The organism is Methylopila turkensis, assembly GCF_027922325.1.
Lineage (GTDB): Bacteria > Pseudomonadota > Alphaproteobacteria > Rhizobiales > Methylopilaceae > Methylopila > Methylopila turkensis.
The window spans coordinates 839,751-896,113 of record NZ_BSFL01000003.1; the positions used below are offsets into that span (position 1 = coordinate 839,751).

Annotated in this window: 52 protein-coding genes (2 of these 52 cut by a window edge); 19 read left to right on the forward strand and 33 right to left on the reverse strand. The window is 71.6% G+C overall.

The features are described 5' to 3' along the window. Window positions 1-2,535 carry the 3' portion of a FecR domain-containing protein gene (locus PKE78_RS15185; RefSeq protein WP_271201743.1) on the forward strand. 1,236 nt of this gene lie to the left of the window's left edge, so the window shows 2,535 of its 3,771 coding nt (coding positions 1,237-3,771); its start codon lies off the left edge, out of view; the stop codon is at window positions 2,533-2,535. Beyond that, window positions 2,535-4,514: a CHASE2 domain-containing protein gene (locus tag PKE78_RS15190; protein WP_271201744.1), complete on the forward strand. Its 1,980-nt coding sequence runs from the start codon at window positions 2,535-2,537 to the stop codon at window positions 4,512-4,514. Before PKE78_RS15185 ends, PKE78_RS15190 begins: the two co-directional genes overlap by 1 nt. Before the next feature lie 7 nt (window positions 4,515-4,521). Here the strand turns inward: PKE78_RS15190 and PKE78_RS15195 are convergent, their stop codons facing one another. Beyond that, complete coding sequence (locus PKE78_RS15195; RefSeq protein WP_271201745.1) at window positions 4,522-6,987, reverse strand: cation:proton antiporter; 2,466 nt, start codon at window positions 6,985-6,987, stop codon at window positions 4,522-4,524. Between the two features lie 160 nt (window positions 6,988-7,147). Here PKE78_RS15195 and PKE78_RS15200 point away from each other — a divergent pair, with 160 nt between their 5' ends. The 4 genes from PKE78_RS15200 to PKE78_RS15215 all read left to right on the forward strand — a co-directional run bounded on the left by PKE78_RS15200 (window position 7,148) and on the right by PKE78_RS15215 (window position 9,614). Continuing rightward, window positions 7,148-7,363 (forward strand): hypothetical protein, encoded by a 216-nt coding sequence (locus PKE78_RS15200; RefSeq protein ID WP_271201746.1) that lies wholly within the window; start codon window positions 7,148-7,150, stop codon window positions 7,361-7,363. Window positions 7,364-7,439: 76 nt separating this feature from the next. Continuing rightward, a complete protein-coding gene (locus PKE78_RS15205; protein ID WP_271201747.1) occupies window positions 7,440-7,826 on the forward strand; it encodes a DUF423 domain-containing protein in 387 nt (128 codons plus the stop codon). Next, window positions 7,823-8,749, forward strand: coding sequence for a ribokinase (rbsK, locus tag PKE78_RS15210; protein ID WP_271201748.1), 927 nt, complete (start codon window positions 7,823-7,825; stop codon window positions 8,747-8,749). Before PKE78_RS15205 ends, rbsK begins: the two co-directional genes overlap by 4 nt. Window positions 8,750-8,816: 67 nt before the next feature. Next, complete coding sequence (locus PKE78_RS15215) at window positions 8,817-9,614, forward strand: enoyl-CoA hydratase-related protein (RefSeq protein WP_271201749.1); 798 nt, start codon at window positions 8,817-8,819, stop codon at window positions 9,612-9,614. Here PKE78_RS15215 and PKE78_RS15220 read toward each other — a convergent pair. Further along, complete coding sequence (locus PKE78_RS15220) at window positions 9,608-9,898, reverse strand: hypothetical protein (protein WP_271201750.1); 291 nt, start codon at window positions 9,896-9,898, stop codon at window positions 9,608-9,610. The genes PKE78_RS15215 and PKE78_RS15220 overlap by 7 nt on opposite strands. A gap of 197 nt (window positions 9,899-10,095) precedes the next feature. On the opposite strand from PKE78_RS15220, the gene PKE78_RS15225 reads away from it, so the two are divergent. Continuing rightward, entirely contained in the window at window positions 10,096-10,338 is a 243-nt protein-coding gene (locus tag PKE78_RS15225; RefSeq protein ID WP_271201751.1) for a hypothetical protein, read from the forward strand. Between the two features lie 21 nt (window positions 10,339-10,359). On the opposite strand, the gene PKE78_RS15230 is transcribed toward PKE78_RS15225, so the two are convergent. Further along, a complete protein-coding gene (locus PKE78_RS15230; RefSeq protein ID WP_271201752.1) occupies window positions 10,360-10,722 on the reverse strand; it encodes a gamma-butyrobetaine hydroxylase family protein in 363 nt (120 codons plus the stop codon). A 111-nt stretch (window positions 10,723-10,833) separates the two neighbouring features. Between PKE78_RS15230 and moaA the strand changes: the two genes are divergently transcribed. Beyond that, complete coding sequence (gene moaA / locus PKE78_RS15235) at window positions 10,834-11,859, forward strand: GTP 3',8-cyclase MoaA (protein ID WP_271201753.1); 1,026 nt, start codon at window positions 10,834-10,836, stop codon at window positions 11,857-11,859. Between the two features lie 7 nt (window positions 11,860-11,866). Here moaA and PKE78_RS15240 read toward each other — a convergent pair whose 3' ends face one another. The 7 genes from PKE78_RS15240 to PKE78_RS15270 form a co-directional block, all read right to left on the reverse strand. After that, the gene (locus tag PKE78_RS15240) at window positions 11,867-13,603 is read right to left on the reverse strand and encodes an acetyl/propionyl/methylcrotonyl-CoA carboxylase subunit alpha (RefSeq protein WP_271201754.1); all 1,737 of its coding nucleotides are present in this window, start codon (window positions 13,601-13,603) and stop codon (window positions 11,867-11,869) included. Further along, window positions 13,600-15,216: a 5-oxoprolinase subunit B/C family protein gene (locus tag PKE78_RS15245; protein ID WP_271201755.1), complete on the reverse strand. Its 1,617-nt coding sequence runs from the start codon at window positions 15,214-15,216 to the stop codon at window positions 13,600-13,602. The genes PKE78_RS15240 and PKE78_RS15245 overlap by 4 nt, the downstream gene beginning before the upstream one ends. 20 nt (window positions 15,217-15,236) lie before the next feature. Next, window positions 15,237-16,004 carry a LamB/YcsF family protein gene (locus PKE78_RS15250; protein WP_271201756.1) on the reverse strand — a complete coding sequence of 256 codons (768 nt, stop codon included), beginning with the start codon at window positions 16,002-16,004 and terminating at the stop codon, window positions 15,237-15,239. Between the two features lie 80 nt (window positions 16,005-16,084). Beyond that, window positions 16,085-17,503 carry an alpha,alpha-trehalose-phosphate synthase (UDP-forming) gene (gene otsA, locus PKE78_RS15255; RefSeq protein WP_271201757.1) on the reverse strand — a complete coding sequence of 473 codons (1,419 nt, stop codon included), beginning with the start codon at window positions 17,501-17,503 and terminating at the stop codon, window positions 16,085-16,087. A gap of 136 nt (window positions 17,504-17,639) precedes the next feature. Then, window positions 17,640-19,442: a glycoside hydrolase family 15 protein gene (locus PKE78_RS15260; protein WP_271201758.1), complete on the reverse strand. Its 1,803-nt coding sequence runs from the start codon at window positions 19,440-19,442 to the stop codon at window positions 17,640-17,642. After that, complete coding sequence (otsB, locus tag PKE78_RS15265) at window positions 19,439-20,251, reverse strand: trehalose-phosphatase (RefSeq protein WP_271201759.1); 813 nt, start codon at window positions 20,249-20,251, stop codon at window positions 19,439-19,441. Before otsB ends, PKE78_RS15260 begins: the two co-directional genes overlap by 4 nt. Window positions 20,252-20,339: 88 nt before the next feature. Then, window positions 20,340-20,951: a TetR/AcrR family transcriptional regulator gene (locus PKE78_RS15270; protein ID WP_271201760.1), complete on the reverse strand. Its 612-nt coding sequence runs from the start codon at window positions 20,949-20,951 to the stop codon at window positions 20,340-20,342. An 80-nt stretch (window positions 20,952-21,031) separates the two neighbouring features. Between PKE78_RS15270 and PKE78_RS15275 the strand changes: the two genes are divergently transcribed. Beyond that, window positions 21,032-21,643, forward strand: a complete 612-nt coding sequence (locus PKE78_RS15275) for an NAD(P)H-dependent oxidoreductase (RefSeq protein WP_271201761.1) — start codon at window positions 21,032-21,034, stop codon at window positions 21,641-21,643. A 10-nt stretch (window positions 21,644-21,653) separates the two neighbouring features. Here the strand turns inward: PKE78_RS15275 and PKE78_RS15280 are convergent, their stop codons facing one another. Further along, window positions 21,654-22,826: an Mrp/NBP35 family ATP-binding protein gene (locus PKE78_RS15280; protein ID WP_271201762.1), complete on the reverse strand. Its 1,173-nt coding sequence runs from the start codon at window positions 22,824-22,826 to the stop codon at window positions 21,654-21,656. 92 nt (window positions 22,827-22,918) lie between these two features. Between PKE78_RS15280 and PKE78_RS15285 the strand changes: the two genes are divergently transcribed. From PKE78_RS15285 to PKE78_RS15300, 4 genes are all read left to right on the forward strand, one after another. Beyond that, window positions 22,919-23,521, forward strand: coding sequence for an NTP transferase domain-containing protein (locus PKE78_RS15285; RefSeq protein ID WP_271201763.1), 603 nt, complete (start codon window positions 22,919-22,921; stop codon window positions 23,519-23,521). A 102-nt stretch (window positions 23,522-23,623) separates the two neighbouring features. After that, the gene (locus PKE78_RS15290) at window positions 23,624-24,424 is read left to right on the forward strand and encodes a lysine/arginine/ornithine ABC transporter substrate-binding protein (protein ID WP_271201764.1); all 801 of its coding nucleotides are present in this window, start codon (window positions 23,624-23,626) and stop codon (window positions 24,422-24,424) included. A 16-nt stretch (window positions 24,425-24,440) separates the two neighbouring features. After that, window positions 24,441-25,160 (forward strand): ABC transporter permease, encoded by a 720-nt coding sequence (locus PKE78_RS15295; protein WP_271201765.1) that lies wholly within the window; start codon window positions 24,441-24,443, stop codon window positions 25,158-25,160. A gap of 2 nt (window positions 25,161-25,162) precedes the next feature. After that, on the forward strand, window positions 25,163-25,900 hold the full coding sequence (locus PKE78_RS15300; RefSeq protein ID WP_271201766.1) for an ABC transporter permease: 738 nt from the start codon (window positions 25,163-25,165) through the stop codon (window positions 25,898-25,900). On the opposite strand, the gene cobT is transcribed toward PKE78_RS15300, so the two are convergent. Further along, window positions 25,897-26,946, reverse strand: coding sequence for a nicotinate-nucleotide--dimethylbenzimidazole phosphoribosyltransferase (gene cobT / locus PKE78_RS15305; protein ID WP_271201767.1), 1,050 nt, complete (start codon window positions 26,944-26,946; stop codon window positions 25,897-25,899). The genes PKE78_RS15300 and cobT overlap by 4 nt on opposite strands. A 142-nt stretch (window positions 26,947-27,088) precedes the next feature. Between cobT and PKE78_RS15310 the strand changes: the two genes are divergently transcribed. The 3 genes from PKE78_RS15310 (at window position 27,089) to PKE78_RS15320 (ending at window position 28,407) form a co-directional block, all read left to right on the forward strand. Continuing rightward, a complete protein-coding gene (locus PKE78_RS15310) occupies window positions 27,089-27,859 on the forward strand; it encodes an adenosylcobinamide-GDP ribazoletransferase (RefSeq protein ID WP_271201768.1) in 771 nt (256 codons plus the stop codon). Between the two features lie 75 nt (window positions 27,860-27,934). After that, window positions 27,935-28,114 carry a DUF1289 domain-containing protein gene (locus PKE78_RS15315; protein ID WP_309299111.1) on the forward strand — a complete coding sequence of 60 codons (180 nt, stop codon included), beginning with the start codon at window positions 27,935-27,937 and terminating at the stop codon, window positions 28,112-28,114. Beyond that, a complete protein-coding gene (locus tag PKE78_RS15320; RefSeq protein ID WP_271201770.1) occupies window positions 28,111-28,407 on the forward strand; it encodes a hypothetical protein in 297 nt (98 codons plus the stop codon). Before PKE78_RS15315 ends, PKE78_RS15320 begins: the two co-directional genes overlap by 4 nt. A 12-nt stretch (window positions 28,408-28,419) precedes the next feature. On the opposite strand, the gene PKE78_RS15325 is transcribed toward PKE78_RS15320, so the two are convergent. From PKE78_RS15325 to PKE78_RS15335, 3 genes are read right to left on the reverse strand one after another with little or no spacing between them, the layout of a single operon-like run. After that, window positions 28,420-29,259 (reverse strand): sulfite exporter TauE/SafE family protein, encoded by an 840-nt coding sequence (locus tag PKE78_RS15325; protein WP_271201771.1) that lies wholly within the window; start codon window positions 29,257-29,259, stop codon window positions 28,420-28,422. A 37-nt stretch (window positions 29,260-29,296) separates the two neighbouring features. Next, window positions 29,297-30,331, reverse strand: a complete 1,035-nt coding sequence (gene dusA / locus PKE78_RS15330; RefSeq protein WP_271201772.1) for a tRNA dihydrouridine(20/20a) synthase DusA — start codon at window positions 30,329-30,331, stop codon at window positions 29,297-29,299. Between the two features lie 40 nt (window positions 30,332-30,371). Further along, window positions 30,372-31,181 (reverse strand): transglutaminase-like domain-containing protein, encoded by an 810-nt coding sequence (locus PKE78_RS15335; RefSeq protein ID WP_271201773.1) that lies wholly within the window; start codon window positions 31,179-31,181, stop codon window positions 30,372-30,374. Window positions 31,182-31,462: 281 nt separating this feature from the next. Between PKE78_RS15335 and PKE78_RS15340 the strand changes: the two genes are divergently transcribed. After that, a complete protein-coding gene (locus PKE78_RS15340) occupies window positions 31,463-32,839 on the forward strand; it encodes a DUF6716 putative glycosyltransferase (protein ID WP_271201774.1) in 1,377 nt (458 codons plus the stop codon). 11 nt (window positions 32,840-32,850) lie between these two features. On the opposite strand, the gene PKE78_RS15345 is transcribed toward PKE78_RS15340, so the two are convergent. The 11 genes from PKE78_RS15345 to PKE78_RS15395 all read right to left on the reverse strand — a co-directional run bounded on the left by PKE78_RS15345 (window position 32,851) and on the right by PKE78_RS15395 (window position 44,489). After that, window positions 32,851-34,017, reverse strand: a complete 1,167-nt coding sequence (locus tag PKE78_RS15345) for an acylneuraminate cytidylyltransferase (protein ID WP_271201775.1) — start codon at window positions 34,015-34,017, stop codon at window positions 32,851-32,853. 135 nt (window positions 34,018-34,152) lie between these two features. Continuing rightward, complete coding sequence (locus PKE78_RS15350) at window positions 34,153-35,028, reverse strand: N-acetylneuraminate synthase family protein (protein ID WP_271201776.1); 876 nt, start codon at window positions 35,026-35,028, stop codon at window positions 34,153-34,155. 99 nt (window positions 35,029-35,127) lie between these two features. After that, the gene (locus PKE78_RS15355) at window positions 35,128-35,517 is read right to left on the reverse strand and encodes a phosphomannose isomerase type II C-terminal cupin domain (protein WP_271201777.1); all 390 of its coding nucleotides are present in this window, start codon (window positions 35,515-35,517) and stop codon (window positions 35,128-35,130) included. 69 nt (window positions 35,518-35,586) lie between these two features. Next, complete coding sequence (locus tag PKE78_RS15360; protein ID WP_271201778.1) at window positions 35,587-36,897, reverse strand: DUF6716 putative glycosyltransferase; 1,311 nt, start codon at window positions 36,895-36,897, stop codon at window positions 35,587-35,589. Then, window positions 36,894-38,003 carry a hypothetical protein gene (locus tag PKE78_RS15365; RefSeq protein WP_271201779.1) on the reverse strand — a complete coding sequence of 370 codons (1,110 nt, stop codon included), beginning with the start codon at window positions 38,001-38,003 and terminating at the stop codon, window positions 36,894-36,896. The genes PKE78_RS15360 and PKE78_RS15365 overlap by 4 nt, the downstream gene beginning before the upstream one ends. A 59-nt stretch (window positions 38,004-38,062) precedes the next feature. Next, entirely contained in the window at window positions 38,063-39,466 is a 1,404-nt protein-coding gene (locus tag PKE78_RS15370) for a glycosyltransferase (protein ID WP_271201780.1), read from the reverse strand. Between the two features lie 54 nt (window positions 39,467-39,520). Then, on the reverse strand, window positions 39,521-41,239 hold the full coding sequence (ade, locus tag PKE78_RS15375; protein ID WP_271201781.1) for an adenine deaminase: 1,719 nt from the start codon (window positions 41,237-41,239) through the stop codon (window positions 39,521-39,523). A 77-nt stretch (window positions 41,240-41,316) separates the two neighbouring features. Continuing rightward, window positions 41,317-42,096, reverse strand: a complete 780-nt coding sequence (locus PKE78_RS15380; protein ID WP_271201782.1) for a cobalamin-binding protein — start codon at window positions 42,094-42,096, stop codon at window positions 41,317-41,319. Between the two features lie 22 nt (window positions 42,097-42,118). Beyond that, on the reverse strand, window positions 42,119-43,387 hold the full coding sequence (locus PKE78_RS15385; RefSeq protein ID WP_271201783.1) for a hypothetical protein: 1,269 nt from the start codon (window positions 43,385-43,387) through the stop codon (window positions 42,119-42,121). Between the two features lie 251 nt (window positions 43,388-43,638). Beyond that, entirely contained in the window at window positions 43,639-43,929 is a 291-nt protein-coding gene (locus PKE78_RS15390; protein ID WP_271201784.1) for an acylphosphatase, read from the reverse strand. Then, window positions 43,926-44,489 (reverse strand): gamma-glutamylcyclotransferase family protein, encoded by a 564-nt coding sequence (locus PKE78_RS15395; RefSeq protein WP_271201785.1) that lies wholly within the window; start codon window positions 44,487-44,489, stop codon window positions 43,926-43,928. Before PKE78_RS15395 ends, PKE78_RS15390 begins: the two co-directional genes overlap by 4 nt. Here PKE78_RS15395 and PKE78_RS15400 point away from each other — a divergent pair. Continuing rightward, on the forward strand, window positions 44,488-45,114 hold the full coding sequence (locus PKE78_RS15400; RefSeq protein WP_271201786.1) for a glutathione S-transferase family protein: 627 nt from the start codon (window positions 44,488-44,490) through the stop codon (window positions 45,112-45,114). The two genes, PKE78_RS15395 and PKE78_RS15400, sit on opposite strands and share 2 nt — an antisense overlap. A 329-nt stretch (window positions 45,115-45,443) precedes the next feature. On the opposite strand, the gene PKE78_RS15405 is transcribed toward PKE78_RS15400, so the two are convergent. From PKE78_RS15405 to PKE78_RS15425, 5 genes are all read right to left on the reverse strand, one after another. Further along, window positions 45,444-46,985: a cryptochrome/photolyase family protein gene (locus PKE78_RS15405; RefSeq protein ID WP_271201787.1), complete on the reverse strand. Its 1,542-nt coding sequence runs from the start codon at window positions 46,983-46,985 to the stop codon at window positions 45,444-45,446. Between the two features lie 96 nt (window positions 46,986-47,081). Continuing rightward, window positions 47,082-49,100: an acetyl-CoA carboxylase biotin carboxylase subunit gene (locus PKE78_RS15410; protein ID WP_271201788.1), complete on the reverse strand. Its 2,019-nt coding sequence runs from the start codon at window positions 49,098-49,100 to the stop codon at window positions 47,082-47,084. Between the two features lie 103 nt (window positions 49,101-49,203). Further along, entirely contained in the window at window positions 49,204-50,526 is a 1,323-nt protein-coding gene (locus PKE78_RS15415; RefSeq protein ID WP_271201789.1) for a glycosyltransferase, read from the reverse strand. Window positions 50,527-50,536: 10 nt separating this feature from the next. Next, window positions 50,537-51,931 (reverse strand): hypothetical protein, encoded by a 1,395-nt coding sequence (locus tag PKE78_RS15420; RefSeq protein ID WP_271201790.1) that lies wholly within the window; start codon window positions 51,929-51,931, stop codon window positions 50,537-50,539. An 84-nt stretch (window positions 51,932-52,015) separates the two neighbouring features. Next, complete coding sequence (locus PKE78_RS15425) at window positions 52,016-53,542, reverse strand: acyl-CoA carboxylase subunit beta (RefSeq protein ID WP_271201791.1); 1,527 nt, start codon at window positions 53,540-53,542, stop codon at window positions 52,016-52,018. Window positions 53,543-53,786: 244 nt separating this feature from the next. Here PKE78_RS15425 and PKE78_RS15430 point away from each other — a divergent pair, with 244 nt between their 5' ends. Next, window positions 53,787-55,094 carry a hypothetical protein gene (locus tag PKE78_RS15430; protein ID WP_271201792.1) on the forward strand — a complete coding sequence of 436 codons (1,308 nt, stop codon included), beginning with the start codon at window positions 53,787-53,789 and terminating at the stop codon, window positions 55,092-55,094. A 13-nt stretch (window positions 55,095-55,107) separates the two neighbouring features. On the opposite strand, the gene PKE78_RS15435 is transcribed toward PKE78_RS15430, so the two are convergent. Together PKE78_RS15435 and PKE78_RS15440 are read right to left on the reverse strand one after the other, a co-directional pair. After that, entirely contained in the window at window positions 55,108-55,827 is a 720-nt protein-coding gene (locus tag PKE78_RS15435) for an ATP12 family chaperone protein (protein ID WP_271201793.1), read from the reverse strand. After that, window positions 55,824-56,363 carry the 3' portion of an HAD-IA family hydrolase gene (locus tag PKE78_RS15440; RefSeq protein WP_271202001.1) on the reverse strand. The gene runs 132 nt beyond the window's last position, so only the last 540 of its 672 coding nucleotides appear in the window; the start codon falls outside the window, past its right edge; its stop codon occupies window positions 55,824-55,826. The genes PKE78_RS15435 and PKE78_RS15440 overlap by 4 nt, the downstream gene beginning before the upstream one ends.

Sequence of the window (56,363 nt, forward strand, 5' to 3'; positions counted from 1 at the left end):
GACGACCCGTTCGCGCTCGCGGTGCGCGCGCGCTACCGCTGGACGGCGAAGAGCGACTTCGACGGCGCCAAGCAGGACATCGAGCGCGCCATAGCGACGGTTCCCGGCGACGCCCGATTCTGGGCCGAACTCGCGTTGATCGAGGACGAGCGCGAAGCGGTGCGCGAAGCCGAACGGGCGCATCTGCGCTCGATCGAGCTCGATCCCGGCACCCCGCTCTATCTCGCGAACTACGCCAACTTCCTGATCAACCGGAATCAGATCAGCGCCGCGGAAGAGCCGCTCAGGCGGGCGGAGGCGATCGATCCTTCCGGTGCGGTGCAGCTCGTCACGCGCGGCCGGTTGCTGACGCGTCAGGGCCAGACCGAGGAAGGCCTCCAGAAGCTGCTCGCGGCCTCGGCGGTGAACCCGACCTATGTGGACGGCCTGCTGGAGCTGGCGATCACGAACTACCAGCTCGGCGCCTATGACGAGGCGGCGCAGGCGCTCGACAACGCCGACCGCTTCGACGACGACAACCCCAACACGCCGCTCGCGCGCTCCGTCATCGCGGTCGACCAGTACCGCGCCGACGAGGCCATCGTCGCGGCGCGGGAATCGCTCCGGCGCCGGCTCGCGCGCGGCGGCTATTTCGCCACCATCGAATCCGACCGCCAGAACGGATCGCCGATCAACAGCGCGCTGCGCTTCCTCGACCTCGACGACTGGGGCCGCTACTTCGGCGACCGCACCTTCGACCCGTTCTCCGCCTTCGGGTACTTCGACCAGGCGACCTCGAGCCGCAGCGATCCATTCACCGCGGAGCAGCCCTCCGCGCTCGGCGATTCGCTCGGGTCCACGGCGTTTTCGTCCCAACTTCAGGGCCTGATGCTGGAGCCGCTGGCGGTCGCAGGCCCCGAACGGCGGCAGATGCTCAGCCACGCCCCGTTCGCGGAGGTCGCCGTCGAAGGCGGCCTGAGATCCGAGCGCGGCGACATCGGCTGGCGCAACGCCTTCGTCGCACAGGGCAAGCTGATGCAGCCGACGCCGGTCGCGGTCTATGTCGTCGGCGCGCTCGATCGGCCGGACAGCTCGTTCGACGACGACCGGAGCGATCTCAGCAGTCTGACCGCCCTCATCGGCGCGCAGCCGACGCTGTTCGACAATGTGGTGCTCTATGGCGCGATGCAGCGGCCGAAACAGGACCTGAGGACGGTCGACCTGTTCTCTCAGCGCGCCGAGCGCGTGGAGTCGGACGCCCGCACCGCCGGCGTCGGGTGGACCCACACCTTCGCCGAGCGCAACCTGTTTCAGATGCTCGTCTCGGGCTCGCGCCTCGACCGGACGCAGGAGGGCGACGCCGTCACGGACATCTTCGACGTCAACTTCAACGTCCGACCCGACGGTCTCCCCGACATATTCCATCGGCGCCGCGCCAAGGGCCACGAGGACAACGGCGTCGCGGCGGTCGCCCACATGGTCGGCTTCGGCGACGTCACTCTCAAATACGGCGCCGAAGGTTCGATCGCCCGCGCGAAGTCGGTGGAGGATCGCTTCTATCCCGCAGGCGCGTTCCCGCCGCCGCTGAACTATCCCGACACCGCGTTCGACGTCACCACGCGGGTCGAAGGAGAGGTTGGCCTCGCCTACGCCGACGCCGTCTGGGAGGCCTCGCCGTCAATCCGGTTCGAGGCCGGCGTGTTCGCGACCTCGGTCGATTACAAGACGACGGGCTTCGACTGCACCTTCGCCCCCTTCCTGCCCTGCCTCGCGGCGCAGTTCCGCCAGCGCGACCGCGACCTGAACCCCCGGATCGGCGCGGCCTGGGAGCCGGTTCGCGGCCACTGGCTGCGCACCGCGTACCGCGAAGACGTTGCCGTGCTCAACAACGCCTCGCTCGCGCCGGTCGCGACCGTCGGCATCCTCCCGAACGAGACGCCGGCCCCGATCGGCGCCGAGGTGAAGACCTTCGCGGCGCGCTGGGACGCGGAGTGGAGCCCGCACCTCTTTACCTCGCTCGAGTACCAGGACCAGCGCGCGGACCAGCTCGGCTTCGGCATCCCCGAAAGCGTGTTCGACGCCACGCGCGCCGACGTGCGCCTCCGCCGGCTCGAGGCGAGCGCCAACCTGTGGCTGACGCACGGCGTCGGCCTGTTCGCGCGCTACGCCCGCACCTGGGCCGACGCGGCCGGCGACGCCGGCGCGCCTTTCGTCGCGGACCATGCGGGCCGTATCGGCGTCACCTTCGTGCACCCATCGAAGGTGCGGCTGTCGCTGATCCAGACCTTCGTCGGCGCGCGCGACGACGCCGGCGCGGACATCCCGCTCTCGCTCAGCGAGACGCGGCGGCTGAAGGCGTTCACGACCACCGACGTCGGCCTGACCTGGGAGCCGTTCGACAAGCGCCTGCTCATCGGGCTGCAGGCGGTGAACCTGTTCGACCGGCGCTACGTCGTGCAGGCCAACGCGTTCTCGACGCAGTTCCGGGGCCTCGCCGGCGAGACCATCGAGGGCCAGCGCCGCACCTTCCTCGCGACCGCGCGCGTGCGGTTCTGATGCGGCAGGCCCTGCGACGGCTCGGCGCGCTCGCGCCGGCGCTGGCGATCGGGGCCGTTCTCGCGCTGCTGCTCGCGAGTCCCTGGCGCGGCGTTCTGGACGCGCCCGCCTACGACGCGCTCGCGGCGATCGCGCCGCCGCCCCCCGCCTCCGACATCGTCGTGGTCGCGATCGACGAACCGTCCTTCGCCGAGATCGGACAGCGCTGGCCGTGGCCGCGCAGCCTGCATGCCGATCTCGTCCGGGCCGCGAGGGCGGCCGGGGCGCGGACGATCGGCCTCGACATCGTCTTCGCCGAGCCGTCGAGCCCGGAAGCCGACCGCGCACTCGCCGAGGCTCTGGGCCCGGAAGTAACGCTGGCCGCCGACTTCACCGTCATCGACACGCCGCACGCGCGACAGTCGCTGCGGATCGATCCACTCCCGGAGTTTCTGGACCGGGAAGCAGAAGCCGGGATCGCGGCGGTCTCGCTCGACCGCGACGGCGCGCTGCGGCGGGCGCCGGCCTATGACGACGCCTTCGCCCGCATGGTCGCGCGCGCGGCGGGCGCGACGCCCGGCCCCGTCCCGGACGGCGCGCTGATCCGGTTTCGCGGCGGCCCGCGGACCTACCGCACCGTGTCCTACTATCAGGCGCTCGAACCGGACAAATTCCTGCCGCCCGGCGCTCTCAAGGACGCCGTCGTGCTCGTCGGCCTGAGCACCCAGACCGCGGCCGGCGCCGGCGCGGCCGACGCCTTCGCGACCCCGTTCACCGCCCGCACGGGCCGGTGGACCGCCGGCGTCGAGGCGCAGGCGACGATGGTCGACGGCTGGCGATCCGGCGACGTCATCCGCCAGGCGCCGCTCTGGACGGAGTTCGCGGCGCTCGGCCTCGCGATCGCGGCGGGCGCGGGCCTCGCCCGCGGCGGGCGGGTGACGCTGCGCGCCGCACTCTCCGCCTTGGGGCTCGCCGTCGTCGCGGTCGTCGCAAGCTGGATCGCGCTGCGCTACGGCGGTTGGTGGCTTTCGCCCGTGGCGATGGTTCTCGCGCTCGCCGCCGTCGTCGGGCTCGACGCCGCCATCGACTATGCGCGGGAGCGGCGCGCCCGAAAGGAGATCGCCCGCGCCTTCGGGCAGTATCTCGCGCCGGAGCTGGTCGAACGGCTCGCGCGCGATCCCGCGGCGCTGAAGCTCGGCGGCGAGGTGCGCGTGATCACCGTCCTGTTCTGCGACGTGCGCGGCTTCACCACCATCGCCGAGCGGCTCAAGGACGATCCGGAGCGCCTGACGAGCCTCGTCAACCGGCTGCTGCAGCCGCTGTCCGACGCGGTGTTCGCCGAGGGCGGCACGATCGACAAGTACATCGGCGACTGCGTGATGGCGTTCTGGAACGCCCCGCTCGACACGCCCGACCACGCGGAGCGCGCCGTCGCCGCGGGCCTTCGCATGCTCGCGGCCATCGAGGCGCTCAATGCGGAGCTTGCGGCGGAACCCGCCGCCGGCGCGCCTCCGCTCGTGTTCGGGGTCGGCGTCGGGATCAACACCGGCGCCTGCGTGGTCGGCAATCTCGGCTGCGACCGCCGCTTCGACTACAGCGCGATCGGGGACGCCGTGAACCTCGCCTCGCGGCTCGAGAGCGCCTCCCGGTTCTACGGCGTGTCCATGCTGATCGGCGAAGACACCGCCGCCGCGGCGCAGGGCCGCTTCGCGCTGCTGGAGCTCGACCGGCTGGCGGTGAAGGGCCGCGCGAGCGGAACCGCGGTCTACGCCGTGCTCCCCGCCGCGCATTCGGAGGCGGCGGCCCGCGTCCAGGCCGCGTTCCTCGCCGCCTATCGCGCTGGCGACTGGGACGCGGCGGACGCGGCGCTCGGGAGGCTGTCGTCGGAAGCGCCCGAACTCGGCGTCTACGCCGTCCGCATGGCCGAGCGTGTCGCGCGCCTGCGCGCCGAGCCGCCGCCAGCCGACTGGAACGGCGTGTTCGCCGCCGCCGAGAAGTAGCCCCGTCTCATGCGTTCCCACCGGCGTTCGCTCGCAGCCGCTGGGCCGCGGTCGCCTCGATCCGCGCGCGAAGCTCGGGATGGTCGTCGAGGAAGCTCATGAAGGCGCGGCGCGGCAGCCTGAGCAGCGAGCCATAGGCGATCGAGTCGACGTCGGCCGTCCGCTCCTGGTCCGTCAGCAGCGCGATCTCCCCGAAGACGTCGCCGCGCCCGAGCCGGACCACCCCGCTCCGCCCCATCACCTCGACCGCGCCGGAGGCGATGAAATAAGCCGCGTCGCCCTGGTCGCCGCGCCGGATCAGGCGCTCGCCGGGATGGACGAGGATCGGCTCGACGCGGTCCGCGAGGCGCTTGAGCGCGGCCGCGTCGAGGCCGGCCAGCATCGGCAGGCGCGCGATCAGCGTGCGCGCGTCGAGGCCGAGGTCGAGCGCCGGACGGATCTCGGCGCTGCGGCGGCGGTGGTCGAGATCCAGGCCGAGGTCGCGGTGCAGTTCCGGGCTGATGAGGCCCTCCTCGTGCATGCGGTCGTATTCGCGCTCCTCGAAGGCGAGCGCCGCGTTCCGCAGCAGGCGGCGCTCGAGCGCCTGGGCGTAGTCGGGATACTGCAGGCGCAGCGCGTCGAGCTGGCGGGCGACCGCGGCGGAGCGCTCGGCGTGGACCTCGGCGACGGCGTCGGCCGCGGCGTCCCCGAGTACCGGACGGATCGTCTCGTCGGCGACGCCCTCGATCCGCCGCAGCGCCATCGAGGTGAGCTGGAGCAGCTCGAAACGGTCGGCGAGCGCGCGGGCGAGCCATCCGCGCCAGCCGAGCTTTCGGGCGAGCAGCTGCGCCAGCCGCTCGGAGCGGGAAAAGGCGAGCGCGACGCCATAGGCCTGCCGATAGCCCGCAGGCCCCGCCGCGCGGCTGCGGTCGCTCAGGCGCCGCACGTCGCTCAACAGCCGGTTCACCAGCCCAAGCGAGACGGCGCGCTCGCGCACCCGCTCCATCACCAGCTCGCGCTCGGCGCGGGCAAGCGTCACCAGCGCGATCGCGACGCGCTCGCCGACCGGGGCGGGAGCCTCCACGACGGGCGGCGCGGCGCTCGCTAGTGGGATCTCGGGCGGCGGCGCGATGCGGTAGGTCGCGGCGGTCTCCGCCACCGCGACGGCGACCCGCGCATGGGCGGCGGCGAACACGTCGCGCCGCAGCGCGGCGTCGACCGGCGACAGGCGGTCGACGCCGGTCGCGCGGACCAGCCGGCGCAGCGTCGCGCCCTGCACCAGCAGCGTGAACAGCACATAGCCGGTGGCGAGCACCGCCACGAAGGAGCGCACCTCGCGCGGAATGGCCTCGTTTTCGGTGACCGCGAGCGCGAGCACGAGCGTCGTCGCGCCCCGGAGCCCGCCCCAGAACACGACCCAGCGGAACGGGCGGCTGATCGACGGCGCCATGCGGGCGCGCGCCAGCGCCGGCATCAGCCCGAACACGATCGCCGCTCGCGCGATCAGGGAAGCGACGATCAGCGCCACGAGCAGCAGGAGGTCCCGCAGGGTCGCGTCCGCCAGCAGGCGCGGGGCGAGGATCGAGGCGAGCACGAAGATCAGCGACGCCGCCCACCAGTCGATCTGCTCCCACACCGCGCGCAGGTGGCGCCACACGTCCGGCGGCGCCTTCGCAGGCCCCGCGGCGGCGAAGGTCATGCCCGCCGCGACGACGGCGAGCACGCCCGAGACGTGCAGCAGGCTCTCCGCGACGACGAAGACAAGGTAAGGCAGCGCGAGGCTGACGGAGGTCGGCGCGAGCGCGTTGTCGCGCAGCGCGCCGACGAGATTGGACGCCGCCCAGCCTCCGACGAAGCCGACCACGGCGCCGCCAAGCGGAAGCACGACCGCGTCGAGCGCCGCGGCGCCCGGATCGAACGGCCGTCCCGTCACCAGCAGATCGAGAAACAGCGCGAACAGCGTGATCGCCGCGGCGTCGTTCAACAGGCTTTCGCCCTCGACGAGGCGGACGAGACGCGCCGGCGCGCCGGCCTCGCGAAAGATGCCGATCACCGCGATCGGATCGGTCGTCGCGACGATCGCGCCGAGCAGCAGGCAGGCCACCAGCGGCGCCGCCGTGAAGGGCCAGAGCGCGAAGCCGATCACCAGCGTCGAGACGACGACGGCGACGATCGCGAGGATGAAGATCGGGCTCGCGTCCTCGAGCACATGGCGGACGTCGGTGTTCATCGCCGACTGGAACAGCAGCAGCGGCAGGAACACGAACAGGAAGGCCTCGGCGTTGAGCGGCAGGTCCGTGATCGCAGCCGCGAGGCTGCGGCCGGCGGGCCCGAGCGCGCCCGCATGCAGCACGAGCCCGACCGAGCCGAGCACCACGCCGAACAGCGCCAGCAGCACGCTCGCCGGAAGCCGGACCCGGGCCGCCGCGGGCTCCGCGAGGCTGACGACCAGCAACAGGGCCGCCAGGACGGCGACGACGACGGCGATGGACATAGACGGAACGTATCCCCGGACGCGGACCGCGAGGGGACGCAACCGCGGACGTGGAGTCAACGGAAAGGCGGCCTGTCAGGAGCGCGACTTACGTCAAAGTACGTAGGACCACGTAGGAATACGTGCACAATTGAGCCAAACAAGCCTAAGGGAGGCCCGCATGCCCTACAACGTCTTATGCACGCTCGACGACAAAGCCTCGATCTCCTTCGCGCCGACGGCGACCGACGCCCTGAAGCTCGTTCAGAGCCGTCAGGACGCAGGCGCGATCGACATCGGCGTCGTCTCGACGGACGGCGCCCGGCTTCCGATCGAGCGTCTCGAAGGTCTCGCGAAGAACGAGGCGCCGACCGTTCAGGCGTCCGTCCGCGGCTGACGCCAGCCGCCGGCGATCCCCAGCTCTCCGTCTCCCCGGCGTTGCTTTCGCCGGCGGAGACGGCGCATCTTGACTTATGTCCTCTCGTTTCCCTTTGGTCCTCATCGCGATCGCGGGCGTCTACGGCGCGGTGGGCGTGGCGGCGGCCGCCGCCGCCTCCCACGCCTTCGACGATCCGCGCCTCGGCCTCGCCTCGACCTTCCTGCTGCTCCACGCGGCGGCGCTGGCGGGGCTCGCCTCCGCGGTCCGCGCCTTCGCCGCCCGATGGACGCTCGGCGCCTCGGCCGCGCTGATCGCGCTCGGGGCGTTGCTGTTCTGCGGCGACCTGATGCTGCGCGTCGTCGCCGGCGCGTCGCCCCTGCCCTTCGCCGCGCCGCTGGGCGGCTCGCTCCTGATCGTCGGATGGCTCGGCGTCGCCGCCGGCGCCGTGGTCTTGGCGCTGAGGACGCCGCCCAAGGGGTGACCCGCGCCCGCGTCGCCGTTCTCGGGATTTTCGCCGCCGACCTGACCTTCCGCGCCGCGCGGCTGCCGAAGCTTGGAGAGACGCTGCTTGCCGACGGTTTCTCGCTCGGGTCCGGCGGCAAGGGCTCGAACCAGGCGATCGCCGCGGCGAAGGCCGGCGCGTACGCCACGCTCATCACCCGGATCGGGGACGACGCCTTCGGCCAGATGGCGCGCGACGAATGGGCGGGGGCTGGCGTCGACGCGACCCATGTGATCGTCAGCCCGGACGAGCCGACCGGCGCCGCCTTCATCTTCGTGGACGCCCGCGACGGCCAGAACGCCATCGTCGTGAACGGCGGCGCGGCGGCGGCGCTGTCGGCGGCGGACGTCACGGCCGCCCGGGGCGCGATCGAGCGCGCCGCGGTGGTGGTCGCCCAACTGGAGCAGCCGCTGGCCGCAGCGACGGCGGCCTTCGAGCTCGCCCGCGCCGCCGGCGTCGCGACCCTGCTCAACCCCGCCCCCGCCGCGCCGCTCGACGACGCCGTGTTCCGCCTCTGCGACGTCGTTACGCCGAACGAAAGCGAAGCCGAACTGCTGACCGGGATCACGGTCGACGGCGAGGACGCGGCCCGCCGCGCCGCGGATCGATTGCTCGCCAGAGGCGCCGGCGCGGTGCTGCTGACGCTCGGGGAGAAAGGCGCGCTGCTGCATCGCCCCGGCCAGTCGCTGCTCGTGCCGGCGTTCGACGCCGGCCCGGTGGTCGAGACGACGGGCGCGGGCGACGCCTTCACCGGCGCCTTCGCCGTGGCTCTCGCCGAGGGGCGCGACCTCGCCGAGGCCGCGCGCTTCGGCTGCGCCGCCGCCGGCGTCTCGGTGACGCGGCCCGGCGCCGGCCGCTCGATGCCGCTCCGCGCCGAGATCGACGCGCTGCTCTCCGCCTGACGTGGGTCTTGCCGGCGGGGCTCCCGACGTCTTCAGTGCGCCGACCGACGCCCGCGCCGAGGCCCGCATGAGCGAACCCTGCCTTCTTGTCGAACGCCGCGGCGCCGTCGCGGCGCTGACCCTCAACCGGCCCGACCGCATCAACGCGTTCACGCCGGAGCTGCTGACCGCGATCGCCGACGCGCTCGACGCGGCCGAGGCCGACCCGACCGTACGCGCCGTCCTCGTCACCGGCGCCGGGCGCGGCTTCTGCTCCGGGCAGGACATCGGGCAGATCGCGACCCTGCCGCCGGAGGAGCGCGACGTTTCCCGCATCCTCGAGCGCTTCTACGAGCCGGTGGTCCGGCGGATGCGCGCCTCCGCGCTGCCGATCGTCGCCGCAGTCAACGGCGTCGCCGCCGGCGCCGGCGCGAACTTCGCGCTGCTCGCCGACATCGTCGTGGCGGCGCGCTCCGCGCAGTTCGTCGAGGCCTTCGTGCGGATCGGGCTGGTCCCGGACGTCGCCGGGACATGGACCCTGCCGCGCCTCGTGGGCGAGGCGCGGGCGCGCGCCATGTGCCTGCTCGGGGAGCCGGTCGGCGCGGAGCAGGCGGAGGCCTGGGGGCTGATCTGGAAGGCGGTCGACGACGACCGGCTCGCCGAGGAGGCCTTCGGCGTCGCGGAACGGCTCGCTGCCCAGCCGGCCCATGCGCTCGCGCTGGTGAAGCAGGCGTTCGCGGCCTCGGCCGGGAACGATCTCGACGCCCAGCTTCATGTCGAGCGGCGGCTTCAGACGGAAGCCGCCGCGTCGGAAGATCACGCCGAGGGCGTGCGTGCGTTCATCGGGAAGCGTCCGCCCGTCTGGGCGCCGCGGCGCCCTCAGTAACGGCGGTCGTCGCGGCGATCGTCGCGTCGGTCCTTACGGTCGTCGCGGCGGTCGCGCGCGTCCTGACGGCGGTCGTCGCGCCAGTCCCTGCGGTCGTCGCGCCGATCATGGCGCGCCTGGCGGCGGTCCCATTCCCGGCGGTCGCGACGATTGTCGTCGACGATGACGGTCCGGCGCTCGTAGCCGTAGCCCGGCCCGTAGCCGCGGCGCCCGGTCTCCGTGCAGCCCGCGACGGTTGCGGCGCATGCGCCGACGATCAGCAGCGTCAGGATCTTCATCGTCATCACTCCGATTTTTGCCCATGCGCGTTATCGGCCTCGCGCGCCAAATTGGAAGCGGCGCGGGCTGCATATGGATGGGCTGCGGCGTCCGGGTCACAGGTCGATGCTGCGGTGCAGTAAACACCGCGATGGCGCTCCGCGATTATTCGGCGTATACTTTTCCAGCGATAACGAAAACAGAACCGAGCGGAGGATGCGCGATGCAATGGCTTCAGCTTACGACGTCGGGCGACCATGAGGTCTTCGTCAACATGTCGCTCGCCGTCCACATGCGGCGGTTCGGCGACAAGACGGTCATCGATATGCTGACGAGCTCGATGGACCGCACCCACAGCATCGGCGTGGTGGAGACGCCGGAGACGATCCTGCAGAAGATGTGCGACTGCGGCTGGGTGTCGAAGCAGGACGGCGAGCGCGCGCGTCCACCCGTGCCGGCGCACTGAACGCCGCTTGATCTCGCGCGGTCAGCCCCGGCTGAGGCCCCGCTCGGCGAGCGCCGCCTCATAGGCCGCGAAAAGTGCGGCGCCTTCGTCGCCGAAGGCGCGCAGCGCCGGCCATGTGTAGATGCCAGTGCTGTGCCCGTCGTCGAACACCAGGCGGACCGCGTAGGAGCCGACCTCCTGCACGTCGCGGATGGCGACCTGGCGCTTGCCGGGAACGATCGTCTTCTGCTCCGCAGAGTGGCCCTGCACTTCCGCGCTCGGGCTCTCGACCCGCAGCAGTTCCGCGGCGAGCTCATGCCGCGCGCCGTCGGCCCAGGCGACCGTCAGGATGCGCCCGCCGCGCGAAAGCTTGATCTCGATCGGCCAATCCGCTTCGTCCGCCATCGCTCGCCACCCTTTACGCCAGCCGTTCCACCTCTTAGCTGTTAGGAGGCGTTCCAGCCAGCCGCCGCATGGCGGCCGGCGGACAGCGATGATGATCAGGACGAGCGTTTGTTGACCCAATCCCCTGCGCTGCTTGCGCCGACGCCCCTGGTCGACCCGTTCCAGCGGGCGATCAGCTATCTGCGGGTGTCGGTGACGGACCGCTGCGACTTCCGCTGCGTCTACTGCATGTCCGAGCACATGACCTTCCTGCCTAAGCGGGACCTGCTGAGCCTCGAGGAGCTCGACCGGCTGTGCGCGGCCTTCATCCGGCTCGGCGTGCGCAAGCTCCGGCTCACCGGCGGCGAGCCGCTGGTGCGGCGCGACCTGATGACCTTGATCCGCTCGCTCGGCCAGCGGGTGTCGTCCGGCGAACTGGAAGAGCTGACGCTCACCACCAACGGCAGCCAACTCGCCCGCTTCGCGCCCGAGCTCGCGGACGCCGGCGTGCGCCGCATCAACGTCTCGCTGGATACGCTCGACCCCGCCGCCTTCAAGACGATCACCCGCTGGGGCGACCTCGCCCAGGTGCTCAACGGCATCGACGCGGCGATCGCGGCCGGCATCCACGTCAAGATCAACACCGTCGCGCTGCGCGGCGTGAACGAGGACGAGATCGCCTCGATCGCGGAATGGGCGCATGGCAAGGGCATGGACCTCTCGCTGATCGAGACCATGCCGCTCGGCGAGATCGACGGCGACCGGACCGACCAGTACCTGCCGCTCAGCCTGGTGCGGGCGCGGCTGGCGCAGCGCTGGACGCTGACGGACATCCCGTACCGCACCGGCGGCCCGGCCCGTTACGTGTCGGTCGGCGAAACGGGCGGACGGATCGGCTTCATCACGCCGATGACCCACAATTTCTGCGAAAGCTGCAACCGCGTGCGCGTGACTTGCACCGGCACGCTGTACATGTGTCTCGGCCAGGAGGACGCCGCCGACCTCAGGGCCCCGCTGCGTGCGAGCATGGACGACGCGCGGCTGGAGACGGCGATCCGCGACGCGATCGCGCGCAAGCCGAAGGGCCATGACTTCGTGATCGACCGGCGCAACGCCCGGCCCGCCGTCGGCCGGCACATGTCGACCACGGGCGGCTGACGCTGGCTCAGCCGGCGTCGATCTCGGCGAGGACCTGACCGGCCTTCACGCTTCGTCCGGCCTCGGTCCGGATGCGCAGCGTGCCTGCGCGCGGCGCGAGGACCCGGGTCTCCATCTTCATCGCCTCCAGCACGGCGACCGCGTCGCCCTCCGCGACCGTCGCGCCGTCCTCCACGGTCCAGGACTGCAGGACGCCGGCCACGGACGCCCTCACCGCGCCCGCTGCGGCGCTGGTATCGGCCGTGTCCTCCGCCGCCTTCGCTGGGCCTGCGGCGGACCCGAACAACGCCCACACGGATCGCGGCAGCGCGAGCTCGCGGCGGCGGCCGTCGATCTCGACGGGGAAGCGCGTCAGCGCAGGTCCATCCGCCGGCTGCGGCCGCACGGCCGCCTCGAGCCGGTCGGCGAAATCGGTTTCGATCCAGCGGGTATGGACACGGAAGCCGTCCGCGCCTGCGAAATCGGGCGAGCGGATCGCCGCCCGGTGGAACGGCAGCGTGGAGGCGACGCCCTCGATCCGGAACTCGGCGAGCGCGCGTTCGGCGCGGCGCAAGGCCTGCTCGCGGGTCGAGCCCGTCACGATCAGCTTCGCGATCAGCGAATCGAACGCGCCCGAGACGATAGACCCCGCGACGACGCCGCTGTCGAGGCGGACGCCCGGCCCAGAGGGCGGCTCGAAGGCGGAGACGGCGCCCGGCATGGGCAGGAAGCCCCGCGCCGGGTCCTCGGCGTTGACGCGGAACTCGATCGCATGGCCGCGCGGCTCGGGCGCGTCGTCGAGGCTGAGCGGAAGCCCGTCCGCGACGCGAAGCTGCTCGACCACGAGATCGACGCCGAAAACCTCTTCGGTCACGGGATGCTCGACCTGCAGGCGGGTGTTGACCTCGAGGAACGACAGCGTCCCGTCCTCGCCAAGCAGGAACTCGACCGTGCCGGCGCCGACATAGCCGACCGCCGTGCAGATGGCTCGCGCGGCGCGGTGGATCTCCTCCCGCAGGGCGGGCTTCAGGAAGGGCGCCGGGGCCTCCTCCACGAGCTTCTGGTTGCGCCGCTGCAGCGAGCAGTCCCGCGTCCCCAGCACCACGACCTTTCCGTGCCGGTCGGCGATCACCTGCGCCTCCACATGGCGGGGGCGGTCGAGGAAGCGCTCGACGAAACATTCGCCCCGCCCGAAGGCCGAAGTCGCCTCCCGGACGGCCGATTCATACGCCTCCGCGACCTCGTCCATGCGCCGGGCCACCCTCAGTCCGCGCCCCCCGCCGCCGAAAGCAGCCTTGATCGCGACCGGCAGGCCGAACCGCTCGGCGAAAGCGACGGCTTCGTCGGCGCCGGCGACCGGCCCGTCGCTCCCGGGCGCGAGCGGCGCTCCGGCCGCCGCGGCGATCCGACGGGCCTCGATCTTGTCGCCGAGCGCGTCGATGACCTCAGGATCGGGCCCGATCCAGATCAGACCCGCCGCGATCACGGCGCGCGCAAAGTCGGCGCGTTCGGACAGGAAGCCGTAGCCCGGATGCACCGCGTCGGCGCCCGCGCGCGCGGCGACCGCGATCAGCTTTTCGGCGGCGAGATAGGTCTCGGACGGTCGATCGCCGCCGAGGCCGTAGGCTTCGTCCGCCAGCGCCACGAACGGCGCGTCGGCGTCGCTGTCGGCATAGACCGCGACCGCGCCGACGCCGTAGTCCCGGCAGGCCCGGATGACGCGGACGGCGATCTCGCCCCGATTGGCGATGAGGACCTTTTTCATGCGTCGATCCTGTCGGACGTCGGGACGATCTCGGCGAAGGGGCCGAGCGCGCGGAAGCGGATGCGGGCGCCGGGCGGGATCTGGCCGGCGCGGTCGAGATGGCGCTCCGCCACAGTCGCGATCACGGGATAGCCGCCGGTAAGCGGATGGTCGGCGAGAAACAGCACGGGCTGGCCGTCGTGGGGAACCTGGATCGCGCCGGTTACGGCGCCCTCGCTTGGCAGCTCGATGGCCGGGTCGGCGCGGTCGAGCGCGCGCTCGCCGGCGAGCCGCAGCCCGACGCGGTCCGAACGCGGCGTGACCTCCCAGTCCTGATCGCACAGCAAGGCGAGCGACGCCGCGGTGAACCAGTCCGCCCGCGGCCCAAGAACGACGTCGAGCGTCACCACATCGCCGGGCGCCGGCGGCTCCTCGGCGGGCGTCTCGTGAAGCGCAACCGGACCGGCGCGATCGCTTCCGATCGCAAGCCGGGCGCCGGCCTGCAGCGGCGCCGGGCCGAGGCGGGCCAGCGTGTCGGTCGACGCAGAGCCGAGCTCGGGTTCGACGGCGAAGCCGCCGCGCGCCGCGAGATAGCTTCGCACGCCCCGTTCGGGCGCGCGCAGCGCGACGCGATCGCCGGCCGCGAGCGGCAGCGGGGCGTAGGCAGCAGTTGGATAGGGAACGCCGTCGGCGGTTCGTATCTCGATCGCGCAAGGGGCGCCGGCGACGGCGATCACCGCGGGCCCCGACGAGGTGAAGACGATGCCGCCGGCGATCTCGATGCATGGCCGCCCCGGTTCGTTGCCGACGATCCGGTTTGCGGCCCTCAGAGCCGCGCGGTCGAGCGCGCCGGACGCCGAGACGCCCTGCCCCGCGCGCCCGGGACGCCCGAGATCCTGGAACAGCGCCGGAAGCGGCGCTTCGACGACGGTCAGAACCGTTGCGCCCGGCTCAGGCGATTTGGGCGCGCGCCGGCCCGGCTCCACGACAGACGCGCGCGTGGCCTCGAAATCGTCCCGGTCACGAAGCGCCCGGAAGCGCACACGCTCGCCCGGCTGCAGCAGGGCCGCCGGCTCGCGCGCCGGGTCCCACATCTCGAGCGGGGTCCGGCCGATCAGCTGCCAGCCGCCGGGACTGTCTTTCGGGTAGACGCCGCTGAAGACGCCGGCGAGCGCCACCGAGCCGGCCGGGATCCGGGTGCGCGGCGAGCGGCGGCGGGGGACGTTCAGGCCGGGATCGCCGCCCGCAAGATAGGCGAAGCCGGGCGCGAAGCCGATGAAGACGACGTGGTAATCGGAGCCCGTGTGCCGTCGCACGACCTCTTCGGGCGTCACGCCGAGATGGTCGGCGACCGCGCGAAGGTCCTCGCCGTCATAGAGCGCCGGAATCTCGACGAGCGGCCCGGCCGCGCGGGCGCCGGCCGTCAGGTCGCGCGCACGGAGTTCAGCCGCGACGCGGCCGGGATCGCGCCAGGCGGCCGGACGCAGCCGCAGCAGCAGGGTGCGCGCGCCGGCCACCACCTCCTCGATGTCCGCAATCGGGGCGGCGGCCAGCGAGGCCTGAAGGGCGAGCGTCTCGTCGAGATCGGCGAGCTCCACGAGCATGGAGCCGGAACCCGCGGGAAGGAAACGCATGCCGGACCCCTTGCGCCGGGTCAGCCGGCGGTGACGAAGGAGCGGATCGAGACCCCCTCGCCCTGCAGCCGGGCGCGCACCGCGCGGGCGATCGCGACCGCGCCGGGACTGTCGCCGTGCACGCAGATGGACACGGCCTCGACGCGGATGACGGAGCCGTCGACGGCCTCGATCTCGCCGTGGCGCGCGAGGCGCAGCATGCGGTCGGCGATGCGGTCGGCGTCGTGCAGCACCGCCCCGGCCTCGCGCCGAGAGACGAGCGTTCCCTCAGGAGTGTAGGCGCGGTCGGCGAAGGCCTCGGCGACCACCCCAAGTCCCATGTCGCGGGCGAGCGGCAGCAGCGGCGACCCCGCGAGCCCCATAAGCGCGAGGTCCGGATCGGCCATCCTGATCGCCTGAACCACGTCGCGCCCCTGCCGGGCGTCCGTCGCGATGGCGTTGTAGAGCGCGCCATGCGGCTTGACGTAAGCGACGCGGGCGCCCGCGGCCTGCGCGAGCGCCTTCAGCGCGCCGATCTGATAGATGACGTCGGCGATCAGGTCCTCGCTCGCGACATCCATGGCGCGGCGGCCGAAGCCGACCAGGTCGGGATAGGAGACATGGGCGCCGACGACGACGCCGCGCTCCGCCGCGGCCCTCAGCGTCCGCAGCAGGGTCGCCGGATCGCCGCCATGAAATCCGCAGGCGACGTTGGCGCTGGAGACGATGTCCAGCATCGCCGCGTCGTCGCCCATCCGCCAGGCGCCGTAGCCTTCGCCGAGATCGCTGTTGAGATCGATGGCGGTCATGCGCTCCCTCGCCGCGCCGGAGGGCGCGCGACGCAGAATGACCGGGATTCGCGCGACGCGCAGCAGGCGCTTCGGCGTCGTCAGCCGGCGGCGGCGATGCGCCTCGTCTGGGACGGTTCGTCCGGCTGTTCGAGGGCGGCGAGGAAGCTTTGGCACCACCAGGCGACGTCGTGCGTCTTGAGCTTCTCGAACATGCCGCTCCATCGCTCGCGGCGCTCCTCCAGCGACATGTCGAGGGCTCGCGCCAGCGCGCCGGCCGTCCCGTCGACGTCGTAGGGGTTCGTAAGCAGCGCTCCGTCGAGCTCGCAGGCCGCGCCCGCGAAGCGCGACAGCAGCAGGACCCCTGGGTCCTCGGGATCCTGAGCCGCCACATACTCTTTGGCGACGAGGTTCATCCCGTCTCTGAGCGGCGTGACGAGGCCGACCGCGGCGTGCCGGTAGAGCCCCGCGAGCGCGTTGCGGCCCACGGTGCGGTTGACGTAGCGAAGCGGCGTCCAGTCCAGCTCCGAGAAGGCGCCGTTCACGCGGCCGGCGAGTTCGGCCACCTCGCGCTCCATCGCGGCGTATTCCGGAACCTCTTCCCGCGACTTAGGGGTAATCTGGATATAGGCGCAGCGGCCCCGCCATTCCGGATCGAGCAGCAGAAAGGTTTCGAACGCCTGGATGCGCTGGGCGATTCCCTTCGAATAGTCGAGCCGGTCAACGCCGATGATCAGGCGGCGGTCGCCGAGGCTTTCGCGGGTGCGCCGGACGAGCGCGTTGCGTCCGGAGGCGGCGGCGACATCGGCGAAAATCTGCGTCTCGATGCCGACCGGAAACGCCTCGACCGTCACCGCGCGGCCATGAGCGACGAACCGGCCATCCGGCAGACGGCGTCCGACGCGCTCCCGCCGGACGTAGGTCTCGAAGTTCTCCAGATCGATCGGGGTCTGGAAGCCGACAACGTCGTAGGCCGCCAGCGAGCGCACCACGTCGGCGTGGTTTGGCAGGACGGTGAGGATGTCCGGCGGCGGGAACGGGATGTGGAGAAAGAAGCCCATTCGGTTGCGCAGGCCCATCGCGCGCAGCTCCGCGGCGAGCGGAATGAGATGGTAGTCGTGCACCCAGATGATGTCGTCCGGCCGGATCAGCGGCGCAAGCTTCTGCGCGAACAGCCGATTGACGCGGTGGTATCCGGAGAGCGTGACGCGCGTAAACTCGGTCAGCTCCATCCGGTAATGGAACAGCGGCCAGAGCATGCGGTTGGAGAACCCGGCGTAGTACTCGTCGAGATCGCGCTGGGCGAGATCGATCACGGCGTAGGTCACGCCGTCGATGGTGGTGATCTCCGGCTCGGGCTGCTCTTCGACGCCGGGCTCGAGCTTGCCGCCGCTCCAGCCGAACCACAGGCCGCCGCGGGCCTTCATGGCGCCGGACAGCGCGACAGCCAACCCGCCGGCCGGCGGCGTGCCCGGCGTCGGAACCGGCACGCGGTTCGATACGATCACAAGCCGGCTCACGCCCGGTCCCTCGCGTTCAGCGCAGAGGGCCGGCTCGTCGAGGCGCTTTGCGCCGTTGTGTCGAGATGTCCTGTCATCGCCCTCACCTGCAACGCCGCATCGGCGGCGAAGTTCCTGTCGTCGCGTCGCGCCGCGCTCAGAACGCCTCCTCCCAGGGGCGGGACAGACGCATCGCCGCCTTCACCAGCCCGACCATCGAGTAGGTTTGCGGGAAATTGCCCCAGAGTTCGCCGGTGCCGACGTGCAGGCCCTCGGACAGCAGCCCGAGCCGGTTGCGATGGTCGAGCACCTCCTCGAACACCGCGCGCGCCTCGTCCTCCCGCCCGACAGCGGCCAGCGCGTTGATCAGCCAGAAGGTGCAGGCGGTGAAGGCGGTCTCGGGTTCGCCGAAGTCGTCCGGCGTCCGGTAGCGGTAGATGTGATTGCCGTAGCGCAGGCTGCGCTCGACCTCCGCGAGCGTCCCGAGGAAGCGGGGGTCGCGGGGCGCGACCAGTCCGATGTCGGGCAGCAGCAGCAGGCTCGCGTCCACGAAGTCGCCGCCGAAGGTGCTGGTGAAACTGTTCAGCTCGTCGCTCCAGGCCGCGGCGAAGATGCCGTCGCGGATGTCGGCCGCCTTCTCGCTCCAATGGTCGACCCGCTCCGCCAGGCCGAGCCGGTTCGCGATGCGCGCGAGCCGGTCGCACGCCGCCCAGCACATGGCGGCGGAATGGGTGTGGACCGCCTCGCGGGTGCGGTACTCCCATATGCCGGCGTCGGGCTGGTCCCAGCGCGCGACGGCCTGGGCGCCGAGTTTCTCCAGCCGCTCGAACAGCGCCTCGTCGCCGGGCTTCGGCAGCCGGGCGTCGAAGAAGCTCTGGGCCGCGGCCAGGATGACCGAGCCGTAGCCGTCGTTCTGCACCTGGGTGTAGGCGGCGTTGCCCCGCCGCACGGGTCCGAACGCCTGATACCCGGGCAACGCCTCGGCCAGCGATTCCTCGATCCGCGTCTCGAAACCGAGCCCGAACAGCGGCTGGAGGTAGCCGGAGGGCGAACAGGCGACGAGGTTCGTCACGTAGGAGAGATAGCCCTCCATCGTCTTGGTCGCCCCAAGCCGGTTCAGCGCCTCGACGGTGAAGTAGGCGTCGCGCAGCCAGCACAGCCGGTAGTCCCAGGTGCGTCCGCTGTCGCCATATTCGGGGATCGAGGTCGTCAGCGCCGCGACGATGCCGCCGGTCTCCTCGTGGCTGCAGAGCTTGAGCGTTATCGCCGCGCGGATCACCACGTCCTGCCATTCGAACGGCAGCGACAGGAAGCGCACCCAGTCGATCCAGTAGTCGTGCGTGCGTTCGTAGAATTCGCGGGCGACGCGCGACGGCGCCGCCGGCAGGGTCTCGTCCGGACCAAGGATGAAGGCGAGCGGCTGGTCGAGGATGAACGGGGTCTCCTCGCTCACGAGCGACACCGGCGCGTCCGTGGTCAGCCGCAGCACCGTGTCCCGGAGCAGGAAACGGACGTGGTTCGAGCCCCGCGTCGTGTCCGGCGCGGCGGCGCCGTAGTCCATCGCCGGCCGAAGCCGCACGCGGATGCGCGGCGAACCCGAGATCGGCTCGACCTGCCGCACGATGGTCTGCGGCCGGAACATGCGCCCGTGATCGCGGAACCGCGGCGCGAAGTCGACGATGCGGACGCCGGCGCCCTCGCTTCCGTAGAGGCGCGTCTCGAGGATCGCCGTGTTGCGGTGATAATGCTGCTCGACCCGCGTCAGCCCCTCGAGCTCGAACTCCCAGAACCCGCGGTCCGGCGCGTGGCCGCCGAGCAGCGCGCAGAAGGTGGGATCGCCGTCGAAGCGCGGCGCGCACATCCAGTTGATGCGGCCCCTTGCGTCGATCAAAGCCGCGGCGGCGGCGTTGCCGATGACGCCGAGATCGAGCGAGACCGCGGTCGCCTGACGCTCCGTCACGCCGACGCCGCAAGCGCGACGAGCCAGGCGCGGACGGCCTCCGGATCCGCGGCGCGATAGGTGGCGACCGACGGACGGGTCACGTCGCCGACCAGCGCCGAGGCGCCGCCGAGTTCGTTCGCCGCGGTGAAGGCGAACTCGTCGGTGAGGTCGTCGCCGAGCATCAGCGGCGTCCGCCCGACGAACGGCTTCTCGGACATCAGCCGCCGCAGCGCAGAACCCTTGTCGCAGCCGCGCGGACGCACCTCGACGACCATCTTGCCGGGCTGAAGCTCATGCTCGGGCGCAAGCATCGCCACAAGATCGCCGATGCGCTCGCGCACCTCGCTCTCCCGCTCCGGCGCGGCGCGGAAATGCACGGCCACGCTCGCGCCCTTGTTCTCGAGCGCAAGGCCCGGACGGGCGTCGACGAAGGCGCCGAGCGCGGCTGTCAGGCGGTCTGGCGGCGCGTCGCCGGCGTCGGCCACGCGGCCTCCGCCGCAGCGGCGAAGCTCGGCCCCATGCAGCGCCGCGGTCGGCAGCCGCAGGGGCGTGAGAATGCGATCGACGTCCGCGAGCGTCCGGCCGGTCACGATCGCGAGCGCGCCGCCGAGACGCTGCGCCAACACGCCGATCGCCGCGACGACTTCGGCGGGAATCGAGACGCCGTCGGGCGTCGGCGCAAGGTCGAGCACCGTGCCGTCGAGATCGAGGAAGATCGCGACGCGGCCGGGAAAGCCGCCGGGAACCGCCGGCAGTGCAGGCCGTTCGGCGGCGCCGCGCGCGATTTCGCTCTCGCGTACGGCCACCGCCGTGTTTTCGAGGCTCATCGCCGGGCGCTCCGGATGGGGGGAGAAAACCGTTCGGGCCACGGTAGATAGCGACGGCGCGACAGAGGGGCAACCCCCGACGGGACCTTCAGGCCCGGCTCGCCCGTTCGACCACCGCCTCGAACACCGCCTGCAGTTCCCCGCGCGCGTCGGACGGATCGAGCTCGCCCGCGGCGGCGGCGTAGGACAGCGCGTCGGCGGCGCCGATCGCCCCCAGCAGGCTCACCGTGGACGGCGCGCGGGTCGAGAACGGCGCCAGCGCTTCGCGGCACTGGTCGACAAAGGCGTCGCGGCAGGCGCGCTTCACGGCCTCGAGCTCGGCGGAGCCTTCGAGCGCCGCGGCCACGCCCGCCAGTTCGCGCCCCTGGGCAAGCGCGCAGTCCACATAGGCGTCCGCGATCACGCCGGCCTTGTCGATCAGCGTCGGGCCGCTCGCGGCGAGCGCCGCATGCATCGCCGCGGTCTGCCGCCGGTCGAAATCCTCGTAGAGCGCGGCCAGCAGGCCGTTGCGCGTGCCGAAGTGATCGTAGGCCACCGGCTTCGCCACGCCGGCCTGCTCGGCGAGGCGGCCGAGCGTCAGCGCGTCGGCGCCCTCGTCGCGGGCGAGCCGCCATGCGGTCTCGATGAGCTGCAGCCGTCGCTGATCCCGGGTCAGCCGGCGGCGGGGGGCGAGCGAAGACGTCGGGAACGCGGTTGACATCACTATATACCAAAAGTAACTTACGAAAAGTATATAACGATCGCCGCGGCGGTCAAAGCTAAAACCGCAGGAGCCTTCCCATGCGCTCGCTCATCGTGTTCTCGCATCCCGATCCCGGGTCGCTCACGCACGCCGTCGCCGCCCAGATCGCCGAGGGGATTTCGGCGGCGGACCCGTCCCACTCCGTGGAGATGGCGGACCTCGCCGCCGAGGGCTTCGATCCGCGCTTCTCCGCGGCCGACCTCGCCTTGTTCCGCCGGCAGGCCGGACCGCCCGAGGACATCCTCGCCGAACAGGCGCGGGTCGACCGCGCGGACGCGCTCGTGCTGGTCTATCCCGTCTACTGGTGGTCGATGCCGGGCCAGCTCAAGGGCTGGATCGACCGGGTGTTCACCAACGGCTGGGCCTATGACGAGACCGCGGACGGCTCCCTGATCAAGATGCTGGGCCGGCTTCGCGCGCATCTCGTCGGCATCGGCGCCGGCGACGAGGACCTCTACCAGCGACGCGGCTACGCCGACGCGATCAGGACGCAGATCGACAAGGGCATCTTCGATTACGTCGGAGCGACGGTCGCCTCGTCCGACCTGCTGCTGCCCTCGGCCGAGCCGTTCCCGGCCTCGGCGCTCGCGCGCGCCCATGCCATCGGCCGCGCCATCGCGGAGGCTCCGGCCGCCGGCAAGGCGGCCTGAGCCCGCGCCTTCAGCGCTCGATGACGATGCGCGGCGGCGTGCGGCCCGGCGCGCCCTTGGTCAGCCGCGTCCACACGCCTTCCGCAATCCGGGCGTAGGCCTGGGCGTGCTCGCTGTCCGGCGCGAAGGCGACGATCGGCGCGCCCGCGTCGGCGCCCTCGCGGATCTCGATCGCGAGCGGGATCTCGCCGAGGAACGGCGCGCCCATCCGCTGCGCCTCGGCGCGCGCGCCGCCATGGCCAAACAGGTCGGCCCGGTGGCCGCAGTTCGGGCAGCAGTAGTAGCTCATGTTCTCGACGATCCCGAGGATCGGCACGTCGACCTTCTGGAACATGGCGACGCCGCGCCGGGCGTCGGCGAGCGCGAGGTCCTGCGGCGTCGAGACGATGACGGCGCCGGAGAGCCGCACCCGCTGGGCCATGGTGAGCTGGGCGTCGCCGGTCCCGGGCGGCATGTCGACCACGAGCACGTCGAGCTCGCCCCACGACACCTCGGTCAGCATCTGCGTCAGCGCCGACATCACCATCGGCCCGCGCCAGATCATGGCGGTGCCTTCGTCCACGAGGAAGCCGATCGACATGATCTTGAGGCCGTGCGCCTGCAGCGGCTTCATCATCTTGTCCTCGACCTCGGGCTTCTCGTGCAGGGCGAACAGGGTCGGCACGGACGGGCCGTAGACGTCGGCGTCCATCAGCCCGACCCGCAGCCCTTGGCGCTTCAGCGCGAGCGCGAGGTTCGCGGCCGTGGTCGACTTGCCGACGCCGCCCTTGCCGGAGGCGACGGCGATGATGTGGCGGACGCCGGGAACGCCCGCGCCCCGCATTTCGGCTCCGCCTGCGGGCCGCGCGGGCGGAGGCGTGGCGCCGGGAGGCGCGGCGCGGCCGCCACGCGCCGCCATCGGGCTCGCGGGCCGCGGCGCGGGCGCCGAGCCGGCGGGTCGGTCCGCGGTCAGGGCGACCAGCACGTCGGAGACGCCGGGCAACGCCCGCACCGCGGCCTCCGCCGCCTTGCGCACCGATTCGAGCGCGCCCGCCCGCTCGGGCGAGGTCTCGATCGCGAAGATCACCCGCCCGCCGCTGATCGAGATCGCGGACAGCGCGGTCGACTCGGCGAGGCTTCCCGCCCCGTCGGGCGCGGGCACCGCGCCAAGCGCGCGCCGCACGTCGTCTTCCGTCACCGCCATGGCTGGGCTCCCTTTATCCTTCGTTAGTTGCGCTATGGACCTTGGCGCGCCGCGCGGTCAAATGGCTTGAAGCGTCCCGGAGGATGAACGCGATGACCGCCCCCCCGTCGCCCCGCGTCGCCGGGCTCGTCCTGATGGGCGGCGAAGGCTCCCGCATGGGCGGCGCCGACAAGGCGCTGCTCGATCTTGGCGGACGGCCGATCCTCGCGCACGCCTTGGATCGCTTCCGTCCGCAGGTGGGGACGCTCGCCCTGTCCGCCAATGGCGACCTGTCGCGGCTCGCCGCGTTCGGGCTGCCCGCCCTGCCCGATCCGCCCGACGGACCGGGCGGGCCGCTTTCCGGCGTGCTCGCCGGCCTCGCCTTCGCGGAGGCCCGCGGAGCGCTGTGGCTCGCGACCATACCCGGCGACGCGGCGCATCCGCCGCTGGACCTCGTCGCGCGCCTGCTGGCCGCGGCTGGAGAAGCCCCCGCCGCCGCGTCGACCGCGCGCGGCGTCGAGCCGCTGCACGCGCTCTGGCCCGTGGCGGCGGCAATGCGGCTGCGGGCGCTCGTCGGCGAAGGCGTCGCTTCGCCGAAGCGCGCGCTGGAGCGGCTCGGCGCGGCGCTCGTTCCTTTCGACGACGATCGGGGGTTTCGCGACGTCGACACGCCGGCCGACCTCGACGCCGCGCGGCGCTCGCTCGCGGGCTCGTGACACGCGTTGCGCGCTCCCGCGAAGGATGGAATGTTCGGTCCGAAGCGCCGGAGGGCGCAGGGGGCCGCAGGCGGGACGCGGCCCGGCACGGAGACCGCCGGCATGACTCGGCTGACCACGATCTCACGGCGCGCCGCCTTCGTCGCGCTGATCGCGCTCGGCGCGGCCTGGTCCGCCGACGCGGCGCAGGCCAGAGACTGGCGCAAGATCCGGATCGGCACCGAGGGGTCCTATCCGCCTTTCAATTACATGGACGCGGACCGGCAGCTGCGCGGCTTCGACATCGACATCGCCAAGGCGCTCTGCGCCAAGATCGGCGCGGAGTGCACCTTCGGCGCGCAGGACTGGGAGGGACTGATCCCCGCCCTGCTCGCCAACAAGTACGACGCGGTCGTCGCCTCCATGTCGATCACCGACGAGCGCAAGCGCGTCATCGCCTTCTCGAAGCGCTACTACCAGACGCCGGCCATGTTCGTGGCGGCGAAGGAGAACGGCTCCTGGGGCTCGACCCCGGAAGCCCTCGCCGGCAAGACGATCGGCGCGCAGACCGGCACGGCCAGCGCGACCTATCTCGAGGACGTCTACGGCGCCGCCGCGACGGTGAAGCTCTACGCCACGCAGGACGAGGCCAATCTCGACCTCGCCTCCGGCCGGCTCGACGCGGTGCTCGCCGACAAGGCGGTGCTGCTGCCGTGGCTCGAAAAGGCCGAGGAAGGCAAATGCTGCCAGGTCATCGGGCAGGACGTGCGTGACCCCGCGTACTTCGGCGAGGGCGTCGGCGTCGGGCTGCGCAAGGAGGACGCCGACCTGAAGGCGCTGTTCGACAAGGCGATCGACGACATCCGCGCCGACGGCACCTACGACCGGATCAACGCCCGCTACTTCCCGTTCAGCCTGTACTGAGAGCCGGCGTCCGCGCGTGGAGAACCTGCCGACGCTGCTGTCCTTCGGAGCGGCGGGCTGGGGCGACGAATTGCTGGCCGGCGTCGGCGTCACGCTCGCTCTCGCCCTCGCCACGCTGCCGCTCGGGCTTGGCCTCGGGCTCGCCGTGACCCTCGCCAAGGCGTCCCGGCGAAGATCGCTACGCGCGTTCGGCGAGGCCTACACCACCGTGTTCCGCGGGCTGCCCGAGCTTCTGACCATCGTCGTGGTCTATTACGGCGGCCAGATCCTACTCAACGCCGCGCTCGCCCGGATCGCGCCGGGAACGAGCGTCCAGATCGGCGGCTTCGCGGCCGGCGTCGCGGCGCTGGCGCTGGTGTTCGGCGCCTTCGCGAGCGAAGCGATGCTCGGCGCGCTGCACGGCCTGCCGCGCGGCCAGATGGAGGCGGCGGCGGCGCTCGGGCTGCCGCCGTCGACCGCGTTCCGCCTTGTCGCGCTTCCGCAGCTCTGGCGGCTGGCGCTGCCCGGCCTGTCGAACTGCTGGCTGGTGCTGCTGAAGGACACTTCGCTTGTGTCGGTGATCGCGCTCACCGACCTGATGCGGCAGACGACCGTGGCGGCCGGCGCGACGAAACAGCCCTTCATCTTCTACCTCGTCGCCTGCCTCGCCTATCTCGCGCTGTCGCTGCTCTCGGGCCGCGTCTCGGACTGGCTCCAGCGCCGCGCCGATCGCGGCATGGCCACGGCGGGGCGCTGACGATGGAGGCGCTCGGACAGGCGTTCCTCGCGGTCTGGGGCGCGCTCGGCTTCGACGTCGACCTGATGGCGCGCTACGGCCCCCGGCTGCTGTCCGGCCTCGGCGTGACGCTCGAGATCGTCGCGCTCGCCGCGCCGCTCGGCTGCGCGCTCGCGATCCCGCTCGCGGTCTGCAGGCTCGAGGGCGGCCCGATCGCCCGCAACCTCGCGCTCGGTTTCTCCACCTTCTTCCGCGGCACGCCGCTGCTGGCGCAGACCTTCCTCGTCTATTACGGCGCGGGCCAGTTCCGCTCGGCCTTCGAGACCATCGGGTTGTGGTGGCTGGTGCGCGACGCGTTCTGGTGCGTGATCCTGACCTTCACGCTCAACACCGCCGCCTATCAGTCCGAGATCATCCGGGGCGGCGTGAGGGCCCTGCCCGCAGGCCAGCGCGAAGCGGCGTCCGCCCTCGGCCTCGGCCCGTTCGCGCTCTACGCCCGCGTGCTGCTGCCGCAGGCGCTGATCGGCGGCCTGCGCCCGCTCGGCAACGAGCTGGTGTTGCTGGTGAAGGCGAGCTCGATCGCGAGCGCCGTGACGGTGTTCGACCTGCTCGGCGCGACCCGCTACGTCTACGGCCGCACGCTCGACTTTTCGGTCTATCTCTGGGCCGCGCTGCTCTATCTCGCGCTGGTCGAGATCATCCGGCGCGCCGTCAACGCCATCGAGCGCCGCGCCGGCCGGCGGTTCGCCGCCGTGTCCTAGCCTCGGTCGGCCACGGCGGCCTCCGCGAAGGTCGCCATGCCCGTGTGGCAGGCGACCGCCGCCTTGATCATGGCGGCGGCCAAGGCTCCGCCGGAGCCCTCGCCCAGCCTCATGCCGAGATCGAGCAGCGGCTTCAGCTCAAGCCGCTGCAGCAGGCGTCGGTGCGCCGTCTCGGCCGACAGGTGGCCTGCGACGCAGTGGTCGAGCGCGCTGGAATCGAGCGCGTGCAGGACGCCCGCGGCCGCGCTCGCCACATAGCCGTCGATCACGACCGGTACGCGTTCGAGACGCGCCGCGAGGATCGCGCCCGCCATCGCCGCGAGCTCGCGCCCGCCGACGCGGCGCAAGGCCTCCAGCGGATCGGCGAGATGGCCCTCGTGTCGCTTGAGCGCCGCCCGCACCGCCTCGGCCTTGCGCGCCAGCCCTTCGTCGTCGACGCCGGTGCCGCGGCCGACCCAGTCCTCCGGCGCGCCGCCGTAGAGCGCGCAGGACAGCGCCGCCGCCACGGTGGTGTTGCCGATGCCCATCTCGCCGACGATCAGCAGGTCGATCCCGCCAGCGATCGCCTCCATGCCGTAGGCCATGGTCGCCGCGCATTCGGATTCGCTCATGGCGGCGTCGGTCGTGATGTCCGGCGTCGGCCTGTCGACGGCGAGGTCGAACACCTTCAGCCCGACGTCGAACGTCGCGCAGATCTGGTTGATCGCGGCATGCCCGTTGCCGAAGGCGTCGAGCATCTGCCGCGTGACCGACGCCGGGTAGGCCGAGACGCCGCGGCTGGCGACGCCATGGGCGCCGGCGAAGATCGCGACCAGCGGCCGCGAGACGGTCGGCGGCGCCTTGCCCTGCCAGGCGGCGAGCCACTCCGAGATCTCCTCCAGACGGCCGAGCGCGCCCGCGGGCTTCACAAGCTGCGCCTCGCGCGCCCGGGTCGCCGCGACGGCCTCCGCCGAAGGACCGGGCAAGCGCGCCATCAGAACGCGGATGTCGTCGAACGGCAGCCCTGTCGGCGTGGACGGGACGGCGACCTCGGTTGGGCGCGCCATGGGAGACCTCATGCGTCGGACAGGGTGATTGCTGCATCGCACATAGCCGATCGGACCGACGCCGCCAAGCAAACCCGAGGCGCCCGTGCTACGCGTCTGATGCCGACGATCCGCGCGCCCGAGCCTCATGAAGCGCCCCTCCTTGCGAACCTGTCTCGACGCCGTAGCCGACGCCCTGCGGTTCTTCACGCGCCTGTCGCCGCCCGAACGGTTCGGCGCGCGCGACGGGGCGGGTCTGTTCGACGGGGTGGCCGCGGCCGCTCCGCTCGCGGGCGCGGCGGTCGGCGCGGCGGCCGGCGCCGTTCTCGCCGCCGGCCTCTGGCTCGGGCTCGGATCGCTTCCCGCCGCCGCCTTTGCGATCGCGGCTGCGGTCGCTCTGAGCGGCGCCCTGCACGAGGACGCCCTCGCCGACGTCGCCGACGGCTTCGGCGGCGGCCGGACCCGCGAGGCGAAGCTCGCGATCATGCGCGACAGCGCCGTCGGATCGTACGGCGCCTCGGCGCTCGCGCTCGCGCTGATCGCGCGCGTGGCGCTCGCGGCCGAACTCGGCGAACGCCTCGGCGTCGAGGCGGCCTTCGCCATCGCCGCCGCGGCGATCGTCGCCCGCCCCGTAGCCTTCGCGCCGGCCGCGCTGCTGCCCCCGGCGCGCGCCGACGGCGCCGGCCACGCCGCCCGGCCAAGCGTCCGGGCCGTCCTGACCGGCGGGTTTCTCGCCGCGGCGCTCGCGATGCTGGCCGCAGGACTTGGTCCCGGCCTGGCGGCGGCCGTCGCCGCGACGATGGCGGCGCTCGGCGTGACCGCCCTCGCCCGGCGCCAGATCGGCGGCGTCACCGGCGACGTCTGCGGGGCCGCGGCGCATGTGGCGGAGATCGCGGCGCTCGCCGCGCTCGTCGCAGCCCAAGGGATGACGTGATCGTCTCTTGATCGCGCCGTCCCGTTGGGCGAAGCATCCGGGATGCTCACTCGCCGCCCGATCAAAAGCCCCTGCGTGTCCATCTGCGTGATGGATCCGGCCACCGGCTGGTGCGAAGGCTGCTTCCGGACGCTCGCCGAGATCGGCGCCTGGGCGCGGATGTCCGACGACCAGCGCGACGCCGCGATGCGCCTGCTGCCGGCGCGTCGCAAGGCCTTCCGCGACGGCGCAGCGCCGAGGACGTCCGCCCCGTGAACAAGCGCAGCGCCTCCGAGATGCTGATCGTCGCCATCCTGGCGTCGATCGTGGTGTTCGTGGTCGCCGACCTCGCGGGCGGCATCGGCGATTTCCCGAACGAGCGCTGGGCCGCGGCGATCGCGGCCATCTGCCTTGCGGTCTGGATCGGGCCCGGCGCGTTCGCGCGCTACGCCGGCCGGGGCGGCGACGCGCTGCGCCACGTCGCGATCTGGCTCGCGCTCGCGGTCGGGCTCGCGCTGCTGTTCATCTACGGGCAGGGCATGCTGGCGTCGCTCGGCGTCAACGTCTGAAGCGCCACGCGGTCAGGTCGCGAGATCGTAGGCGAAGCGCAGCGAGGTCAGCGCCAGAAAAAGCCCGAACGCGACGGCGAGTTGCCGCTTGGTCAAGCCATGCGCAATCCGCACGCCGAGCGGCGCCGCCAGCACCGAGACCGGCGCCAGCACCGCGACGCCGATCAGCGACACATAGCCGAGCGACAGCGGCGGCAGGTCGGCGAGATGCGGAACGCCGGCCACGGCGTAACCGAGCGCGGCCGGCGCCGCGATCAGCGTGCCGAGCGCTGACGATGTGCCGATCGCCTTGTGGATCGGCCGCCCGTAAAGCGACAGGAACAACGTGCCGAGCGTGCCGCCGCCGATGCCGATCAGCGCCGAAAGCACTGCGAACACGAAGCCCCAGAGGCCCGTCACCACCCGCGACGGCAGCTCCGACGCGATCCGCCAGCTCTCGCGGCCGAACAGCAGGTTTGCGGACATGCCCGCCGCGAACGCCGCGAACACGACCTTCAACGCGTCGGAGGTGACGTAAGCGGCGATGCCGACGCCGAGCAGCGCGCCGGCGATGACCGGCGCGATCCACGCCCGAAGCGCGGCCTCGTCAACGGAGCCGCGGGCGCGGTGCGAGAGAAACGAGCGGATCGAGGTCGGGATGATGATGGCGAGCGAGGTGCCGACCGCAAGCTGCATCTCGACGTCGTTGCGCACCCCGATGTGGTCGAACAGCTCCGCCAGCACGGGCACGATCACCGCGCCGCCGCCGACGCCGAACAGTCCCGCGAGCACGCCGGTGACGAGGCCCGCGGCGACGAGGCCGAGCCCGAGCTCGACCAGTTCGCGAAGAGGCAGCGCGGAGAAGACGTCCATCGGCGGGCTCCGGAGAAACCGCCGCGAGCGGATCGTGTCAGGCGGCGGCCTCGGCGGGAGCGCCTAGGGAGCCGCGTTCGCGGACGAGGTCAAGCGCGGCGCGCAGCACGTCGAGCCCGGCGCCGGCCTTCGGGCCCTCGACGCTGAGCAGCCGGCGATAGGCCCGCGCCCCCGGCTGGCCGGGGAAAAGGCCGAGCATGTGCCGCGTGACGTTGGAGAGCCGCCCGCCCGCGGCGAGATGGTCCGCGATCGCCGGGAACAGGCTTTCGACCGCGGACCGCGCGTCCTCATGAGGCGCGGCGGCGCCGAAGATCGCGGCGTCGACGCCCAGGAGCAGCTCGGGATTCTGGTACGCGGCCCGGCCGAGCATGATGCCGTCGAGCGCGACGCCGGCGCGTGGCCGCAGCAGCGCCTCCGCCTCCGCCAGCGAGCCGATTCCGCCGTTGATCGAGATGTGCGCCTCCGGCCGCCGCGCCTTCAACCGAAACACGCGATCGTAGTCGAGCGGCGGCACGTCGCGGTTCTCGCGCGGGCTCAGCCCCTTCAGCCACGCTTTTCTGGCATGCACGATCAGCGCGTCGCAGCCGGCGGCGAGCACCGCGTCCGCCAGTTCGTCGAGCGCCAGCTCCGGGTCCTGGTCGTCGATCCCGATTCGGCATTTGACGGTGACCGGAACCTGCACGGCGGCCTTCATCGCCGCGACGCCGTCGGCCACCCTGACCGGCTCGGCCATCAGGCAGGCGCCGAAACGGCCGTCCTGCACGCGGTCGGACGGACAGCCCACGTTCAGGTTGATCTCGGCGTAGCCGAAGCCCTCGCAGATGCGCGCGGCCTCGGCGAGCTCCGCCGGCTCGGAGCCGCCGAGCTGCACGGCGACCGGCTGCTCCTCGGGCGAGAAGCCGAGCAGCCGCTCGCGCGGACCGAAGCGCACCGCGCCGGTCGTCACCATTTCGGTGTAGAGCAGCGCCCGCCCCGTCAGCGCGCGATGGAACAGGCGGCAGTGCCGGTCCGTCCAGTCCATCATCGGCGCGACCGAAAAGCGGCGCGAGCGGGTCACGTCCACAGCGTCCATCCCAGAGATCGGAGGTCGCGCCCTTATATCCGAGGGCGGCCTACTCGACCACCTCGTCAGTCCAGACCGTGAAGCGCCGAAGCTCGTTGGGCCCGAAGGCCGTGGTGAGAGCCACATCCGCGGCGTCGCGGCCGCGAGCCATCACGATGCGGCCGATGCGGGGATGGTTGTGGCGGGCGTCGACGGTGTGCCAGCGCCCACCGAGATAGACCTCCATCCAGGCGCTGAAGTCCATCGGCGCGGGGTCCTTCGGCACGCCGATGTCGCCGAGATAGCCGGTGGCGTAGCGCGCCGGAATGTTCATGCAGCGGCACAAGGTCACCGCGAGATGCGCGAAGTCGCGGCAGACCCCCTGGCGCTCCTGATAGGCCTCGAACGCGGATTTCGTCGCGCGCGCATGCTGGTAGCCGAACTGGATATGATTGTGCACGAAGTTGACGATGGCGGCGACCCGGCCCCAGCCGAGCGGCGTCTGGCCGAACAGCCGCCACGCATCGGCGACCAGGCGATCGGTCTCGCAGTAGCGGCTGCCGAGCAGGTAGACGAGCGTGTCGTCGGGCAGCTCCTCCACCGGATGCTGGACCGCGTTCCACGCCGCGACGTCCGGAATGCCGCTGTCGGCCACGAGCGCGTCCGTGCGGAGCGTGAATTCCCCGGCCGGCGCCAGCACGCGGCTCGCGACGTTGCCGAAGCCGTCGACATAGGTGTCGATCAGCGTCGGCGGCCAGGACGTCACCGTGTCGGGCTCGATCAGGTCGAGCTCGCGGCTTGGATGGACGTTCAGCATCATCAACAGCGGCGTCGGCTGCGGAAAGGAATGGACGATCTCGAAGCCGACCCTGATTTTCACGCTGCACGTCCCTTTGGTTGTCGCGCCTGACCATGCCGACGCAAGGCGCACGCCACTATCCGCCGACAGCCCCTGTCCCGCCGACGTTGCGGCCGAAGCGGCTCCGACGTATGCCGGAAACGCGCCGGCGGCGCGTTTCGCCGTCCGATGGGGATGAATGCATTGCTGATTTTTCAGGCAGATCCGCGATGCCGTCCCATCGAAAGGCCGCAGCTGGATCCTCGCGCTCAAAACGCTGTCCTCAAAACATCGGTTGCATCGTTAGGCGGCGTTTTCGCGTGATGGCCAAGCGCGTTCTTTTCGCCTGCGATCTCGACAGCCAGATCTTCGGCGCCCTGCCCCTCGCCGACGCCTTCGAAACGGCCGGCTGGACGGTCTCGTTCGCGCTGCATGCGCCGGGCGCGCTGCCGCCGGGCGTGCTCTCGCGCATCACGAACCGGTTCGAGGTCCATGACGCCTGGATCGGGCCGCTGGCGGTCTCCGACCTCGCCTTCTCCGCCGACGCGATCGGCGTGTTCGCGACCGGCAGCCGCATCGCGCGCTTCCGCTACGACAATGAGCTCGCCTGGCGGGTGCGCGGCGGGCGGCGGCCGGCGCTGTTCTGCGGCTTCAACGGCCTCGTGTTCGAGCGTTTCGAGGAGGGGCTGGCCTGGCGCCTCGGCTACGACGTGCTGTGCCTGAACGGCCCTCGCGACGAGGACGCGTTCCGCGACTTCGCGGGCGGCACAGCCTTCGCCGACCAGCCGATCGCAACCGTCGGCCTGCGCCGCCGCCGCGACGTCACGGCCGCGGCCCCGCGCGACGCGGGATCGCCGAAGACATTCCTGTTCGCCGAGCAGGTCGCGGCGCCTTCCGACCCGGAGCACCGCGAACGCCTCGCGGCGACGCTCGCGCGGCTCGCCACCGCGAGCCCGGACTGGCGCGTCGTCGTACGGCCACGGGTGCAGCCGGGCGAGCGCACCTTCCACGACCAGACGCTGCACATGGAGACGCTGCTGAAGCGGCTGCCGGCGCGGCCCTCGAACCTGATCATCTCCTACGAGCCGCTGGAGAGCCTGCTCGACGGGGCCGACCTGTTCGCCACGATCTCGTCGACCGCGCTGTTCGACGCGCTCGACCACGGCGTGACCTGCTGCGTGCTGCTCGATTTCGGCGTGCGCAACGCCTACGGATCGCATGTGCTGTTCGGCTCCGGGCTCGGCGTGGACCTGTCGCGGCTCGCGACCCTTGACGACGCGCCGCGCCGGGCGCCGGACGCCGGCTGGCTCGACCGGATCGGCTACGGGGCGACCCATTCGCCGCAGGCGCTGCTTGCGCGGATCGCGCAGACGGACATCACGGCGCCCCCGCCGCCGCAATTGCAGACCGGCGAACGCGCGCTGATCGGCGCCTCGGCCCGCGTGTCGCGTACGGAGGACGAGGCGTTGGCGCGCGACCGGGCGACGGTGGAAGCGGCGCTGGCCGCCGGCGACGGCCCGGCCGCGCGCGCGGCGCTCGCGCGCCTCGGCGCCACGCTGACGGCGTCCGACACGCGCCACGACGTCGATTCCGCGTGGCGACGCCGAGAGGGCGCCGTCGCGGCGCTGGCGCGCAAGGCGGGGTTCTACTGGCTCTACAAGCGGCTGCGCCGGATCACGCTGGGCGCCGCTCCACGCTGACGCGAGAGCCGTCAGGCCTGGCCCGAGGCGGCGATCAGCGCCTCGCAGAGGTCGCGCAGCGCGCCCTGGCCGCCGGCGGACGCCAGCACCAGCTGCGCGGCCGCCTTGGCTTCCGGCCGGGCGTCGGCGGGCGCGACCGCGAACCCCACCGCGCGCATGCATTCGAGGTCGTTGACGTCGTTGCCGATGTAGACGACGTCGGCCCGCGTCAGTTCATGCTCGGCGAGCCAGCGGTCGAGCTCCGGCAGCTTGTCGTCGATGCCCTGCCGCACCTCGATGCCAAGCTTGCGGCCGCGCGCCGAAACCACAGGGTTGGGCTCCTTCGACAGGATCAGCGTCCGGATTGAGGTTAGCTTGCGCAGCCGGCCGAGGCCCATGCCGTCGCTGCGACTCGCGAACACCGCCTCGCGCCCGGTCTCGTCCACGAGCACGCGGTCGTCGGTGAAGACGCCGTCGAAATCCATCACCAGCGCCTTGAGGCCGGCCGGCACGGCCGCCGCGCGCGACTGCCCCTCGCGCTTTGCGAGGATCGCCTCGATCACTTGGAAGTCGGCCTCGCTGTCGATCTCGACGGGCGGCGTGTCGACCTCGATCAGCTTCGTGCGGCCGCAGAAGCGATGGCCGGCGGCGCGGAACGACGGCACGTCCATGACATAGACCGCGCCGGTTTCGAGATATTGCGGCGTGAGCTCCTGCCGCCGCTTGCGCGGCTGGGTGTGGTCGTGATTGACGCCTGCGGCCGAACCGTCCTCGGCCACCTGCCAGAGAAAACCGTGGTTCGAGGAGGCGGTGAACGCCGCCACCGTGCCGTCCACGCCGATCGCGGCGACGCAGGCCTCGATCTCGGCCGAGGTGGTGAAGGGCGAGGTGCACTGCAGGAACACCAGCACGTCGGCCGGACGGCCCTCGGCCTCGAGCGTGTCGAGCGCGTGGATCAGCGCGGATTCCGACGAGGCCTTGTCGCCGGAGATGTCGGCCGGGCGGTCGATGACTTCGGCGCCGGCGGCGCGGGCGACGCTCGCGATCTCGGCGTCGTCGGTCGAGACGAAGACCGCGTCCACAGAGGAGGCGCCGAGCGCCGCCGCCACCGACCTCGCTACCAGCGGCACGCCGCCGAGAGGCCTGACGTTCTTGCGCGGCACGCCCTTGGACCCGCCGCGCGCCGGAATCACCGCCACGCACCGCACGTTCGCATTCTCCCCGATCGACTTGAGGTCCGGCCCGGCCAGCGACGAAACCGGGACGCGAACACGACCGTGGCCGGACTGATCCGGCCACGGCGCAGGTTCAGATCATGCAGCGTCGGCTGCGCGTCAGCTGACGGCGCGCAGCGACGGCTGCCACTTCAGCTTCTTGCGCTGCACGTCCTCGACATCGAGCACGTCCTTCGACTTGAAGGTCAGGGCCGCCTCGACATGCTGCAGATCGCGGACCAGGCGGCGCATGCCGTCCGGCTCGAGCGACGCGGCGTGGTCGGTGCCCTTCCAGGTGCGGTCGAGGGTGAAGTGACGCTCGACCCACTCGGCGCCGAGCGCCAGAGCCGCGACGTCAGCCGCGATGCCGAGATGATGGCCGGAGAAGCCGATCTTCTTGACGCGGCCCTCGAACTTCTCGCGCAGGCGGGTGATCTCGCGCAGGCAGAGGTCCTCGAACGCCACCGGGTAGCCGGAGGTGCAGGAATAGACCACGAGGTCCTTGGCGCGGCCGCGCTGCTCATAGAACTCGATCAGCTCGTCGATCTCGTCCTTGGTGGTCATGCCGGTCGAGACGTGAACCTCGCCCTCGTAGTTCTCGGCCAGCCAGCCCTGCAGCTCGTAGTTCGAGTTGGTCGCGGACGGGATCTTGATCAGGTCCGGCTTCAGGCCGGCGATCTCCTTGGCGGAGGTCATGTCCCAGACGGACGTCGCGTACCCGATGCCCTGCGCCTCGCAGAACTCCTTGAGCTCGGCGTGCTGCTCGACCGTGAACTCGAGCGCTTCGCGGTGCTCGCCATAGGTCGCGCCGTAGGAGTTGGCGGGAACCGGATGCGGCGCGCTGAACTGGGCGGGGGACAGCAGCTCGCGGTTGTTGCGCTTCTGGAACTTGGCGTAGTCGGCCTTGCAGACATGGGCGGCGACCGAGATCAGCTCCTTCGCCGTCTCCATCTTGCCCATGTGATTACAGCCGATTTCGGCGATTACCTTGACCATGACACGTCTCCGAACCTGAAAATTGGGTCTGTTAAGATCGTTGCGCGTTATTGACCGAGCTTGGCTCAATCCGACCGTTCCGGGCAAACCGCCCGGCGGTCACTGCGTGGCTGGCGTCTCCGCCGCTTCGGCGCGTCCGTAGTCGTCCTCCAGACGCTCGATGTCGTTCTCGTCCAGCGGGTCTCCTCGTTGCACCTCGATGAAAACGAGGTCCCCAGCCCCGGGATTCTCGACGCGGTGAACGCAGCCCAGAGGCAGGTAAACCGCGACGCCGGACGACACCGGGATGCGCTCCGCATCCCGCGTGACGACACCCTCACCTTGCACCACGATCCAATGTTCCTCGCGGTGCTTGTGACGCTGCAATGAAAGACGCGCGCCGGGCGAGACAACTATGCGTTTGACTACGTAGTCGTCTCCGCCTGCGACAACCTCCCAGGACCCCCACGGACGGCTGTCCTTCTCGCCGATGGCGTATCGATTGCTCATGCATGCGTCCCGATTGTGCAGCGCACCCTAACGTGAAAAGTTCGACTTTGGAAGTGACTTTACAGGGGCTTACCCGCGTGGCGTGAACGGTTTGACTTGGCGCAGCCTGCGCGCGACGGCCGCGACCACGCCCGCTCCCCGGCGCGGACGCTCGATCAGATGCGGCGCGTGGACCGCGATGGCGCCGCCTTGTCCAAGCGCGAACGACAGCCAGTCCGCCGAGCCGTAGGCCGGCACGAGCGGCCTCAGCGGCAGCGGAGCCTCGAGCCGGTCCTGGCCCTCGACCAGCGCGAGGCACCGCGTGAGCAGCCCTTCGACGTCCGGCGTCGCGCCGGAATGGGCGGCGAGCCAGCTCGCGTCCACGACGGCGGGAAGGTCTGGCGCCAGCGACGCGAGCGGCGCGAGACAGCCCGATCCAACGAAAAAGCTCGTGCCCAGCGCTTCCGAGACGCCGAAATCCGACACGATCCGGGTCGGAACGCCGCACGCCATCGCCTCGACGGCCACGGTCGAGCTGACCGAGACCGCGAGCGAGGTGCGGTCGAGCAGCTCGGACGCCGGCTCGTGGGTGAAGTTCAGGTTCTTCGGGCGCCCGCCGCGGGCGAACGCCTCGCGCGCAAGATCCTCGAGGTGGAAGCGGGCGCCGTGATGCACGGTCTCGTCGCGGGCGTGCCGGAGCTTGATCAGCACCTGCGCGTCCGGATGGCGGCGGGCGAGCGCGGTCAGCTCGCCGAGAATGTGGAGGCGCTGCATCCGCCGCGCGGGAATGATCGGCTGCTCGAAGAAGGTGACGAGCGGCGCGCCCGCCGGCGCCGCCCGCGGCGCGGTCGGAAGGCCGAGCAACCCCGTGACCAGCCCGTTGGTGTCGTCGACCCCGATCTCGGCGGCGGCGGCCCGGTAGAGGGCGAGGTCGCGCTCGGTGTTGAAGCACAGCAGGTCGGCCGGCGCGCGGCTCATGAACCCCGCGAGATGGTCGGCCAGCACCACGCCGGGCGAGGCGACGATGACGATCGGCCGCGACCGTTCGCGGCTTAAATCGGCGGCGGCCAGCGCCAGGAACAGTTCGCGCGCGCGTCCGCCGTCGACGACCGCGATCGCCACATGCGCGTCGCGGAACAGCCGGCTCGCCACGATCTGCTCGGTGGAGACGATCGGGATGCTTTCGCTCACGCCGCCGGCCCGCAACTGACGCGGCGAAAGCTGGCCGGTGGCTGTCGACACCGCCGCGATCCGCAGGCTGGCGCCTTCGTCCTCAAACCGGCGCCCGATCGCGGCGGCGGTCTTCACGAAGGAATCAAACGTCCCGAGAGCGAGAATGCGCCGGCCGGCGAAGCGGCCCTGCTCGTGCTCCTGTCCTTGCGAAGGCTGGGATGACGTCATCGGATGGCGAGAGACCTGTGAACCGGCGCGTCGCATGGCTCGATGACGCGCAGGCGCTTGATGAACGCGTCATGCGCGCGAACAACGGCGAGGATGTGGTCCCGCTGCCGTTTCAGATAGCCCTCCGGCAGCGCGAAGCGGACGATGGGCAGCTTGGGATCGATAACCGACAGGGTGTCGGCCGCGGATGAGGCGACGACGGCGACCGCCGCCGGCTTCACCGGAGCGTCGAGATAGGCGAGCTCGACGGGCGTGATCGAGGGCTCGAACCGCGCCCCCGCCGCACGCGCGAGCGCCTCGGCGGCCGATCGGTCCTCGCCGCGGTGCGGCCGGTACAGAACGGGGCCATGAAACCCCACGCGCCGCAGCGCCGCGACGCCCTCGACGATCAGCCGTCGGTGGGTTTCGAAGCAGGCGATGCCCGCCTCCACATGGTTCGCGCCGAGCAGCCAGACCTCGTCGCCGCTCCGGGCGGGAGCGTCCGTCCGCCAGCTTTCGAAGGCGTGGCGCTCGACCCGGTCGCCCGGGCGAAGCGTCGGCTCGATCAGCGCGCCATAGATCGTGAAGAAGGTGAGCCGCGGCGGATCGATCGGCCGGTCGCCGCCGAACAGGGCGCGTGCGAGCCGCGTGCGCAACCAGCGATCGGCGAAGCGCGACGGATCGGGCGTCGGCTCGCCCGCGCGGCAGCGCGCCGCCTGCGGGGTGATCGAACCGTCGTCCAGCAGCGTCAGCTCGGCATGGGCGATCCGGTCCACCAGCTCGCGCTGGGACCGGTTGCGGTAGTCGCCGAAAGCGAGAGCCGCATACCCGCCGCCTGCGAGCGACGCGGCGAGCCGGCGAAGCCGGGCGCGGTGCTGCAGGTCGATCGCGTCGCGCAGGATCTTCGGGGCCTTGCGCGAGGACCGCGGCCGCCCCTCGCAGCGCCGGACCGAGCGCCAGAGCGACGGAGCCCGCGCCATCAGGAGATCGATCGCAGCCCCCCCGCCCGCCCGGTCGCCCAGCAGCACGAGATCGACGGCGCGGTCCGGGCGGCGGCGGCGCCACTCGACGGCGTTCAGGTACTGCAGCGGCGAGGAGACGATCACGAGGTCGGCGGACGCAGGCATCAGCGCTCAATATCACCCGACCGTGACGCCGTCTCGCGGCTCCTTATGGCGCAAACGCGCTAAAGCGCCGTGTTTGCGCCCCGAGCGACCTCGCGCCACACCTCGGCGAGGCCCGCGGCCAGCGGCTTTGGGGCGTAGGATTCGGCTCTCTTTCGGCCCGCATCGCCGAATCGCGCGCGGGCATCGGGGTCCTCGGCAAGCGCCAGCAGCGCATCGATGAAGGCGGCGCGGTCGCCCGCCGGCGCCAGCCGGCCGGTGACGCCGTCGACGACCGTCTCGGCGTGTCCGCCGACGGCGTAGGCGACCACCGGGCGTCCGGCCGCGCCCGCCTCGACGGCGACGCGGCCGAACGGCTCCTCCCACAGCGTCGGCAGCGCCACCACGTGGCTGCGGGCGAACAGCCGGTCCCGCTCCGCGCCCTCGACCGAACCGAGCAGGCGGACGCGGCCCGCGACGCCGAGCCGTTCGATCAGCGCGGCCAGCGCCGCCCGGTCCGGCCCCTCGCCGGCGATCTCGAGGGTCGCGTCCGGCCGGCGCGCGAGCACCTCCGGCCAGGCCTCGATCAGACCCGCCTGCCCCTTGTTGGCGTTGAGCGAGCCGACCACCGCGACGTTGAACCCCTCCGACGGGGCGGCGGCGACGGGCGCCGGCTCCACCGGCGTCAGCGCGCGCCGGCGCATCTGCTCCGGCGCCGCCGCCGCCCGCACCAGCGCCTCCACGTGTGCGCTCGTGACGAGAACGAGGTCCGCGCGCCGCAGCCGCTCCTGCCGGAAGGCGAGCGCCTGCCGCGCGAAGGCGTGGGCCGCCGCGGCGGCCCAGCCTCCCGTCCCGCCCTCGCCGGCCGTATCGAAGGTCTGGCGGAAGTTCGGCGTCGAGAAGCGATGGTCGCGGACGACCGCGATCAGGGGCGGGCCGACGTCGGTCAGCGCGCCGGCGGAGGCGACAATGGCGCGGGCGTTGTCGGCGTGGACGAGATCGGGTTTCACATGCGCGACGATGCGCGCGATCGCCTGTTCGAGACCGCTCTCGCCCGAGGTCCGGTGGTCCATGGCGACGCCGCCCTCTGGACGTCCGAAGATGCGCACGCCAAAGGCGCGGGCGCGTTCGACCGGGGCGTCGCGAAGGTCGCGGGCGACCTCGCGCAGGAACGACGCCCATTTCAGCCCGAACGGCCGGCGCTTCAGCGCCTCGACTTCGGACTGGCTGAGACGGTGCAGCGGCCACGCCGCGGGCGCCGGCAAGGCCAGGATCTCGACCCCGTCGACGCTGCGGCGCTCCGGGGCGGCCAGCACCTTGTCGAAGGTCGCCACCAGCGCCAGCCGGCGCAACGGCTCCTCGCGCAGCATCAGATGCAGGCTGCGTTCGGCGCCGCCCGCGGCGTCGGGCGGATAGCGGTCCGAGACCACCAGGACACGCCGCTCGGGCAGCCCTTCGAGCACGCGCCCGAGCGGATCAGCCGGCATGCGGAGGTCCCGGAACGACGGCGGAGCAGCCGCGCGGCCGATCCGTCGCGGGCGTCATTCGGCGATGACCTCGAAGCGGTCCACGTCGACCATGCCGAGGTCGCTGATCTTGAGATGCGGGATCACGGTGAGCGGCAGGAACGCGACCTGCAGGAACGGCTCGTCCAGTCCGCAGCCAAGCGCTCTCGCCGCGACCCGCAGCGCCAGAAGGCGCTCGCGCACCACCTCGTGCGGATCGAGGCTCATCAGCCCGGCGACCGGCAGCGCGAGCTCCGCCCTCACCTCGCCGCCGCCCGCCACCACGAAGCCGCCGCCGAGCGCGATCACCCGGTTGACGGCCAGGGCCATGTCCTCCGCGTCGACCCCGACCACGCAGATGTTGTGGCTGTCGTGGCCGACGGAGGATGCGATCGCGCCGCCCTTGAGCGCGAAGCCCTTTACGAATCCCCGGCCGATGGTGCGCGGTCCGCCGTGCCGCGCGACCACGGCGACCGACAGCGCGTCCTGCGCGAGATCGGAGCCCACCACGCCGTCGCGCGCCGCGAGGTCGAGCGTGAGGCGCTCGGTGACGATCTTGCCAGGAATGACGCCGATGACCGGCCGCGGCCCGCCCTTGCCCGCGATCCGCAGGTCGTCGGCCGAGACCGGCGCGGCCTTCATGCTGTCGAGGCCGACCGGATCGGGCGCGGTCCGCGCGTCGAACAGCGCGTCGGTCACGAGCCGTCCACCGGCGATGACATGCTCGACCCGGCAGCCCTCGTAGTCCGAGAGCAGCACGAGATCGGCGCGCTTTCCCGGCGCGACGAGGCCGCGGTCGCGCAGCCCGAAGGCGTTGGCGCCGGACCAGCTCGCCGCGCGGTAGACATGCGCGGGCGGCGCTCCCTGCCCAATCGTCCAGCGGATCATGTGGTCGAGATGGCCTTCCGCCGCGATCTCGACCGGGTTGCGGTCGTCGGTGCAGAGCGCGACGAAGGCCGAGGTCTCCGGCGTGATCAGCGGCCAGAGCGCGCGCAGGTCCTTGGCGATCGAGCTCTCGCGGATCAGCACCGTCATGCCCTTGCGCAGCTTCTCAAGCCCCTCCTCGTAGCTGGTGGCCTCGTGGTCGGTGCGGATGCCGGCGGCGAGATAGCCGTTGAGGTCTTGGCCCCTCACCAGCGGCGCGTGGCCGTCGATATGGCCGTCCTGAAACGCCGCGAGCTTGGCGAGGCAGCCGGGATCGGCGTTCAGCACGCCGGGGAAGTTCATGAACTCGGCGAGGCCGAGCACGCCCTCGCGGCCGCGGAACGGCAGCAGGTCGTCCACCTCCAGCCGAGCGGCGGCTGTCTCCAGCGGCGAGGCCGGCACGCAGGAGGACAGGTTGACCCGGATGTCCATCACCGCGGCGGCGGCGGCCCTGAGCGCGTAGTCGATCCCCGCCGCGCCCAGCACGTTGGCGATCTCGTGCGGGTCCCAGAGCGCGGTCGTCACGCCGTGCGGCAGCACGCAGCGGTCGAACTCGAGCGGCGTCAGCAGGGAGGATTCGATGTGGAGATGCGTATCGATGAAGCCCGGCGCCACGGTCAGCCCACGGCCGTCGATCGTCTCCGCGCCCTCGTACTCCCCGAACGTGCCGACGATGACGTCGCCCGCGATCGCCACGTCGCTCTCGAACAGCGTCGCGGTGACGACGTCGAGCACGCGGGCGCCCTTGATCACGAGGTCCGCCGGCTCCCTCCCCCGACCCTGGGCGATGCGGCGGGCGAGCGTCTCGGGCGTGGCGTGGGACGGCGGCATGGCGGCTCCGATGGCGGACGCGGCGATCTTGACCCAAGCCGGGCGGCGGGCTCAAGCGCCCGGGCCACCGTTCGCGCTCAGCCCCGCAGCGCCCGGCGGATCGCGTCGAGGCCGTCGGTCAGCGCCGCCGGCCCCGGCTGGAGAATCAGCGCCGACTTGATCTCGACGATGCGTCCGTCCCGCACGGCGGGAACGGCGTCCCAGCCCGGCCGGGCCCGGATGCGGTCGGGCGAGACCTTCTTGCCGCACCACGAGGCGAGGATGACGTCGGGCGCGGCGGCGATCACGTCCTCGCTCGTCACGATGCGGTCCCGCGCCGCGGCGTTGCGGGCGCGCTCCGGGAACACGTCGTCGCCGCCCGCGACGCCGACGAGCTCCGACACCCAGCCGATGCCGCTGATCATGGGCTCGTCCCATTCCTCGAAATAAACCAGGGGCCGCGGGCGTCCCTCGTTCTCCGCCCGGATGTCGCGCAGCCGGGCCTCGTAGCCGGCCGCGAGCGCGTCGGCCTTCCCGAAGGCGCCGACGAGAGCGCCGACCGTGCGGATCATCGCGAGAACGCCGGCGAGATCGCGCTGGTTGAACGCGTGGGTCGCGACGCCCGCCCGCGCGAGATCGGCGACGATGTCGGCCTGCAGGTCCGAGAACGCCAGCACGAGGTCGGGCTCCAGCGCGAGAATCTTCGGGATGTCCGCCGTGGTGAAGGCGGCGACGCGGGGCTTCTCCCGGCGGACCTGCGGCGGGCGCACGGCGTAGCCGGACACGCCCACGATGCGCTGGTCCTCGCCGAGGAGATACAGGGTCTCGACCGTCTCCTCGGTGAGGCAGACGATGCGTTCGGGCGGAAAGCGGCGCATCAGGCGCGGCGGCCGGCCCGCCTCATCGGCCGCGCGACGCGGTCCGGGCGAGCGCCGCGGACCGGCCCGACGCGCACAGGTTCGGCGCCGCGAACGAGGTGGCGTCGTTGGCGGCGAGCTGGCCCGGCCCGCCGTCGCCGAGCGGATCGAAGGCGAGCCGGCCGCCCCTGTCGACGCGGAAGATCATGTCGGAGGGGTAGTGCATGTAGGCGCCCTGCTCCAGCGACCGAACGAAATGGCCGGCTGAGCGAGGATAGCCGTAAGCCGTCAGCAGGTCCTCCGTCCGATAGACGCCGGGCTCGAGGATGCGCTGGACGAAGCTGCGCCGCATCCGCGGCGACATCTGCGCCGGCGCCCGCGTCAGCGCTTCGGGTACGTTGAGCGCGACCTCCTCCGGCCGCCGGCCGGCGAAGCGGGCGATCACCGCCTTCTCGTCCGGCATTGCGACGCCCCGGAAGGCGACCTCCGCGGCGCGGTTCAGGCTGACGCCGCCTTCCGCCTCAGTCAGCACGAACTGTCCCGGCGCCCAGAGCGCCACGAGGTCCGGCATGCTGGTGTAGGCGGCGCGCCGCCCCTCCGCGTCGAGCGCGCCGACGGCGTACACGCCCTCGCCGAGGCCGAGCACGTTGACCAGCGTGTCGGGCCCGGTGTTGCCGGCCGCGACGAACACCGGCACGCGTTCGCGCTTCAGCGTCGCAAGCGCGTCCCGGACGATCCGATAGGGGTTGTTCTCGGAGCCGCCGGCGATGACGTCGAGCACCTCCGCCTTGCGCGCGGCGATGTCGCGCGACGACACGCGCCGGTCGGGCGGGAGGCGCCGGTTGACGTCCTCCAGATCGACCGGAAGCACGATGGAGCTGATGACGGCCGCCGGCCGTTCGATCCGGCCGCGCTCGATGTCGCCCGCGAGCCGCGCCAGATCGCGCGCCAGCGTGCGGGCGTTGAAGACGGGGTCGATCTGGTAGGGCGTGACCTTTTCGTGCGACAGCCTGGCGATCGCCGCGACGATGTCGCCATGGCCGATGCGGGACGAGCCGGGGCGGTCGGGATCGACCAGATCGTCGTCAAGGTTGGCGGGTCGGAAGTAGCGGAACGTGTCCAGCACCACGAACGCGTCGGGCGACACGCAGGCGGCGCGGATCACGCCTTCGACCTCCGTGCTCGCGAACTGCCGCACGTCCCCGCCGTAGCCCACAGGCCCGCCCCCCGGCGACCCCGCCTGCATGAGCAGCAGCGCCGCGCCCGCAGCCGCGATCTTCAGGACCAAGCGCTGGACGCCGCCAATCTCCATGCCGGACCGCCGCTGACCTCCTGCGGCGCAAGGGCCGCGGTGACGACAGGCGCGGACCCTCGGGATCCGCGACGCGCGCCGGCGGCCGATGGGTTCAGCCGTTCCGGCTTCAGGCTTCCTGACGCGCCGGGCGGAGGCTCCGCTGCGACGGTCGAGCTCAGAGTTTCACAGGGAACGCTTATGTTGCAAAGCAATATCGGATTGTGCGCCGCACATTTGGAGGGGTAAAGGGCGATCTCGTGTCTTCAAGGTCACTCGGTGCGTGCGATTTCGACGCCCTTGAGCTCGGGAAGCGCGTCCTCGGCCGCGGCGCGGCGCTCGACCGATTCCACCTCCGCCTCCGGCGGCCCGGCGCGGCAGGCCTCGGCGAAGGCGGCGATGCGCTCTTCCGGCCCGGTCACGATGGCCTGGACCGAGCCGTCCCGGCGGTTGCGCACCAGCCCGCGAAGCCCGAGCGAGGTCGCCGTCGCCTGGGCCCAGACGCGGAAGCTCACGCCCTGGACGCGGCCCTTGATCACCAGTTCCGCCACCGGCTCGCTCATCGAAACCCTCCCTGCGCCGCGGGGCCGCCGCGGGCTCCTCGCGCAAACCGTCCGAGCTCGGCGAGATAGGGCTCCGGCAGCCCCCATTCGAGAGCCGCCGGAATGACCATCTCCGTCATGTAGCCGGAGACGGCCACGCCCGGCTCGACGAAGCGGGAGACGTAGACGATCGCCCGCCGGGCGCCGTCCGGCGCCCGCACGCGCAGCCTCTCCTTGCGGTAGAGTCCCATCGCGACGCGCTCGAAGGCGTCGAGCGCCCAGAGATCGCGCTCCGTCAGGCGCCACAGCACGCCGTGGGTCGTCGCGCCCGCCTCGCGCAGCACCGTCGCGTAGCCGTCGCGCGAGATCGCGAAGCGCCAGCCCTCGAGCCGCGCCGGCCCCACCGGCTCCGCGCCCGGACAGCGCCGCGCCATGGAGCTGCGGCGCATGTTTGCGCCATAGGCGAAATAGTGGAGCATGAGGTCGAGCTTAAAGGGACGCGCGGCCATGTCGAACGACGGCGGCGCTCCCGCGCCCCACGGTCCGACGGCGAAACGCCGCACGCCAAGGTTTCCGCCCATGCTGACGGTCCATCACCTGACCTTCTCGCGATCGACGCGCGTGATCTGGCTGCTGGAGGAACTCGGGCTGCCCTACCGGCTCGAACGCTACGAGCGCGACGCGAACTTCCGCGCGCCGGAACGGCTGAAGACAATCCACCCGCTCGGCAAGGCTCCGGTGGTCGAGGACGGCGAGCTGGTCATCGGCGAGTCCGCCGTCATCCTCCAGCACATCGACCGGACCTATGGCGGTGGCCGGTTCACGCCGCAAGACGCGTCGGCGCGGCTTCGGCACGAGGAATGGCTGCATTACGTCGAGGGCACCGCGGCCTTTCCCGTGATGATGGCCGCGGTCGGCGCGCGGAACGGCGGCTTCACCGGCGGCATGGAGACCTTCGTCAAAGTGACGCTCGGCAAGAGCCTCGACCTGATTGAGGGCGCGGTCGGCGTGAGCCGCTTCGTCATGGGCGACGGGCTGACGCTGGCCGACATCCAGTTCGTCTACATCCTCGAGATGGCGAACCACGCCGGCCTGCTCGCGGATCGGCCCGCGATCGCCGGCTATCTCGGCCGGCTCAAGGCGGAGCCGGGCTTCGTCCGCGCCGTCGAGATCGGCGGCCCGATGGCGCCGCCGAAGCGAGCCTGAGACATCCGGGCCGGTTGGCTCACTCCAGCTCGAGAACTACCGCGTCACCGCGAGGCTGTCGTCGGGCTTGGGGTCGATCCTGGCGATCTCGCATCGCTCGGCGCGCAGCGCGTTCTCCATCGTCATGGCCTCGACGACGCGGAGATCGCCCACATCCACCTGCCGAGGCGGCGTTTCTGGGCAAGTGACGCGGCGGCTCGATTCGTCGGTCCATCCTCGCCGTCGTCCTCCGGCTCGACCGGAGGACCTATCTCCTGGGTCGAGCTCCGCGTCGGACAGGGATGGTCCGGTCAGGCCGGACCATGACGGCGCGGGAGGGGGTGCGTCCCTCACCCCTCGTAGGTCGCCGGCAGTCCATCCAGAAACCGCGCCGCGTCCGCGCGGATCTCGTCGACGCGCTCCCGAGGCATCCGGGACAGGTTGCGGTAGGGCATGGCGAGGCGCGGGTTGCGTCCGAGCGTTGCTTCGTTCCGGATGAGAAAGTCCCAGTACAAATAATTGAACGGGCATGCGTCGTCGCCCGTCTTCGCCTTCACGTCGTAGCGGCAGCTTTTGCAGTAGTCCGACATGCGGTCGATGTAGGCCCCCGACGCGGCGTAGGGTTTTGAAGCCAGCATGCCGCCGTCGGCGAACAGCGCCATGCCCTGCACGTTCGGCAGCTCCACCCACTCGTAGGCGTCGGCGTAGACCAGCAGATACCAGTCCTGCACCTCCCGCGGGCGGAAACCGCCGAGCAGCGCGAAGTTGCCGAGCACCATCAGGCGCTGGATGTGGTGGGCGTAGGCGTGGTCGCGGGTGTCGCCGACGCACTGCGCGAGGCAGTTCAGGTCGGTCTCGGCGGTCCAGTAGAGGTCGGGAAGCTTCCGCTCGGCGCCGAGCGCGTTGGCGTCGCGGTACTCCGGCATCTTCAGCCAGTAGACGCCGCGGACATACTCCCGCCAACCGAGGATCTGGCGGACGAAGCCCTCGACCGCATTCAGCGGGGCGGCGCCCGCCTCATAGGCTGCGACGGCGGCGTCGCAGACCTCGCGCGCCGTCAGCAGGCCGGCGTTGAGGTAGGGCGAGACGACGCCGTGGAACAGGAAGGGCTCTCCGGCCTTCATGGCGTCCTGGTAGTCCCCGAAGCGCGGCAGGGCTTCGCGCACGAAGGCGTCGAGCGCCTCCAGCGCCTGCGCCCGGGTCCAGCCCCAGCCGTAATGGTCGAGTGTCCCGAAATTGCGGGGGAAGCGCGCCTCCACCAGCGCCATGACTTCGCGCACCGTCGCGTCGGGCGCGAAGCGCGCGCGCCGCGGCGGCGTCACGCCCTTCGGCAGGCTTTTGCGGTTCTCGACGTCGTAGTTCCACTGGCCGCCCTCGGGCGCATCGCCGTCCATCAGCAGGCCGGTCTCCTTCCGCATTTCGCGGTAGAAGAACTCCATGCGCAGGCCCTTGCGGCCGTGCGCCCAGGCCTCGAACCGGGCGCGTGAGCACAGGAAGCGGTCGTCCTCGCGGATGACGACGTCGACGTCGAACTCTTCGCGCCAGTCCTGCATCATCTCGAGCACGCGCCACTCGCCGGGCTCGGTCAGCGTGAGCCGGTCGCAGCCGTGGCGCTCCAGCGCGCGCTTGACCTCGCCGCCGAGCGAGCCGGCGTTATCGGGGTCGTCGAGGGCGACGTAGTCCACGGTGACGCCTTCGCCCCGCAGTTCCTCCGCGAAGGCGCGCATCGCGGCGAACAGGAAGACGAGCTTCTGCTTGTGATGGCCGACGTAGGTCGCCTCCTCCATCACCTCGGCCATGAGCACGACGTCGCGCTCGGCGTCGAGGTCCTTGAGCGAGGCGATTTCGCGGGTGAGCTGGTCGGCGAGGATCAGGCGGAGTGTTTTGGCCACGCCGGAGTTACGCGTCGGCGACGGCGGCGGTTCGGCCCAAGGCGTCGAGACTTCGGCCGACCGCTCGGAAGAGCGGCGACGATCAAGAGGCCCGGCTCACTCCAGCTCGAGAATCACCGCGTCCACCGCCAGGCTGTCGCCGGGCTTGGCGTTGATCTTGGCGATCTTGCCGTCGCGCTCGGCGCGCAGCACGTTCTCCATCTTCATGGCCTCGACGACGGCGAGCGTCTCGCCGGCCTTGACCTCCTGTCCCTCCTCCACCGCGATCGAGACCACGAGGCCCGGCATTGGGCAGAGCAGCAGCTTAGAAGTGTCGGCGACCTGACGTTCCGGCATCATCGACAGGAGCTCGGCGATGCGGGCGCCGTGGATGCGGGCGACGACCGAGACGCCGCGATGGGCGAGGTCCCAGCCCGCGGGCGGGTGCTTGCGCACCTGCACCGAGACCGGCTTGCCGTCGATCTCGCCGCGCCACACCGGATCGCCCGGCTTCCATTCGGTCGAGACCCGGTAGGTTTTCGCCTCGACGCCGTCGGCGCCCAGCACCCGGACCGACACCGCGTCGCCGTCGGCGCGGGTTTCGGCGCGGGTCGGCTCGCCGTCGAGCAGGATGGTGCGCAGCAGCTCCTTGGTGGCGGCGCCGCGGCGGAGCTGGTGCGAGATCGCGCGGCGACGCTCCATGGTGAGCCAGTCGATCTGGGCGGCGACCGCGACCAGCGTCGCGGCGATCTCGCCGCCAGGCTTCGCGGGCGCGAAACCGTCAGGGAACTCCTCGGCGATGAAGCCGGTCGAGAGCCGGCCCTCCTGCCAGCGCGGATGCTCCATCAGCGCGGTCAGGAACGGGATGTTGTGCTGGATGCCGTCGATGGCGAAGGCGTCGAGCGCCTCGGCCTGCGCGCGAATGGCGCCGAGCCGGTCCGGCGCGTGCGTCACGAGCTTCGCGATCATCGGGTCGTAGTGAAGCGAGATCTCGCCGCCCTCGACGACGCCGGTGTCGTTGCGCACGGTGACGCCCCCGACACTCTCCTCGACCGGCGGCCGGTAGGTCTTCAGCCGGCCGATCGACGGCAGGAAGTTGCGGAACGGGTCCTCGGCGTAGATGCGGCTCTCCACCGCCCAGCCGTTGAGCTTCACGTCTTCCTGCGTGATCGACAGCTTCTCGCCCGCGGCCACGCGGATCATCTGCTCGACGAGGTCGATGCCGGTGATGAGCTCGGTGACGGGATGCTCGACCTGCAGGCGGGTGTTCATCTCAAGGAAATAGAACGACTTGTCCTGCCCCGCGACGAACTCGACCGTTCCGGCCGAATCATAGCCGACCGCCTTGGCCAGCGCGACGGACTGCTCGCCCATGGCCCGGCGGGTCGCCTCGTCGAGCAGCGGCGACGGCGCCTCCTCGACGACCTTCTGGTTGCGGCGCTGGATCGAGCATTCGCGCTCGCCGAGATAGATGACGTTGCCGTGCTTGTCGCCGAGAAGCTGGATCTCGATGTGGCGCGGATTGACGATGAACTTCTCGATGAAGACGCGGTCGTCGCCGAAGGAGGACTTGGCCTCGGACTTCGACGCGCGGAAGCCTTCCGCCACGTCGTCCGCCGAATAGGCGATGCGCATGCCCTTGCCGCCGCCGCCGGCCGAGGCCTTGATCATGACGGGGAAGCCGATCTCCTCGGCCACCTTCACGGCGTCCTCGGGCGTCTCGATGACGCCGAGATTGCCGGGAACGGTCGAGACATTGGCGCGCGCCGCGGCCTTCTTGGACTCGATCTTGTCGCCCATCGCCTCGATCGCGGCGGGGTTCGGGCCGATGAAGACGATGCCTTCGGCCGCGAGCGCCTCGGGGAAGGCCGCACGCTCCGACAGGAAGCCGTAGCCGGGATGGACGGCCTCGGCGCCGGTCTGCTTGCAGGCGGCGACGATCTTGTCGATCACAAGGTAGGACTGCGCCGCGGCCGGCGGCCCGATATGGACCGCCTCGTCCGCCATCTCCACATGCAGCGCGTCCTTGTCGGCGTCCGAATAGACCGCGACCGTCGCGATCCCCATGCGCCTCGCCGTCTTGATCACGCGACAGGCGATCTCGCCGCGGTTGGCGATGAGGATCTTCTTGAACATGGAGGGAGGGCTCCCGGAACCGGCAGGGGCGTGAACTCTTGAACGCTTTTAGGCGCCGCAGCGCAGCGCGTCCATTAACCGAAGGACGACGCCTGAGGCCTCTTCACGCGCCGAAAACATGCTGCGCCGCGAGACCGTACGGGTAAGGCGGCAGGCGCGGCCGCGGCTTGCGCGCAGGCCCCGCCGCGGTCGCCTCGATCTCGTCGCAGAGCCGCGCGACGGCGTCCGCGCCCTCGCAGGCGGCCGCCGTCTCGGCGCAGCGCCGGGCGATCTCCGGCGACGACAGCGCGACCCGCAGGGCCGCCGCGAGACGGCGCCTTTCGAGCGGGCCGGACCGGAGCCACAGGCCGCAGCCGAGCCGCGCCACGCGCGCGGCGTGGTCGAACTGGTCGAAGGCGAGCGGGGCCACGATCTGCGGCGCGCCGGCGGCGAAGGCGTGCGCGGTCGTGCCCACCCCGCCGTGATGGACCAGCGCCGCGGCGCGCCCGAGAACCGCGCCGAGCGGCGCGTAAGGCGCGACGAAGGTGGAGGCTGCGGCCCGCGCCGGCACGACGACCGGCGCGCGCGACAGCACGAGGCAGCGCCGGCCGATGTCGGCGCAGGCCTGGACGGCCGCGGCGTAGAGCGCTTCGGTGCGGCGCCGGGTCGAGCCGAAGGTGACCACCACCGGCGGATCGCCCGCGTCGAGGAAGGCGGCGAGCGCGGGATCGACCCCTTCAGTCTCCCCACCGAACTCGCTTGCGGCGGGAAAGTCGAACTGCACCGACTGCGCGGGCCAGTCGGCTTGCGCGGCCTGAAACCAGGGCGGAAACATCGCCACGACCTTCTGGGGTGAGTTCCACCAGTGGCGCAGCCGCTTGACGCGCTTGAGCTCCAGCCGCTCACGGACGGCGTTCAGGGACGGCAGCGCCACCGGATCGATCACAAGCCGGTCGGCGCCGATCTGCACCTTCCACACGAGCTTCTCCGGCAGCCAGCGCGGCGTCGGAAAGCCCGGCATGCGGACGGGATCGTGCCGGGTCTGAAACGCCATCGGCGACAGATGCACGGTGACGAGATGGCCGCCGAGCGCCTCGAACGCGAGCCGGGCGCCGATCGCGAGCGTGGAGGCGACCAGCACAGGCCGGCGGCCTTCGGCGCGCTTCTCGACGAAACCGTAGATCCGGTCGAGGCCGAGCGGCAGCGCCTTGAACATCCGGCGCGCTCCGATCAGCGGGCGCCACAGCGAAGGGTCGGAGAAAACCAGCTCATACTCGTGAGCCGAGATCACCGCTTCGAAGTCCAGCCCCGAGCGCCGGGCCGCCGCCTCGAACGGCGCAGGCGCCGCGAGCGTGACCTCATGGCCGCGCCGGCGCAGCTCCGCCCCCGCCGCGATGAACGGCAGCACGTCCCCGGTCGTGCCTATGGCCGCGATCAGAACCTGCATCGGCCGGCGGTCAGCCGCGGCTCCAGAGTTTCCGCCACGCCGACCTGCGCTCGGGCGCGCCGGGTTCGGGCAACGGCTTGAGGAAGGCGGGCCGCGGCAAGGGCGGCGGGGCGGCGCCGGGCAAGGGCGACATCAGCGAGCGGTCCTCGGTGCGCGCGAACTGGCTGCGCGCGCTCCAGGCGCCCAGCAGCAGGGAAAAGTAATCGTACGGTCCGCGGATCTCGTTCGCCATGACGAACTGATGATGCAGGCGGAAAAGCCGGAAGCCGCGGCGCAGGTCGCGGATGGTCTCCTCGGTCTTCATCTTCGACAGGTAGACCCGCCGGAAGACCGGGTTGGGCCGGTCCCGCGGCACGTCGAGCTTCAGCTCCGTCACCGGGTCGCGGTGGGGAAAGTTGAGCGCGTCCCAGGGCGCCGCCACCTCGCCCCAGAACAGGGAGGGCTCGACCGCGAGCCGCGCGATGCGCGTCCTGAGCCAGCCGGCGGCGGGGTGCAGAGCGACCAGCAGCTCGGTCGCGCCGGCCGTGAGCAACGCTAGCCGCGGCCCCTTCCGTCCCACCTCCGGATCGGCCTCGAACGCCCGCGCGAGCGCGTCGATCGCGAGAAACGAGCCGCTGGAATGGCCGACGACGAGGATTTCGTCGGCGTCGTTCAGCGCGACAAGCGCGCGGATCCGGTCGGCGAAGGCGTCGACGCGCTTGTGCAGCGTGCGCTCGGCGCGCCGCGCGTATCGCAGTTGCGAGCGGCCGTCGTCCATCAGGTGCACGACGAAGCTCCCGCTGCGGCGCAGCAGATGCAGCAGCCCGACGGCGCCGAGGGCGAAGGCGCCGACGCCCACCGCCAAGCCGATCTCGTACGCCACGTCGAGCGCAACGAAGAGCGACGCCACCGCCACGCCCTTCAGCGCCGCAAGCGCGACCGCGAGGCAGACTACGACGACCGGGTAGGCCCATGCGAGCGCGTAACGCGGCGCGGCGCGGCTCACGCGCGGGATCAGGCCGGAGAAGATGCCTTCGAGGATCGTGCCGGCGCCGTAGAACAGCTTGAGCGCCAGCGGCTGCGCGAAGTCGCGCGCCACGATGTCGTCCCAGCGCAGCGTCTCGTAAGTGACGTCCACATGGACGCCCTCGCCGGTCAGCGTGATGGGCCAGCTCGCGCTGGGCGTCTCGGGATGATGGGTCACCTCGCGGCCCACGTCGACGCGCGCGTCCCAGAGCCGCGCGAACCGCCGGACGTCGAGCCGCAGCAGCATCTGCTGCTGCTCCGGCGACTGCGGCATGTAGCCGGCGACGTACAGGACGCGCCGCCGCCGCACCTCTTGGCCGTCCGCCCCGGCCCCGACCTCGCGCGCCGGCCCGAAGGCGTCGCCTCCGCCGATCGCGCCGGTCGTCTCGTCCTGACGCATGCGTCCTCGCCGTCTCCCGCGCCCCGCCGGGAGCTTAGAGGCTGTCAGGGACCATGGACAGGGTCTCGCGGCGCCGCGTCCACGTCAGAGCGGAATGTTGTCGTGCTTCTTCCAGGGGTTTTCGAGGCGCTTGCCGCGCAGCATCGCGAGCGCGCGCGCCACGCGCCGGCGGGTCGAGCGCGGCTTGATGACCTCGTCGATGTAGCCGCGCTCGGCCGCGACGAAGGGCGTGAGGAAATGGTCCTCGTACTCCTTGGTCTTGGCCGCGATGCCCTCCGCGTCGGCGCCGCGGAAGATGATCTCGACCGCGCCCTTCGCGCCCATGACCGCGATCTGGGCCGACGGCCAGGCGTAGTTCACGTCGCCGCGCAGATGCTTCGACGCCATGACGTCGTAGGCGCCGCCGAACGCCTTGCGGGTGATGACGGTGACCTTCGGCACGGTCGCCTCGGCGTAGGCGAACAGCAGCTTGGCACCGTGCTTGATCAAGCCGCCGTACTCCTGCGCCGTTCCCGGCAGGAAGCCCGGCACGTCCACGAAGGTGACGATCGGGATCTCGAAGCAGTCGCAGAACCGCACGAAGCGCGCCGCCTTGCGGGAGGCGTCCGAGTCCAGCACCCCGGCGAGCACCATCGGCTGGTTCGCGACGAATCCGACCGTGCGGCCCTCCATGCGGCCGAAGCCGACCACGATGTTCTTCGCGAAATCGGCCTGGATCTCGAAGAAGTCGCCCTCGTCGACCGTCTTCAGGATCAGCTCCTTGATGTCGTAGGGCTTGTTCGGATTGTCCGGGATCAGCGTGTCGAGCGACGGATCGTAGCGGTCCGGATCGTCGAAGGACGGCCATTCCGGCGCGCCGTCGCGGTTGTTGCCGGGCAGGAAGTCCATCAGCCGCCGCATCTCGATCAGCGCGTCGACGTCGTTGTCGTAAGCCCCGTCGGCGATCGAGGACTTGGTGGTGTGGACCTTGGCGCCGCCGAGTTCCTCGGCCGTCACGGTCTCGTTGGTGACGGTCTTCACTACGTCGGGGCCGGTGACGAACATGTAGGAGCGGTCGCGCACCATGAAGATGAAGTCAGTCATCGCCGGCGAATAGACGTCGCCGCCCGCGCAGGGGCCCATGATGACGGAGATCTGCGGGATGACGCCGGAGGCCAGCACGTTGCGCTGAAACACCTCGCCATAGCCGCCGAGCGCCGCGACGCCCTCCTGAATGCGCGCGCCGCCGGCGTCGAACAGGCCGATGATCGGCGCCCGGTTGCGGATCGCCATGTCCTGGATCTTGATGATCTTCTGGGCGTGGGTCTCGCTGAGCGAGCCCCCGAACACGGTGAAGTCCTTCGCGAAGACGAACACCTTGCGGCCGTTGACCGTGCCCCAGCCGGTGACGACGCCGTCGCCGGGGATTTTCTGCTTCTCCATGCCGAAGTCGTTCGAGCGGTGTTCGACGAACATGTCGTACTCTTCGAACGAGCCCGGATCGAGGAACACCTCCAGCCGCTCGCGGGCGGTGAGCTTGCCGCGGGCGTGCTGGGCGTCGATGCGCTTCTGCCCGCCGCCGGCGCGCGCAGTGGCCCGGCGCTGCTCGAGCTCGTCCAGAATGTGCTTCATGTCCTCGGCCTGCCATCGCTTGGAGAGGGATCCCGAGGCCGAGGGGTAACGCGCGTTTTGCGGCGCCGCAACGCCGACGAAGGGCGATGCGGCGAGCGTCCGGCGCTTGGCAAGCGCCCGTTTAGGCTCTCCCAAATGTGAGCCGAGACGACGACTCCCGCCACGCCCGCGCGCATTGTACGAGCGCGCGCTGCGTCCTAACGTTGCGCCCCCGGCCGGCGGAAGGTCGCCGGCGAAGGGACGCATGGTCGAGCGCATCGAGATCTTTTCCGGCAGGGACGTCGCGGTCGTCGGAGCGTTGCACGACGGCGCCCGCGAGGTGGTGATCACCTTCACGCCGCATGCGGACGGCCCGCGCCAGCCGGGCTACGCCGACAAGCTGCTCGACAAGCACGGCGTCTCGGCGATCCATTTCATCCATCGCGACACGCATTGGTGGCAGACCCCGGAGATGGCTTCAGCCGTAGCCGCGGTCGACGCGCTCGATCTCCGGAGCCACTTCACCAGCGTCGTAACCTACGGCTCCAGCATGGGCGGCCATGGCGCCCTGCTGTTCGCCAAGGCTCTCAAGGCCGACCGCACGCTCGCGATCTCGCCGCAGTTCGCGGTCGGCGGGCGCAACGCCGGCTGGAAGAAGCAGTGGAAGGTGAGCCCCGAGCTCTATCGCTACGAGGACGTCCGCTCCGAGACCGCGCGCACGACGATCCTGTTCGATCCGCGCTACCCCTTCGACCGCGCGCATGCGGAGGCCTTCATGGCCGTCGCACCGGTCGAGACGGTGCACGTGCCGTTCGCCGCGCACGACGTCTCGGCCGCCCTCGCCGAGATCGGGCTGCTGTCGGGCTTCGTGCTGGATTTCGTCGCGGGCCGCGAGGATCTCGACGCCTTGCGCCGCGCCATCAAGGCGCGGCGGCGGGACAGCCTGGTCTGCCTCAACGGCCTGCTGCATCGACTGGAGCGGCGATCCCAGAACGGCCGGATGCTCGCGGGCGTGCGGGAGCAGACCGTCCGCCTGTTCCTCAGCTACCTCGAGGACGGGCGGAAGATGCATCTCAAGCGGGTGATGCAGACGGTGGTCGCGCCGCATCTCGAACACCTCGCCGCCCAGGGCGACCGCGCCGGCGGCGTCGCGATCGCGGAGCGGCTCTGCGACATCTACCCGAAGTCCCTCGAGATCGCCGCGCTCCTGTCGGACCAGCTCGCGGCCGACGGCCGTATGGGCGACGCCTATCAGACCTTGTTCCGCTGCTTCCGGCGCAACAAGAGCAGCGGCCCGTGCGCCCTCGCCGCCTGCGGCGCCGCGCTTCAGGCGGGGCTGGAGCCCGAGGCCCAGCGCCTGCTCGCGAAGGCGCTGGAGCTGCCGCGCCAGGACGCCAACAGTTGGCTGCGCTTCCTGCGGGTTTGGCACGACCGCGTGCCGCATGAGCTCGCGGTGCGCGGCTACAAGATCGCCGCGGCGCTCGAACCGGAGCACAAGAACCTCAAGCGCGTGGGCAGACTGATCAAGGCGTCGCCCGGCAGGCCCTGGCGGCTGTTCGGCTTCGGGAGGTAAGCGTCACGGGGGTCTAGGCTCCGCGCGCGACGAGCTCCGCCATCAGCGCGGCGGCGCGCATCTCCAGCCATCGCGCGTCCCGGCGGGCCTGCGCCTCGTCATCCTGCCCCCAGAGCTCGACGTTCCAGTCCTCGTCCACATGGGCGGCGGACCACGCCTCCTCGACCGTATGCGCGCCGCGCAGCACCCCGAGCGCGAGCAGCGCCGAGCCGGTCAGCGTCGTCATCGTGTGCAGCGCCGCCAGCGTGAAGACGTCGTCATGGCGTCGGACCGCGCGCCGGACCGCCTCGATCGTCTCGTCGTTCTGGTCGACGAACATCACGCCTTCGGCCAGCACGAACCGCGCGCCAAGCTCGTCGCGGGCGAAGGCGAGAATTGGGTCCCAGCTCAGCCGCTGCCGCTCGACCAGACGCTCGGGGCCGTCGGCGCGGTAGCAGACGAGGTCGCTGCCGGCATATTTCACGACGTCCTCCGCGACCTCGCTCCGCGCCCGGGCGACGCCGTCGATCGCGGCGTTGGCGAGACGCGTCAGCGGCATGGTCGCGGGATCGATGACCGCGACCTGCGCGGCCCATTCGGCGGCGACGGCGTCGGCGAGCGCGGAGGTCGGCAGCGCAAGCGGCGCGCGGGCCGGCGTCACAACCGCCTTGCCGTCGAGGGCGACCACGAAGCCGTCCTCGCGCTCCAGCACGCCGGCGACGTCGTAGAACCTTTTGGGAAGCGGGGCGCTCACGCTGTGGCCTCGGTCTGCGGCGGCGACAGCGCCGGAATAAGCTCGTCGAAGCGGGACAGCACCGTCTGCGCGCCGGCCGCCGCCAGCCGCTCCGGAGGGTGGTAGCCCCAGGCGACGCCGATGGCCCGCGCGCCGGCCGCCCGGGCCATCTGCATGTCGAAGGTCGTGTCCCCGATCATGACGGTCTCCTCGGGCGTGACGCCCGCTTCCGCGCAGGCCAGCAGAAGCATGCCGGGATGCGGCTTCGACGGCGCGTCGTCGGCCGACTGGGTGGTCGCGAAGACGCCGTGAAAGCCGAAGGTGTCGATGAAGCGCTCCACGCCGCGTCGCGAATTGCCAGTGGCGAGGCCGAGCAGCACGTCGCCCCGGGCCGCGAGCGCCGCGATCGCCTCGCGCGCCCCGGGATAGAGCGGATCGGCCCTGGGCGCCGCCGTCCGGGCGCGATTGAACGCCGCCTTGTAGGCGTCGCCGATGGCGGCGACGGGATGATCGACGCCGGAGGCGCTCAGCACGGCGACCGCCTCGGGCACGGACAG

Coding starts and splice junctions, on each gene's coding strand:
- PKE78_RS15290 (WP_271201764.1), top strand. CDS start 23,624: ATGACTCGGCTGACCACGATCTCACGGCGCGCCGCCTTCGTCGCGCTG.
- PKE78_RS15395 (WP_271201785.1), bottom strand. CDS start 44,489: ATGGGCGGAAACCTTGGCGTGCGGCGTTTCGCCGTCGGACCGTGGGGC.
- PKE78_RS15385 (WP_271201783.1), bottom strand. CDS start 43,387: ATGGAGATTGGCGGCGTCCAGCGCTTGGTCCTGAAGATCGCGGCTGCG.
- PKE78_RS15400 (WP_271201786.1), top strand. CDS start 44,488: ATGCTGACGGTCCATCACCTGACCTTCTCGCGATCGACGCGCGTGATC.
- PKE78_RS15280 (WP_271201762.1), bottom strand. CDS start 22,826: ATGGCGGTGACGGAAGACGACGTGCGGCGCGCGCTTGGCGCGGTGCCC.
- PKE78_RS15355 (WP_271201777.1), bottom strand. CDS start 35,517: ATGAGCAATCGATACGCCATCGGCGAGAAGGACAGCCGTCCGTGGGGG.
- PKE78_RS15230 (WP_271201752.1), bottom strand. CDS start 10,722: ATGGCGGACGAAGCGGATTGGCCGATCGAGATCAAGCTTTCGCGCGGC.
- PKE78_RS15300 (WP_271201766.1), top strand. CDS start 25,163: ATGGAGGCGCTCGGACAGGCGTTCCTCGCGGTCTGGGGCGCGCTCGGC.
- PKE78_RS15420 (WP_271201790.1), bottom strand. CDS start 51,931: ATGCGTCAGGACGAGACGACCGGCGCGATCGGCGGAGGCGACGCCTTC.
- PKE78_RS15340 (WP_271201774.1), top strand. CDS start 31,463: ATGGCCAAGCGCGTTCTTTTCGCCTGCGATCTCGACAGCCAGATCTTC.
- PKE78_RS15220 (WP_271201750.1), bottom strand. CDS start 9,898: ATGACGATGAAGATCCTGACGCTGCTGATCGTCGGCGCATGCGCCGCA.
- PKE78_RS15415 (WP_271201789.1), bottom strand. CDS start 50,526: ATGCAGGTTCTGATCGCGGCCATAGGCACGACCGGGGACGTGCTGCCG.
- PKE78_RS15250 (WP_271201756.1), bottom strand. CDS start 16,004: ATGACCGCCATCGATCTCAACAGCGATCTCGGCGAAGGCTACGGCGCC.
- ade (WP_271201781.1), bottom strand. CDS start 41,239: ATGCCGCCGTCCCACGCCACGCCCGAGACGCTCGCCCGCCGCATCGCC.
- PKE78_RS15225 (WP_271201751.1), top strand. CDS start 10,096: ATGCAATGGCTTCAGCTTACGACGTCGGGCGACCATGAGGTCTTCGTC.
- PKE78_RS15240 (WP_271201754.1), bottom strand. CDS start 13,603: ATGAAAAAGGTCCTCATCGCCAATCGGGGCGAGATCGCCGTCCGCGTC.
- PKE78_RS15360 (WP_271201778.1), bottom strand. CDS start 36,897: ATGACGTCATCCCAGCCTTCGCAAGGACAGGAGCACGAGCAGGGCCGC.
- PKE78_RS15390 (WP_271201784.1), bottom strand. CDS start 43,929: ATGAGCGAGCCGGTGGCGGAACTGGTGATCAAGGGCCGCGTCCAGGGC.
- PKE78_RS15365 (WP_271201779.1), bottom strand. CDS start 38,003: ATGCCTGCGTCCGCCGACCTCGTGATCGTCTCCTCGCCGCTGCAGTAC.
- PKE78_RS15325 (WP_271201771.1), bottom strand. CDS start 29,259: ATGGACGTCTTCTCCGCGCTGCCTCTTCGCGAACTGGTCGAGCTCGGG.
- cobT (WP_271201767.1), bottom strand. CDS start 26,946: ATGGCGCGCCCAACCGAGGTCGCCGTCCCGTCCACGCCGACAGGGCTG.
- PKE78_RS15285 (WP_271201763.1), top strand. CDS start 22,919: ATGACCGCCCCCCCGTCGCCCCGCGTCGCCGGGCTCGTCCTGATGGGC.
- PKE78_RS15275 (WP_271201761.1), top strand. CDS start 21,032: ATGCGCTCGCTCATCGTGTTCTCGCATCCCGATCCCGGGTCGCTCACG.
- PKE78_RS15370 (WP_271201780.1), bottom strand. CDS start 39,466: ATGCCGGCTGATCCGCTCGGGCGCGTGCTCGAAGGGCTGCCCGAGCGG.
- PKE78_RS15205 (WP_271201747.1), top strand. CDS start 7,440: ATGTCCTCTCGTTTCCCTTTGGTCCTCATCGCGATCGCGGGCGTCTAC.
- otsB (WP_271201759.1), bottom strand. CDS start 20,251: ATGAGCCTCGAAAACACGGCGGTGGCCGTACGCGAGAGCGAAATCGCG.
- PKE78_RS15410 (WP_271201788.1), bottom strand. CDS start 49,100: ATGTTCAAGAAGATCCTCATCGCCAACCGCGGCGAGATCGCCTGTCGC.
- PKE78_RS15425 (WP_271201791.1), bottom strand. CDS start 53,542: ATGAAGCACATTCTGGACGAGCTCGAGCAGCGCCGGGCCACTGCGCGC.
- dusA (WP_271201772.1), bottom strand. CDS start 30,331: ATGGACGCTGTGGACGTGACCCGCTCGCGCCGCTTTTCGGTCGCGCCG.
- PKE78_RS15245 (WP_271201755.1), bottom strand. CDS start 15,216: ATGCGTTTCCTTCCCGCGGGTTCCGGCTCCATGCTCGTGGAGCTCGCC.
- PKE78_RS15190 (WP_271201744.1), top strand. CDS start 2,535: ATGCGGCAGGCCCTGCGACGGCTCGGCGCGCTCGCGCCGGCGCTGGCG.
- PKE78_RS15350 (WP_271201776.1), bottom strand. CDS start 35,028: ATGGTCAAGGTAATCGCCGAAATCGGCTGTAATCACATGGGCAAGATG.
- PKE78_RS15195 (WP_271201745.1), bottom strand. CDS start 6,987: ATGTCCATCGCCGTCGTCGTCGCCGTCCTGGCGGCCCTGTTGCTGGTC.
- PKE78_RS15430 (WP_271201792.1), top strand. CDS start 53,787: ATGGTCGAGCGCATCGAGATCTTTTCCGGCAGGGACGTCGCGGTCGTC.
- PKE78_RS15270 (WP_271201760.1), bottom strand. CDS start 20,951: ATGTCAACCGCGTTCCCGACGTCTTCGCTCGCCCCCCGCCGCCGGCTG.
- PKE78_RS15200 (WP_271201746.1), top strand. CDS start 7,148: ATGCCCTACAACGTCTTATGCACGCTCGACGACAAAGCCTCGATCTCC.
- PKE78_RS15380 (WP_271201782.1), bottom strand. CDS start 42,096: ATGCGCCGCTTTCCGCCCGAACGCATCGTCTGCCTCACCGAGGAGACG.
- PKE78_RS15215 (WP_271201749.1), top strand. CDS start 8,817: ATGAGCGAACCCTGCCTTCTTGTCGAACGCCGCGGCGCCGTCGCGGCG.